54 protein-coding genes and 1 pseudogene are annotated in these 54,719 nt (G+C 73.2%); 23 read left to right on the forward strand and 32 right to left on the reverse strand.

What is annotated here, in order from left to right:
• Nucleotides 1-83: 83 nt before the first annotated feature.
• Entirely contained in the window at nt 84-599 is a 516-nt protein-coding gene (locus ACFWUQ_RS16265) for a rhodanese-like domain-containing protein (RefSeq protein WP_384538285.1), read from the reverse strand.
• A 94-nt stretch (nt 600-693) separates the two neighbouring features.
• On the opposite strand from ACFWUQ_RS16265, the gene ACFWUQ_RS16270 reads away from it, so the two are divergent.
• The gene (locus ACFWUQ_RS16270) at nt 694-1,140 is read left to right on the forward strand and encodes an Lrp/AsnC family transcriptional regulator (protein WP_384538287.1); all 447 of its coding nucleotides are present in this window, start codon (nt 694-696) and stop codon (nt 1,138-1,140) included.
• Here ACFWUQ_RS16270 and ACFWUQ_RS16275 read toward each other — a convergent pair.
• The 3 genes from ACFWUQ_RS16275 to ACFWUQ_RS16285 form a co-directional block, all read right to left on the reverse strand.
• A complete protein-coding gene (locus ACFWUQ_RS16275; RefSeq protein WP_384538289.1) occupies nt 1,130-4,141 on the reverse strand; it encodes an AAA family ATPase in 3,012 nt (1,003 codons plus the stop codon). The two genes, ACFWUQ_RS16270 and ACFWUQ_RS16275, sit on opposite strands and share 11 nt — an antisense overlap.
• Complete coding sequence (locus tag ACFWUQ_RS16280) at nt 4,138-5,307, reverse strand: exonuclease SbcCD subunit D (RefSeq protein ID WP_384538291.1); 1,170 nt, start codon at nt 5,305-5,307, stop codon at nt 4,138-4,140. The genes ACFWUQ_RS16275 and ACFWUQ_RS16280 overlap by 4 nt, the downstream gene beginning before the upstream one ends.
• 128 nt (nt 5,308-5,435) lie before the next feature.
• Complete coding sequence (locus ACFWUQ_RS16285) at nt 5,436-6,062, reverse strand: YigZ family protein (protein ID WP_384538292.1); 627 nt, start codon at nt 6,060-6,062, stop codon at nt 5,436-5,438.
• Nucleotides 6,063-6,222: 160 nt separating this feature from the next.
• Here ACFWUQ_RS16285 and ACFWUQ_RS16290 point away from each other — a divergent pair, with 160 nt between their 5' ends.
• A complete protein-coding gene (locus ACFWUQ_RS16290; protein ID WP_384538294.1) occupies nt 6,223-6,648 on the forward strand; it encodes a CoA-binding protein in 426 nt (141 codons plus the stop codon).
• A 5-nt stretch (nt 6,649-6,653) separates the two neighbouring features.
• On the opposite strand, the gene ACFWUQ_RS16295 is transcribed toward ACFWUQ_RS16290, so the two are convergent.
• Nucleotides 6,654-7,448 carry an acyltransferase gene (locus ACFWUQ_RS16295; protein ID WP_384538296.1) on the reverse strand — a complete coding sequence of 265 codons (795 nt, stop codon included), beginning with the start codon at nt 7,446-7,448 and terminating at the stop codon, nt 6,654-6,656.
• 159 nt (nt 7,449-7,607) lie between these two features.
• Here ACFWUQ_RS16295 and ACFWUQ_RS16300 point away from each other — a divergent pair, with 159 nt between their 5' ends.
• The gene (locus ACFWUQ_RS16300) at nt 7,608-8,165 is read left to right on the forward strand and encodes a gamma carbonic anhydrase family protein (RefSeq protein ID WP_384538298.1); all 558 of its coding nucleotides are present in this window, start codon (nt 7,608-7,610) and stop codon (nt 8,163-8,165) included.
• Nucleotides 8,166-8,240: 75 nt separating this feature from the next.
• On the opposite strand, the gene ACFWUQ_RS16305 is transcribed toward ACFWUQ_RS16300, so the two are convergent.
• The 4 genes from ACFWUQ_RS16305 to ACFWUQ_RS16320 all read right to left on the reverse strand — a co-directional run bounded on the left by ACFWUQ_RS16305 (nt 8,241) and on the right by ACFWUQ_RS16320 (nt 12,359).
• A complete protein-coding gene (locus ACFWUQ_RS16305; RefSeq protein ID WP_384538299.1) occupies nt 8,241-8,972 on the reverse strand; it encodes a DedA family protein in 732 nt (243 codons plus the stop codon).
• A gap of 56 nt (nt 8,973-9,028) precedes the next feature.
• Entirely contained in the window at nt 9,029-11,533 is a 2,505-nt protein-coding gene (locus ACFWUQ_RS16310; protein WP_384538301.1) for a beta-glucosidase, read from the reverse strand.
• Nucleotides 11,534-11,648: 115 nt separating this feature from the next.
• Nucleotides 11,649-11,849 carry a type II toxin-antitoxin system VapB family antitoxin gene (locus ACFWUQ_RS16315; protein WP_384538375.1) on the reverse strand — a complete coding sequence of 67 codons (201 nt, stop codon included), beginning with the start codon at nt 11,847-11,849 and terminating at the stop codon, nt 11,649-11,651.
• Between the two features lie 51 nt (nt 11,850-11,900).
• Nucleotides 11,901-12,359 (reverse strand): DUF4442 domain-containing protein, encoded by a 459-nt coding sequence (locus ACFWUQ_RS16320; protein ID WP_384538303.1) that lies wholly within the window; start codon nt 12,357-12,359, stop codon nt 11,901-11,903.
• A gap of 95 nt (nt 12,360-12,454) precedes the next feature.
• Here ACFWUQ_RS16320 and ACFWUQ_RS16325 point away from each other — a divergent pair, with 95 nt between their 5' ends.
• On the forward strand, nt 12,455-13,483 hold the full coding sequence (locus ACFWUQ_RS16325; protein WP_384538304.1) for a hypothetical protein: 1,029 nt from the start codon (nt 12,455-12,457) through the stop codon (nt 13,481-13,483).
• A 69-nt stretch (nt 13,484-13,552) separates the two neighbouring features.
• A complete protein-coding gene (locus ACFWUQ_RS16330) occupies nt 13,553-14,953 on the forward strand; it encodes an MFS transporter (RefSeq protein WP_384538306.1) in 1,401 nt (466 codons plus the stop codon).
• Here ACFWUQ_RS16330 and ACFWUQ_RS16335 read toward each other — a convergent pair.
• The 4 genes from ACFWUQ_RS16335 to ACFWUQ_RS16350 form a co-directional block, all read right to left on the reverse strand.
• Nucleotides 14,940-15,731 (reverse strand): spermidine synthase, encoded by a 792-nt coding sequence (locus tag ACFWUQ_RS16335; RefSeq protein ID WP_384538377.1) that lies wholly within the window; start codon nt 15,729-15,731, stop codon nt 14,940-14,942. The genes ACFWUQ_RS16330 and ACFWUQ_RS16335 overlap by 14 nt on opposite strands.
• An 86-nt stretch (nt 15,732-15,817) precedes the next feature.
• On the reverse strand, nt 15,818-16,663 hold the full coding sequence (locus ACFWUQ_RS16340; RefSeq protein ID WP_384538307.1) for a patatin-like phospholipase family protein: 846 nt from the start codon (nt 16,661-16,663) through the stop codon (nt 15,818-15,820).
• A gap of 147 nt (nt 16,664-16,810) precedes the next feature.
• Entirely contained in the window at nt 16,811-17,992 is a 1,182-nt protein-coding gene (gene tuf, locus ACFWUQ_RS16345) for an elongation factor Tu (protein ID WP_384538309.1), read from the reverse strand.
• 306 nt (nt 17,993-18,298) lie between these two features.
• Nucleotides 18,299-19,024, reverse strand: coding sequence for a DNA alkylation repair protein (locus ACFWUQ_RS16350; protein ID WP_384538311.1), 726 nt, complete (start codon nt 19,022-19,024; stop codon nt 18,299-18,301).
• A 49-nt stretch (nt 19,025-19,073) separates the two neighbouring features.
• On the opposite strand from ACFWUQ_RS16350, the gene ACFWUQ_RS16355 reads away from it, so the two are divergent.
• The 6 genes from ACFWUQ_RS16355 to lnt all read left to right on the forward strand — a co-directional run bounded on the left by ACFWUQ_RS16355 (nt 19,074) and on the right by lnt (nt 24,030).
• Nucleotides 19,074-19,814 carry a TVP38/TMEM64 family protein gene (locus ACFWUQ_RS16355; protein ID WP_384538312.1) on the forward strand — a complete coding sequence of 247 codons (741 nt, stop codon included), beginning with the start codon at nt 19,074-19,076 and terminating at the stop codon, nt 19,812-19,814.
• A gap of 47 nt (nt 19,815-19,861) precedes the next feature.
• The gene (locus ACFWUQ_RS16360) at nt 19,862-20,740 is read left to right on the forward strand and encodes an undecaprenyl-diphosphate phosphatase (protein ID WP_384538314.1); all 879 of its coding nucleotides are present in this window, start codon (nt 19,862-19,864) and stop codon (nt 20,738-20,740) included.
• A gap of 26 nt (nt 20,741-20,766) precedes the next feature.
• A complete protein-coding gene (locus tag ACFWUQ_RS16365) occupies nt 20,767-21,525 on the forward strand; it encodes a tRNA(His) guanylyltransferase Thg1 family protein (protein WP_384538316.1) in 759 nt (252 codons plus the stop codon).
• Between the two features lie 98 nt (nt 21,526-21,623).
• The gene (locus ACFWUQ_RS16370) at nt 21,624-21,800 is read left to right on the forward strand and encodes a hypothetical protein (RefSeq protein WP_384538318.1); all 177 of its coding nucleotides are present in this window, start codon (nt 21,624-21,626) and stop codon (nt 21,798-21,800) included.
• 70 nt (nt 21,801-21,870) lie between these two features.
• Nucleotides 21,871-22,338 carry a nuclear transport factor 2 family protein gene (locus ACFWUQ_RS16375; RefSeq protein ID WP_384538320.1) on the forward strand — a complete coding sequence of 156 codons (468 nt, stop codon included), beginning with the start codon at nt 21,871-21,873 and terminating at the stop codon, nt 22,336-22,338.
• A gap of 66 nt (nt 22,339-22,404) precedes the next feature.
• On the forward strand, nt 22,405-24,030 hold the full coding sequence (gene lnt / locus ACFWUQ_RS16380; protein WP_384538321.1) for an apolipoprotein N-acyltransferase: 1,626 nt from the start codon (nt 22,405-22,407) through the stop codon (nt 24,028-24,030).
• Here the strand turns inward: lnt and ACFWUQ_RS16385 are convergent.
• On the reverse strand, nt 23,975-24,880 hold the full coding sequence (locus tag ACFWUQ_RS16385; RefSeq protein WP_384538323.1) for a Gfo/Idh/MocA family protein: 906 nt from the start codon (nt 24,878-24,880) through the stop codon (nt 23,975-23,977). The two genes, lnt and ACFWUQ_RS16385, sit on opposite strands and share 56 nt — an antisense overlap.
• A gap of 85 nt (nt 24,881-24,965) precedes the next feature.
• On the opposite strand from ACFWUQ_RS16385, the gene ACFWUQ_RS16390 reads away from it, so the two are divergent.
• Nucleotides 24,966-25,487 (forward strand): DinB family protein, encoded by a 522-nt coding sequence (locus ACFWUQ_RS16390; protein ID WP_384538325.1) that lies wholly within the window; start codon nt 24,966-24,968, stop codon nt 25,485-25,487.
• A gap of 96 nt (nt 25,488-25,583) precedes the next feature.
• Nucleotides 25,584-26,114 (forward strand): hypothetical protein, encoded by a 531-nt coding sequence (locus ACFWUQ_RS16395; protein ID WP_384538326.1) that lies wholly within the window; start codon nt 25,584-25,586, stop codon nt 26,112-26,114.
• 25 nt (nt 26,115-26,139) lie between these two features.
• Here ACFWUQ_RS16395 and ACFWUQ_RS16400 read toward each other — a convergent pair whose 3' ends face one another.
• From ACFWUQ_RS16400 to ACFWUQ_RS16430, 7 genes are all read right to left on the reverse strand, one after another.
• Nucleotides 26,140-26,766, reverse strand: a complete 627-nt coding sequence (locus ACFWUQ_RS16400; RefSeq protein WP_384538379.1) for a hypothetical protein — start codon at nt 26,764-26,766, stop codon at nt 26,140-26,142.
• A gap of 95 nt (nt 26,767-26,861) precedes the next feature.
• Nucleotides 26,862-27,530 (reverse strand): uracil-DNA glycosylase, encoded by a 669-nt coding sequence (gene ung / locus ACFWUQ_RS16405; protein ID WP_384538380.1) that lies wholly within the window; start codon nt 27,528-27,530, stop codon nt 26,862-26,864.
• Nucleotides 27,531-27,631: 101 nt separating this feature from the next.
• Nucleotides 27,632-29,215, reverse strand: a complete 1,584-nt coding sequence (locus ACFWUQ_RS16410) for an ABC transporter substrate-binding protein (protein ID WP_384538328.1) — start codon at nt 29,213-29,215, stop codon at nt 27,632-27,634.
• A gap of 153 nt (nt 29,216-29,368) precedes the next feature.
• Nucleotides 29,369-30,130, reverse strand: coding sequence for an SDR family oxidoreductase (locus ACFWUQ_RS16415; protein ID WP_384538330.1), 762 nt, complete (start codon nt 30,128-30,130; stop codon nt 29,369-29,371).
• A gap of 81 nt (nt 30,131-30,211) precedes the next feature.
• Nucleotides 30,212-30,973, reverse strand: a complete 762-nt coding sequence (gene fabG / locus ACFWUQ_RS16420) for a 3-oxoacyl-ACP reductase FabG (RefSeq protein ID WP_384538332.1) — start codon at nt 30,971-30,973, stop codon at nt 30,212-30,214.
• Between the two features lie 139 nt (nt 30,974-31,112).
• Nucleotides 31,113-31,496 (reverse strand): DUF3037 domain-containing protein, encoded by a 384-nt coding sequence (locus ACFWUQ_RS16425; RefSeq protein ID WP_384538334.1) that lies wholly within the window; start codon nt 31,494-31,496, stop codon nt 31,113-31,115.
• Nucleotides 31,493-32,338, reverse strand: coding sequence for a HipA family kinase (locus tag ACFWUQ_RS16430; protein ID WP_384538336.1), 846 nt, complete (start codon nt 32,336-32,338; stop codon nt 31,493-31,495). Before ACFWUQ_RS16430 ends, ACFWUQ_RS16425 begins: the two co-directional genes overlap by 4 nt.
• Nucleotides 32,339-32,768: 430 nt before the next feature.
• On the opposite strand from ACFWUQ_RS16430, the pseudogene ACFWUQ_RS16435 reads away from it, so the two are divergent.
• The 4 genes and pseudogenes from ACFWUQ_RS16435 to ACFWUQ_RS16450 form a co-directional block, all read left to right on the forward strand.
• A pseudogene (locus ACFWUQ_RS16435) lies at nt 32,769-33,044 on the forward strand (sugar ABC transporter permease); the annotation flags it as partial.
• 365 nt (nt 33,045-33,409) lie between these two features.
• Nucleotides 33,410-34,924: a cellulase family glycosylhydrolase gene (locus ACFWUQ_RS16440; RefSeq protein ID WP_384538337.1), complete on the forward strand. Its 1,515-nt coding sequence runs from the start codon at nt 33,410-33,412 to the stop codon at nt 34,922-34,924.
• A complete protein-coding gene (locus tag ACFWUQ_RS16445) occupies nt 34,921-36,666 on the forward strand; it encodes a glycoside hydrolase family 6 protein (RefSeq protein WP_384538339.1) in 1,746 nt (581 codons plus the stop codon). The genes ACFWUQ_RS16440 and ACFWUQ_RS16445 overlap by 4 nt, the downstream gene beginning before the upstream one ends.
• Nucleotides 36,667-37,102: 436 nt before the next feature.
• Nucleotides 37,103-38,944 (forward strand): SpoIIE family protein phosphatase, encoded by a 1,842-nt coding sequence (locus ACFWUQ_RS16450; RefSeq protein ID WP_384538340.1) that lies wholly within the window; start codon nt 37,103-37,105, stop codon nt 38,942-38,944.
• A 48-nt stretch (nt 38,945-38,992) separates the two neighbouring features.
• On the opposite strand, the gene ACFWUQ_RS16455 is transcribed toward ACFWUQ_RS16450, so the two are convergent.
• Together ACFWUQ_RS16455 and ACFWUQ_RS16460 are read right to left on the reverse strand one after the other, a co-directional pair.
• The gene (locus tag ACFWUQ_RS16455) at nt 38,993-39,199 is read right to left on the reverse strand and encodes an AbfB domain-containing protein (RefSeq protein ID WP_384538342.1); all 207 of its coding nucleotides are present in this window, start codon (nt 39,197-39,199) and stop codon (nt 38,993-38,995) included.
• 174 nt (nt 39,200-39,373) lie between these two features.
• On the reverse strand, nt 39,374-39,835 hold the full coding sequence (locus tag ACFWUQ_RS16460; protein ID WP_384538344.1) for a MarR family winged helix-turn-helix transcriptional regulator: 462 nt from the start codon (nt 39,833-39,835) through the stop codon (nt 39,374-39,376).
• Between the two features lie 104 nt (nt 39,836-39,939).
• Here ACFWUQ_RS16460 and ACFWUQ_RS16465 point away from each other — a divergent pair, with 104 nt between their 5' ends.
• Nucleotides 39,940-40,887 (forward strand): zinc-binding alcohol dehydrogenase family protein, encoded by a 948-nt coding sequence (locus ACFWUQ_RS16465; protein WP_384538345.1) that lies wholly within the window; start codon nt 39,940-39,942, stop codon nt 40,885-40,887.
• 203 nt (nt 40,888-41,090) lie between these two features.
• Here ACFWUQ_RS16465 and ACFWUQ_RS16470 read toward each other — a convergent pair whose 3' ends face one another.
• The 3 genes from ACFWUQ_RS16470 to ACFWUQ_RS16480 form a co-directional block, all read right to left on the reverse strand.
• Entirely contained in the window at nt 41,091-41,786 is a 696-nt protein-coding gene (locus ACFWUQ_RS16470; protein WP_384538347.1) for an SAM-dependent methyltransferase, read from the reverse strand.
• Nucleotides 41,787-42,358: 572 nt separating this feature from the next.
• Nucleotides 42,359-42,874: a GNAT family N-acetyltransferase gene (locus ACFWUQ_RS16475; RefSeq protein WP_384538349.1), complete on the reverse strand. Its 516-nt coding sequence runs from the start codon at nt 42,872-42,874 to the stop codon at nt 42,359-42,361.
• Nucleotides 42,875-43,157: 283 nt separating this feature from the next.
• On the reverse strand, nt 43,158-43,775 hold the full coding sequence (locus ACFWUQ_RS16480; RefSeq protein WP_384538351.1) for a cysteine hydrolase: 618 nt from the start codon (nt 43,773-43,775) through the stop codon (nt 43,158-43,160).
• A 77-nt stretch (nt 43,776-43,852) separates the two neighbouring features.
• On the opposite strand from ACFWUQ_RS16480, the gene ACFWUQ_RS16485 reads away from it, so the two are divergent.
• Nucleotides 43,853-44,311, forward strand: a complete 459-nt coding sequence (locus ACFWUQ_RS16485) for a pyridoxamine 5'-phosphate oxidase family protein (protein WP_384538353.1) — start codon at nt 43,853-43,855, stop codon at nt 44,309-44,311.
• A gap of 70 nt (nt 44,312-44,381) precedes the next feature.
• Here the strand turns inward: ACFWUQ_RS16485 and ACFWUQ_RS16490 are convergent, their stop codons facing one another.
• Nucleotides 44,382-45,284 (reverse strand): LysR family transcriptional regulator, encoded by a 903-nt coding sequence (locus ACFWUQ_RS16490; protein WP_384538355.1) that lies wholly within the window; start codon nt 45,282-45,284, stop codon nt 44,382-44,384.
• 73 nt (nt 45,285-45,357) lie between these two features.
• Here ACFWUQ_RS16490 and ACFWUQ_RS16495 point away from each other — a divergent pair, with 73 nt between their 5' ends.
• Nucleotides 45,358-46,374, forward strand: a complete 1,017-nt coding sequence (locus ACFWUQ_RS16495) for a DMT family transporter (RefSeq protein WP_384538357.1) — start codon at nt 45,358-45,360, stop codon at nt 46,372-46,374.
• On the opposite strand, the gene ACFWUQ_RS16500 is transcribed toward ACFWUQ_RS16495, so the two are convergent.
• Nucleotides 46,340-47,674 carry an aminotransferase class I/II-fold pyridoxal phosphate-dependent enzyme gene (locus tag ACFWUQ_RS16500; RefSeq protein WP_384538359.1) on the reverse strand — a complete coding sequence of 445 codons (1,335 nt, stop codon included), beginning with the start codon at nt 47,672-47,674 and terminating at the stop codon, nt 46,340-46,342. The two genes, ACFWUQ_RS16495 and ACFWUQ_RS16500, sit on opposite strands and share 35 nt — an antisense overlap.
• Nucleotides 47,675-47,709: 35 nt before the next feature.
• Between ACFWUQ_RS16500 and ACFWUQ_RS16505 the strand changes: the two genes are divergently transcribed.
• Nucleotides 47,710-48,462, forward strand: coding sequence for a pyridoxamine 5'-phosphate oxidase family protein (locus ACFWUQ_RS16505; RefSeq protein WP_384538382.1), 753 nt, complete (start codon nt 47,710-47,712; stop codon nt 48,460-48,462).
• On the opposite strand, the gene ACFWUQ_RS16510 is transcribed toward ACFWUQ_RS16505, so the two are convergent.
• Nucleotides 48,444-49,448: a DMT family transporter gene (locus tag ACFWUQ_RS16510; RefSeq protein ID WP_384538361.1), complete on the reverse strand. Its 1,005-nt coding sequence runs from the start codon at nt 49,446-49,448 to the stop codon at nt 48,444-48,446. The two genes, ACFWUQ_RS16505 and ACFWUQ_RS16510, sit on opposite strands and share 19 nt — an antisense overlap.
• Nucleotides 49,449-49,620: 172 nt before the next feature.
• A complete protein-coding gene (locus ACFWUQ_RS16515; RefSeq protein ID WP_384538363.1) occupies nt 49,621-50,628 on the reverse strand; it encodes a DMT family transporter in 1,008 nt (335 codons plus the stop codon).
• 182 nt (nt 50,629-50,810) lie between these two features.
• On the opposite strand from ACFWUQ_RS16515, the gene ACFWUQ_RS16520 reads away from it, so the two are divergent.
• Complete coding sequence (locus ACFWUQ_RS16520; RefSeq protein ID WP_384538365.1) at nt 50,811-51,239, forward strand: SRPBCC family protein; 429 nt, start codon at nt 50,811-50,813, stop codon at nt 51,237-51,239.
• A 159-nt stretch (nt 51,240-51,398) separates the two neighbouring features.
• Complete coding sequence (locus ACFWUQ_RS16525) at nt 51,399-52,235, forward strand: PhzF family phenazine biosynthesis protein (protein ID WP_384538367.1); 837 nt, start codon at nt 51,399-51,401, stop codon at nt 52,233-52,235.
• Nucleotides 52,236-52,268: 33 nt separating this feature from the next.
• Here the strand turns inward: ACFWUQ_RS16525 and ACFWUQ_RS16530 are convergent, their stop codons facing one another.
• Both ACFWUQ_RS16530 and ACFWUQ_RS16535 read right to left on the reverse strand, forming a co-directional pair.
• Entirely contained in the window at nt 52,269-53,081 is an 813-nt protein-coding gene (locus tag ACFWUQ_RS16530) for a CPBP family intramembrane glutamic endopeptidase (protein WP_384538368.1), read from the reverse strand.
• 99 nt (nt 53,082-53,180) lie between these two features.
• Nucleotides 53,181-54,716, reverse strand: a complete 1,536-nt coding sequence (locus ACFWUQ_RS16535) for a glutamate-cysteine ligase family protein (protein WP_384538370.1) — start codon at nt 54,714-54,716, stop codon at nt 53,181-53,183.
• Between the last annotated feature and the right edge of the window lie 3 nt (nt 54,717-54,719).

A 54,719-nucleotide genomic window follows, 5' to 3' on the forward strand; every position in this document is an offset into this window, starting at 1 on the left:
CTCCGGGGGCGAGCGGCCCGTCGCCGTACCTGTCCGCGGCCGGCCGGGGCGCCCGGTCGGCCGCCACGTCCCGTGCGGCCGGTTCAGCAGCCGCAGTCGTCCGAGTCGGTGGGGGCGGTCAGCGGGTCGGCCTCGGGGCGCTGCTCGTTGCCCTGCCAGGTCTCGACCTCGAAGCCCTCGCGGATCCAGTACTCGATGCCGCCGAGCATCTCCTTGACCTGGAAGCCCAGCTCGGCCAGGGCGTGCGCCGAGCGCGTGGCGCCGTTGCAGCCGGGGCCCCAGCAGTACGTCACCACGGGGATGTTCTTGTCGAGCAGCTTCTCCGCATGCTCGGGAACGAGGGCGGTGGGCAGGTGGATCGCACCAGGTACGTGGGCCTGGTCCCAGGCCGGGGTGGAGCGCGAGTCGATCAGCTGGAAGCCGAGCTCGGCGCCCTGCTCGCGGTGGGCCCGGTAGGCGGTGGCGACATCGGACACGTCCGCGTGGAAGGCGAGGCTCGCGCCGAAGTAGGCGGCGGCCGCGGCGGGGCTGGCCGGCGGTACCCGGAGCACGGGGTTCACGGGGGCGGGCGCGGTGCTGGTGTGCGGTGTCGTCGTCATGACTCAAAATCTACGGCGCCTTGATCATTCACGGAAGTGGTTTTCCCCGGCCCTTTTCTTGTACCGCCGGGGATTTCCCTGCTAGACCTGCACCATGACCGACTATTCCCCTGACGCCACCGACTGGCGCATCCTCGAAGTCCTCCAGCGGGACGGGCGCGCCAGCTTCACCGAGCTCGCCCGCTCCGTGTCGATGTCCGCGAGCGCCGTCACCGAGCGCGTCCGCCGCCTGGAGGAGGTCGGCATCATCACCGGCTACACGGCGGTGGTCGACCCGGAGCGGCTCGGCAAGTCGATCCTCGCGCTCGTCCGGCTGCGCTACCCGCACGGGAACTACAAGCCGTTCCACGACTTCCTGGAGGCCACACCGGAGATCCTGGAGGCCCACCACGTCACGGGCGACGACTGCTTCGTCCTCAAGGTCGCGGCCCGCTCCATGTCCCACCTGGAGGAGGTCACCGGCCGGATCGCGGGCCTCGGCCCGGTGACGACGAGCATCGTCTACTCCTCACCGCTGCCCCACCGGCCGCTCAGTCCGTGAGCGCCGCCGTGCGGTGGCGGACCACTGAGCCCCCGCGCTGCTTGACGATCTCCAGCTGGGTCTGGACCCGCGCCCGCAGGTCCGCGACATGGCTGACGATGCCGACACTGCGGTCCCGCTCGCGCAGCGAGTCCAGGACGTCGAGGACCTCGTCCAGGGCCTGGTCGTCGAGACTGCCGAACCCCTCGTCGATGAAGAGGGTGTCCAGGCGCATGCCGCCCGCCTCGTCGGTGACCACGTCGGCCAGTCCGAGGGCGAGGGCGAGCGAGGCGAAGAAGGTCTCGCCGCCCGACAGGGTGGCGGTGTCCCGCTCGCTGCCGGTCCAGGAGTCGACCACGTGCAGGCCCAGTCCGGAACGCCCGCGTCCGCTCGCCCGCGCGTCGGAGTGCACGAGGGTGTAGCGGCCGCCCGACATGCGCAGCAGCCGGACGGTCGCCGCGGCGGCGACCTGCTCCAGGCGCGCGGCCAGTACGTACGCCTCCAGGCGCATCCGGCGCTCGTTGTCCGCGGAGGTGCCGGCGGTCAGCCCGGCCAGGCGGGCGACGCGGTCGTACTCCTCGCGCAGCGGGCCGAGGGCGCCCAGCTCCCGTTCGGCCTGCCGCGACAGCCGGTCCAGCTCCGCGCAGCGCAGCCGGGCGGCGTCATGGGCGGAGCCGGCCGTACGGAGCTTCGCGTCGGCCCGGGCCGCGTAGGCCTCGGCTGCCTCCGGCTCGGCCGGGGGCAGCGCAGCCGCCTGCGCGGCGCCGGTCTCGGCGAGGCGGTCGGCCAGCATGGCCTCCTCGGCCTGCCAGGCGTCCATCCGGTGCTGGAGGGCGGTGCGCTGGTACTCGGGGAGCACGGCGTCGGCCGCGGCGTCGACGGTGTCGAAGCCCGCTCTGAAGGCGGCGTCGGCCAACTGGCCGTCGGCCTCCTTCAGGCGGGCGGCGGCGGCTTCCGCCCGGCGCAGGGCGACGGCGGCGTCCGCGACCATCCGGACCCGGTCCTCCAGGGTCCGGGCGCGGGCGGCGACAGTCGGCGCGTCCCCCCGTACCAGGGCGAGCTCCGCCTCCAGCGCGGTCTGCTCCCGGTCGAGGGCCTCGCGGCGGGAGGCGCGGGCGGCGATCCGGCGTTCGGCGTCGAGCCGGTCGGCGCTGCGCGCGGCGTACTCCCGCTCGGCGCGGTCGAGGTTCTCGCGCGCGGCGTGCAGGCCCGCGGCGGTGGCGTGGGCGGCGGCGTGCCGGGAGCTCAGGTCGGCGGTGCGGGCGAGGAGCTCCTCGGTGGCGGCCTCCCCGGCGGCGGCCGCGGCCTCGGCCTCGGCCTCCCCGACGGCGGCGAGCCGCCGCTCCACGGCGGCCCGGGCGTCCTCGGCCCGCTCGTAGTCGGCGTGCGCGGCGTCCTCCGCGGCCCGGTCCACATGGCCGGGGGCCGGACGGGCCGGCGCCGGGTGCTCGGCGGAACCGCAGACGGTGCAGGCCTCGCCGGCCACCAGGGCCTCGGCGAGCTCGGCGGCGATCCCGCGCAGCCGCGCCTCCTTCAGCTCCAGCCAGCGCTCCCGCAGGGCGCTCGACTCCTCGCGGGCGCCGAGCAGTTCGGCGGCGGCGCGCGCGGCGTCGGCGGCGAACTCATCGCGCCGCCGGGCGGCGTTCAGCCGTATCCGCGCGGTCGCGAGCCCGCCCGCAAGCTGCTCGGCCAGGGTCGCGGCCTGCTGTGCGGCGTCCAGTCGCTCCTGGAGGCCCGTGCGGGTGGCCTCCCAGCGCTCCAGCCACTCGGCGGACTCCTGGTGCTGCTCCTCGGCGGCGCGCGCCTCCCGTTCCAGGTCGGCCCGTTCGCGCCCGATGCCGGCGCTGCGCTGCTCAATCCGCCGGGCGGCGCCGAGTGCGCCGAGGTCCTCCCGCAGCCGCTGCTCCTCGGCGGCCAGTTCCTCGGCGCCGGCCTCGGCGAAGGACGCGGGGAGCGCCGTGCGGGCGGCCGTCTCCGCGTGCGCGGCGGCCAGGTGGGCGGCGGACGCGGCCCCGCGCAGCTCCAGGGCGGGGGCCACCAGGGCGCCGCGCCGGGCCCGGTCGAGCAGCACGCGCACCCGTTCCCGTTCCGGCGCGGCCTCGGCGAGGGCGGCGCGGCGGCGTTGGGTCTCGGCGTGCCGGCGCTGGAGCCGGTCGAGCTCCCGCGCGTCCTCGGCGGCACGCCGGGCCGCGGCGTGCCGTCCCTCGACGGCGGCCAGCGCGTACTCGGCGACGGCGTACCGCTCCCGGGCGGCGCACCGGGCCACGGCCGCCCAGGCCCGGACGGCCTCGGCCAGCCCGGGGTCGCCCGGCTGGTGGTTCGGGACGGGCCAGGCGCGCAGGTCGGCGCTGTCCCCCGCGGCCTGGGCCAGCCGCTGGACGGTGGCGAGGACCTTCTCGTCACCCGCGCGGACCTTGGCCTCGGCGGCCCGGCGCCGGTCCCCGAGCAGGGTTTCGACGGCGGCGAAGCGGCGGGTGTCGAAGAGCCGGCCGAGGAGCCGGCCGCGGGCCGCCTCGTCGGCGCGCAGGAAGCGCGCGAACTCCCCCTGGGGCAGCAGGACCACCTGGCAGAACTGCTCGCGGCTCATGCCGAGCAGCTGCTCGACCTCCTCGCCGATCTCCTGGTGGGAGCGGCTGAGCGCCTGCCAGCCGTCGCCGGTGTGCTCGCGCAGGGCGCTCTGCGCCTTGTCCCTGGTGGTTCCGGTGCCGCGCTTCTTCGGCCGGTCCTGCTCGGGTCGGCGGGTGATCTCCAGGCGTCTTCCGCCGGCGGTCAGTTCGAGGGTGACCTCGGTCGGGGTCCCGGCGGCGGCGTGGTCGCTGCGCAGGCTGGTCCCGGGAGCCTGGCGGGGGCCGGGCACCGATCCGTAGAGCCCGTAGCAGACGGCGTCCAGCACGGAGGTCTTCCCGGCCCCCGTGGGCCCGTGCAGCAGGAAGACGCCGGCGCCGGACAGGGCGTCGAAGTCGATCTCCTGGGGTTCGGCGAACGGCCCGAAGGCGGTGACCTTGAGCCGGTGCAGCCTCATCGGTGGATCTCCTGGCGGCCGTCCTGGACGCGTACGTCGTCGAAGGCGCCCCGGAGCACGGCCCGTTCGGCCTCGTCGGCGCGGCCGCCGCCGCGGACGTGCGCGACGAAGTCCTCGGCGATCTCCTGGTCGCTGCGGCCCTTGAGCCGCTGCGCGTAGGAGGCGCCGGCGGCGTCCTCGCGGCCCTCGGGGTCGAAGGCGAGGCTGAGCGTGTGCGGGAAACGGGCGGTGAGCCGGCCCATCGGGTCCTCGGGACGCACCGGGTCGGTGAGGGTGGCCTCGACCCAGGCGTCCGTGTGCACGGAGAGGCGCTCGTCGGACAGCAGCGCGTCCAGGCGGCCGCGCAGCCGGGCGAGGGCCCTCGGCACGGGGGTGTCGATCCGCTCGGCGCGGGCGATGTCCCCGTGCGCGCCGAGCTCGACGAGCCACATGGTCTTGCGGTGGTCGGCCTCGGAGAAGGAGTAGGCGAGGGGGGAACCGGAGTAGCGGACCCGTTCGTTGATCGCCTGGCAGCCGTGGAGGTGGCCGAGGGCGGCGTAGTCCACTCCGTCGAAGACGGAGGCGGGCACGGCCTCGACCCCGCCGACGGTGATGTCGCGCTCGCTGTCGCTGGCCCGGCCGCCGGTGACGAAGGCGTGCGCCAGGACGACGGAGCGGGTGCCGGGGGTCCGCGCGGCCAGATCGGCCCGGATCCGGTCCATGGCGGCGCCCAGAACCGCCTCGTGGCTGACCCGGGTCGTACCGAACTGCTCCTTGACCAGGGCCGGCTCCAGGTACGGCAGCCCGTACAGGGCCACGTCGCCGTGCGCGTCGGACAGCACCACGGGATCGGCGCAGGCGGCGGGATCGGTCCTGAGGTGGATGCCGGCGCGGTCGATCAGGCCCGCCCCTACGCCGAGCCGGCGGGCGGAGTCGTGGTTGCCGGAGATCATGACGGTGGGCACGCCGATCGCGGCCAGCCGGTGCAGGGCGCGGTCGAAGAGTTCGACGGCCGCGAGCGGGGGCACGGCCCGGTCGTAGACGTCACCGGCGACGAGCACGGCGTCGACCGCGTGCGCGCGGACGGTCTCGACGAGGTGGTCGACGAAGGCGGCCTGGGCGCCGAGCAGGTTCACGCGGTGGAAGGCCCGGCCGAGGTGCCAGTCGGAGGTGTGCAGGAACTTCACTCGCCGGCTCCGCCGCCGCGCATACCCGTCACGCCGTCTCCCCCTGCTCGTCTCCCGCTCGCTGAACCCCTCTACGCTAACCCGTTCCCGGGGCCCGTCCGCCCGGAAGCGGGGGCACCGGGGGCGGCTCAGGGCGCGTACGTCTCCCCGCCGAGGGTGAGGGTGGCGCTGCCGGCCGTGCTGTCGGCGAGCCAGGCCTCGAAGGAGGGCAGGTCCGCCTCCGGGAGGGCCACCTCGATCTCCACGGCGGCCCCGTACCGCAGGTCCACCACGCTCCGGCCGGTGGCGCGCAGGTCGTTCTGTGTCCTGCCGGCCCGCTGGTGGTCGACGGTGACGGTGGCCAGCCGGTAGCGGCGCCGGGTGACGGTGCCGAGCTCGTCGAGGGCCTCGCCGACCACTCCCCCGTACGCCCTGATCAGGCCGCCGGCACCGAGTTTCACGCCGCCGTAGTAGCGGGTGACCACGGCGACCGCGTAGCGGACGTCGCGCCGCGTCAGCATCTGCAGCATCGGGACGCCGGCGGTGCCGCCGGGCTCGCCGTCGTCGCTGGCCTTCTGGACGGACGCGTCGGCGCCGATGACGTAGGCGAAGCAGTTGTGCGTGGCGGTGGGGTGCTCCTTGCGGACGCGCGCGACGAACGCCTGCGCCTCCGCCTCGGTAGCGGCGGGCGCGAGCGCGCAGAGGAACCGCGAGCGGTTGATCTCGGACTCGTGCACGCCCTCACGGGCCACCGTCACGTACTGGTCTGCCTTCACCGCTCCACCTTACGGGGAATCGGACATGTGTCTTTTCGGTTGATGCGGCAGAGCCGGATCCCGACGACCGGGCCGGACGGCAGGGCAGAAGGCCACAGGACACAGAGGCAGTCCGGCGCGGAGCGCGTGCGCCGGACCGGAGCAGCAGGAGGCGGCGTACGTGTACGGCGACACCGATTCGGCGACCATTCGAGAGATCCTCACGGAGCTCGGCGACACCTGGGCCGTGGTGGGCCTGTCCAACAACCAGGACCGGGCGGCCTACGGGGTGGCCCGCGTCCTGCAGCGGTACGGCAAGCGCGTGGTCCCCGTGCACCCCAAGGCCGAGACGGTGCACGGCGAGCCCGGGTACGCCTCGCTGGAGGAGGTCCCGTTCCCGGTGGACGTGGTGGACGTCTTCGTGAACAGCGAGCTGGCGGGCGCGGTCGCCGACCAGGCCGTGGCCGCCGGGGCGAAGGCGGTCTGGTTCCAGCTCGGGGTGGTCGACGAGGCCGCCTACGACCGCACCCGCGCGGCCGGACTGGCCATGGTGATGGACCGCTGCCCGGCGATCGAGATCCCCGCGCTCCAGCGCTCCGGGGGCTGACCGCTCTACCGCTCCGCCCGCTGCTGCGGCTCCGCCTCGGGCAGGTCGGGCAGGTCGGAGAGGTCAGTGAGCTCGGCGAGCTCCGCCAGCCCCCGCAGCTGCTCCGGCGTCATCCCCTCGGGAATGGGGACCGGCGCCGGAGTGCGCAGCGGCGGCTGCCAGCCCGTCTCCGGCTCCCACCGGCGCACGACGCGCGCGGGCGCTCCCGCCACGACGGCGTGGTCCGGCACCTCGCCCCGTACGACGGCCCCCGCCGCGACCACGACGTTGCGGCCCAGCTTCGCCCCCGGCAGGACCACGGCGCCGGTGCCGAGCCAGCAGCCGGGGCCGATCTCGACCGGTTCGCTGCGCGGCCACTGCCGGCCCACCGGCTGGTGCGGGTCGTCGTAGCTGTGGTTGGTGGAGGTGATGTACACGCCCGGCCCGCAGAAGGTGTCGTTCCCGATGGTGATCCGGGTGTCGGCGATGACGTGGCTGTCCCGGCCGATCACCACCCCGTTGCCGAGGACCAGCACCGGCTCCGCGCCGAGGTCGAGGTCCGGCATCATCCCGGCCGTGAGGGTGACCCGCTCGCCGATGATGCAGTGGTCCCCGAGCCGGATCCAGCGCTCCCCGAAGACCGTGCCCTGCGGGAAGGCGAGCCGGGTGCCGTGCCCGATGGCGCCGAAGCGCAGCGGTCCGGGAGTCTGCGCGGTGACGGCGCCGGCCCGCTGCATCCAGCGCCAGGCCGCGTGCACGGCGCGGTTCGCCAGCCTGCGGCGCGGCCCCGCCAGGGATGAGAACGTGTTCTTCTTCGGCACCCGGCCACGGTAGTGCGCCGGGTGCCGGGCGTCCGGACGCCCGTCCTGTGATCTTCACCCCATCGCGGGGCCGCCCGCACCCGTGGCCTACGGTGCCGGTAGCACGCGAGCCGGGACCGGGACCGGCCCCCGGAAGCAGAGGGAACAGGGGAAGAGCACATGACGCAGCAGGCGGCCCAGGACCGGAGCGGGGCACTCGTGGCGGGTGTGGGCGGGAAGAGCCCGGACCTCGATCCCACGGCTTTCACCGCACCCACCTCCGTCGTGGTCGGGGATGTCACCCTGGCCGCCGGGGCGAGTGTCTGGTACTCGGCGGTGCTCCGGGCGGACTGCGGCCCGATCACCCTCGGGGCCGACAGCAACGTGCAGGACAACTGCACGGTGCACGTGGACCCCGGCTTCCCGGTCTCCATCGGCGCGCGGGTCTCCATCGGGCACAACGCGGTCGTGCACGGCTGCACGGTCGAGGACGACTGCCTGATCGGCATGGGCGCCACCGTGCTGAACGGCGCGCTCATCGGCGCCGGTTCGCTGGTGGCCGCGCAGGCACTGGTCCCGCAGGGCATGGTCGTCCCGCCCGGCTCACTGGTCGCGGGGGTCCCGGCCAAGGTCCGGCGCGAGCTGACCGAGGAGGAGCGGGAGGGCGTCAAGCTGAACGCGGCGATGTACGTGGAGCTGGCGAAACAGCACGCCGCCGCGGTCACCGCCCAGGCGTAGCCCGCACCAGCCTCCAGGCCGGCGGCTCGGCCACGTGCGCGGCGTCCCCGGCCGGCGCCGCCGTGATCAGCTTCGTCACGCGGAGCGGGCCGGCGCGGCCGGCTCGGGGAGCGCCGGCCCGGCGGCCTCCGCGGTGACGGCCGCCGCAGCCGCCGTGACCGCTGCCGGACCCGCCGCGTCCGCCGTCTCCGTGCGGACCGCCTCCGCGGCCTTCCGCATCCGGCCGCGCACCACCAGCGTCACCGCGAGCCCGAACACGACGGCCAGCCCCAGCGCCAGCCAGGAGAACCGCTTCAGCCAGGGCTCCGCGACGATTCCGACCGAGTAGATGACGGCCGTGGTGCCGCCCGCCCACAGGATGCCACCGAGGATGTTCGCGATCAGGAACCGCCAGTACGGCATGTGCAGCACGCCCGCCAGCGGTCCGGCGAAGATCCGCAGCAGCGCAACGAACCGGCCGAAGAAGACGGCCCACATGCCCCACTTCTCGAAGGAGCGCTCGGCCAGGGCGACGTGTTCCGGCCCGAAGTGCTTGGGGAAGCGCCGTCCCAGCCGTTCCAGCAGCGGCTTGCCGCCGCGGCGGCCGATCGCGTAGCCGATGGAGTCGCCGACGATGGCGCCGGTGATCGCGCAGAGCCCCAGCACCACGGGGTCGATCCTGTCGTGCTGTGAGGCGAGTAGCGCCGAGCTGACCAGGATGATCTCCCCCGGCAGCGGGATACCGAGGCTCTCCAGCCCGATGACCAGCCCCACCAGGAGGTAGACGGCGACCGCCGGAATCGTCTCCAGCCATGCCTGGATGTGCACCGCTACGTCCTCCCGATCGGTTCCGCGCGTCCCCTGCGACCCGCCGGACGGGCAGCCTATCGGCTCTCCACCACCACCTTTGACCTCAGTGGCAGCTCGCGCGAGGACCGGCCCACGCACACCTCCCGGCGCCCGGATCCCCGTACCCAGCCGTGCAGTTCCGGGTCCCAGGACGACAGGGACCGGGCGTCCACGTCGAGGACGACCCGCTGGGCGGCGCCCGGGGCGAGCGTGAGCCTGCGGTAGCCGGCCAGGGCGCGCACCGGCTGGGGCAGCCGCAGGTGCGGGGAGGGGCCGAGGTACACCTGCGCCACCTCGGTGCCCTTGCGCGGGCCGGTGTTGCGGACGGTGAACTCCACGCGCAGCCCGTCGCGTTCCGCCCGGACGGCGAGCTTCTCGTACTGCCAGGTCGTGTACGAGAGCCCGTGCCCGAAGGGGAACAGCGGGTTCACCCGCTCGGCGTCGTACCAGCGGTGGCCGACGTGGACCCCCTCGGTGTACTCCTGCCTGCCGCCCACCCCGGGATAGCGCAGCGGGTCGCCGCCGACGGGGGTGGCCCGCTCCTCGGCGGGGAAGGTCTGGGTCAGCCGCCCGCCGGGGTCCACGTCCCCGAAGAGGATGTCGGCGGTGGCGCCCGCGCCCTCCTGGCCCGGGTAGTACATCTGGAGGACCGCCCCGGTGCGCGGGAGCCACGGCATGGTGGTGCTGGAGGAGGTGTTGAGGACGACCGTGGTGCGGGGGTTGACGGCGGTGACGGCCTCGATCAGCCGCGCCTGCCCGCCCGGCAGCGCCAGGGAGGTCCGGTCCCGGCCCTCGGTGGCGTCCTCGTACGCGAAGAGCACCACGCTGCGGCAGGTCCTCGCGGTCCGCACGGCCTCGGCGAGGTCCTCGGCCCGGTCGGCCCGGGTGGTGTACCGCAGCCGGAAGCGCTGGCCCTTCTCCCCGCCCTGCGCGTTCACGGCGAGGCGGTGGACGCCCGCCTTGAGGGTGAGGGTGCGGCGCCGCACGGCCATGCCGTCGGGGGCGGCGCCGAGCAGCCCGCCCGCGAACCGCTCGGCCACGCCCTGCCGGAGGGGGAACAGCTCCTCACCGTCCAGGCGTACGGACGGCCGCTGGCCGGTGTAGTGGACGATCAGCGTCCACTCGTCCTCGGCGGGCAGCCGGAACCCGCCCCGGTAACTCCAGCCGCGGCCCGCGCCCACCTGCCGGTCGTCCAGGGCGGCGGCCGGGCTCAGCAGCCCCGCCGGGAAGGGGCGGCCGTAGATGTCCTCGCCGAGGGCGTGGCGGACGGTGGATCCGTGCCCGGCGCGCTGCCGGATGGCGGCGAGCGGGGCGGCCGCCCGGTCGGGGGCCACCTGCGCGCTGCCGCCCCCGCCGACGAAGGGGACCTGGCCGGTGGGGCCGATGACGGCGATGGAGCGGGCGGCGTCACCGGACAGCGGCAGGGTGCCGCGTTCGTTGCGCAGCAGCACCGCCCCCGCGGCGGCCACCTTGCGGGCGGTGCCGGCGCCGGCGGCGGCCTGGCGCGCGGGGCGGGCGGCGGGGCGCGCTGCCAGCAGGCCGAAGCGCTCCATGGTGGTCAGGAGGCGCCGTACGGCGAGGTCGACGGAGGCCTCCGGTACGGAGCCGGCGTGCACTGCCTCGCGCAGCGGGTCGCCGAAATGGGTGCCGCCGGGCATCTCCATGTCGAGGCCGGCTCCGATGGCGGCGACGGTGCTGTGGGTGGCGTCCCGGTCGGACACCACCCAGCCGTCGAACCCCCAGGCGCCGCGCAGCACGGTGTCGAGCAGCGGCCTGTTCTCGCAGGCGTGGACGCCGTTGACCTTGTTGTACGCGCCCACCACGGCGCCCGCGCCGGCGGCCACGGCGGCCTCGAAGCCGCGCAGCTCGGTCTCGTGGAGGGTCTGTTCGGCGACGATGACGTCGACGGTGTCGCGGCCCTGCTCCTGGTTGTTGAGGGCGAAGTGCTTGACGGCGGCGACGAGGCCCTCGTCCTGGATGCCCCGGACCACCTCGGCGACCAGGTCGGCGGTCAGCAGCGGGTCCTCGGCGAAGGTCTCGAAGTTCCGGCCGGCGTACGGGGTGCGGATGAGGTTGGCCATGGGGGCAAGCAGGACGTCCTGGCCGAGCGCCCGGCCCTCGCGGCCGAGGACGCGGCCGTACTCGCGGGCGAGCGCGGGGTCGAACGCGGAGGCCAGCAGTACGGGGGCGGGCAGCGCGGTGGCCGACCGGGCGACCCGTACGCCGGCGGGTCCGTCGGCGAGCCGCAGAGCGGGGATCCCCAGCCGGGGCACTCCCGGGAGGTAGCCGGCCTGGCCGAGGGGGGCGGGGTCCTGGCCGCCGTGGAGCAGGGCGGTCTTCTCCTCCAGGGTGAGGCGTCCCAGCAGCTGGTCGTCGGGGTCGGCTCCGCCGGGCTCCGCGGCGGCGGCAGGCGCCCCCGGCGGGCCGTGGCGCGGTACCGCGCCGGGCGGCACGCTCGCCACGCAGCCGCCCGCCCCGAGGGCCGCGCCCACCGCTCCGAACAGCGTCATCGCGGAACGTCTGGACACGGCCTCGCTCATCGGCGCTCCCTGCGGCGTGGGTCGGCGGGAGCGGCCCGCGCCGGACCGCTCCCGCGCCCACTGTGCGCCGCGCGTCCGCGCGGTCCGCCCGGACGCGCCAGCCGGGCGCCCGGGTTCAGCCCTGCGGCGGCGGGGGCACGCTGTCGGCGTCGCGGCGGACCTCGTCCTGCCGCTGGACCCGTGCCTCGGTGCGGTGCCCCCGCGCGATGTAGTCGCGCACGACGGCCTCCACCGCGTCCTGCGGCGAGCCGACGCCGGCGAGGACCATCACTTCCACCACGAGCTCGGCGTCGAGACTGACGTTGACCTTGGCCACGGGCATCCCCTCACATCGTCGTGCGAGGGACTCTAGCCGCAGGGAGGGCGGTTACGCCGTCGCGTTGGGGCGCAGGGTCCACACCACGGTCATCTCGCCCGTCACGGCCTCGTCCTCGCGCTGGATGGCGATGGTGACCGGGAACTCGGGGCGGCCGCCCGCGTCGAGTTCGGCGACCACCTCGGCCGCCGGGCGGCCGAGGGTGGCGGTGGCGGTCACGACGCCCTTGGCGAGCTTCCTGTACCCGATCTCGGCCTTCACCGCGAGGGGTACGGCGCGCGAGAGCTGGTCGCCGAAGGCGGCCAGGACTATGGCTCCGCTCGCGGACTCCGCGAGGGTGAACATGGCGCCGGCGTGCGGGCCGCCGACGTGGTTGTGGTAGTCCGGCTGGTCCGGCAGGCGGACGACCGCGCGCTCGGGGGTGGTCTCCAGGAACTGGAGGTTCAGGGTGCGGGCCATCGGCACGGTCGCGGCGAGCAGTTCGCCCACGTTCATCTGTTCTGCGCTCATGAGAGCGATGTTACCCACGAGTAGAGAGCCTTGGCCAGAGTCCGCCCGGGGGCGGCCGTGGCTCCCGGGAGCCCCTCCCACTATCGTTACCGGCCATGTGGCCAGGACAGCAGCAGCCGCCCGGGGGCGAGCAGAACCCCCAGGACGCGCACCAGAACCCTTATCAGCAGCAGCCGGGACAGCCGAACCCGTACCAGCAGCAGTCGGGGTACGGAGAGCAGCAGCCCGGTTACGGGTACCCCCAGCAGGGCTACCAGACGCCCCCGCCCGTCCAGCCGTGGGGCCAGGTCACGCAGACCGCTCCGCAGACCCGCCCCGGCGGCAGCCCGTTCTCGACCAGGACGGTGGCCATCGTGGCCGCCGCGGCGGTCGTGGTCGCGGCGGCCGGCACGGGCGCGTTCGTGCTGACCCGGGACGACGGGAAGGCCGACATCGCCGACGGGAAGCCCGACGCGACCGCCTCCGCCCCGGCCTCCTCCGCGCCCGCCCCGGCGGGCAGCAGCGCGAACCCGCGGGCCGGCGGCGAGGTCAAGCCCGTGATCCCGGGCTGGAAGGTCGTCATCAACCCGAAGTACGGCACCGCCTTCGACGTCCCGCCGGAATGGAACGTCAAGAGCGCCGGCCTGTCCACCGGTTTCGAGGACGACGTCAAGAACGACGGCTCCGCGGTGGTCATGATGACCGCACCCGCCTTCCTCAAGGAGGACTGGTGCAAGGTGGACTCGGACAAGAACGGCAGCGAGGAGACGTACTCGCTGGCGGGCACCGGCACCAAGGGCGGCCAGGGCGCCAAGGACACCGCCGAGGCCGTGCGCAACGAGGCCGGGAACTGGGTGTTCGCCGCGTACGCGCAGAAGGCGCCCAACGGCACCGTCAAGGTCTCCGACCCGAAGGAGTACACCACCTCCTCGGGGCTCAAGGGCCACACGGCGACCGCGACGGCGGCCGGTCTGCCCAAGGAGAACAAGTGCTCCTCCGACGGCAAGTCCATCGCCTTCAGCTTCAAGACCGCGAACGGCGACTTCTCCAGCTGGATCCTGTACGCCGCCGCGGGCGTCCAGGGTGAGGTCAGCCAGGAGACCTACGAGAAGATCCTCAGCTCCGTCCGCCTCCACGCGGGGTGACCTCCCTCCCTGCCCCGCCGGGCCGACCATCCGTTTGGATTCTCGGCCCGGGGCAGGGATAGTCCGGTGGTGAGCACACCCACCGCCGCCCCGTCCCGCACGCCCGCGCCCCGCCGCCCCGCGTGGGCCGGCCGGAACTACTCCCTGCTGACGGGCGCGGCGGTCGTCACGAACCTCGGCAGCCACGGATCGCTGATCGCGACCGCGTTCGCGGTCATGGAGTCCGGTGGCAGCGGCTGGGACATCGGTCTGGTCACGGCGGCCCGCACGCTCCCGCTCGTGCTCTTCCTGCTCGTCGGCGGAGCGATCGCCGACCGGCTGCCGCGCCACCGGGTGATGGTCGCCGCCAACGCCCTCAACTGCGTGTCCCAGGCGGCCTTCGCCGTGCTCGTCCTGACCGGCGACCCGCAGCTGTGGCAGATGATGCTGCTGACCGCCCTGTGCGGCACCGGTACCGCCTTCTTCAACCCGGCCGCCGAGGGCATGCTGCTGTCCACCGTCTCCGGCGAGCACTCCAACCGCGCGTTCGCGCTCTTCCGGATGGCCGTGAACGGCGCCGGGATCGGTGGGGCCGCGCTCGGCGGAGCCATGATCGCCGTGGTCGGGCCGGGCTGGGTGCTGGCGATCGACGCCGCCGCCTTCGCCGTCGCGGGAGCGATGCGCGCCTTCCTCGACGTCAGCCGGGTACCGGAGCGCAAGCCGGGCGGGGGGCTGCTGGCCGACCTGCGGGACGGCTGGGTGGAGGTGCGGAGCCGTCCGTGGCTGTGGAGCATTGTGCTCCAGTTCTCCGTGGTCGTCGGCGTGATCAGCGCCGCCGACGCGGTCTACGGTCCCCTGGTCGCCCGGGACCACCTGGGAGGAGCGGCCCCCTGGGGCCTGGCACTGGCCTTCTTCGGGCTCGGCACCATCGGCGGCGCCCTGCTGATGATGACGTGGAAGCCGCGCCGACTGCTGCTCGCGGGCACGCTGTGCGTGTTCCCGATGGCGCTCCCCTCGGCCGGGCTCGCGATTCCGCTGCCCCCCTGGGGCCTGTGCGCGGTGATGCTCGTCAGCGGGGTGGCCATCGAGGTCTTCGGCGTCAACTGGATGTCGACGATGCACCAGGAGATCCCGGAGGAGAAGTTCTCCCGGGTGTCCTCCTACGACTGGTTCGGCTCGCTCTCCATGACGCCGCTGGCGACGGCCCTGGCCGGGCCGGCGGAGTCCGCGTTCGGCCGGTCCGAGGCGCTGTGGGGCTGCGCGGTCCTCGTCGTCCTGCCCACCGCGGCGGTCCTGCTGGTGCCGGACGTGCGCCGGATCACCCGCAAGCCGCACGCGCCGGTGGCCGCCTCCGAGCCGCCCGCCGCTCCGGCGGCGGTGGCCGCGGCCCCCGTGGTGCTGACGGCCGGGGCGCCCGGTCCGCGCGGAGCCGGCGTCCAGCCCTCGGCGCCCTGCGCCGAACCGTCCGGGGACGGCGTCACCCCACACTGAAGGCCCCGTCCGGCGGCTGCGGGGAGGGCACCGCGTCCGCGTCGGAGACCGGCCGGGCCCCCCGCAGCAGCCGGGCCAGCGCCGGACCCCGCTCCACCCGGGCCGGGAAGGCGTCGCCGGCGCACCGCCGGGACAAAGCGTCCAGCGGGAGCCCGGCGTCCGAGGCCAGCAGCACGGCGTTGCCGAACCGCCTGCCCCGCAGCACCGAGGGCTCCGCGATCAGCGCGAGCTCCCCGAACACCGCCCCGAAGTTGGCCAGCTGCGACCGCAGGAACCCGAAGGGCGCCCCGTCGGCCAGGTTCGCCGCGTACAGACCGCCGGGACGCAGCACCCGCGCCGTCTGCCGGGCGTACTCCACCGACGTGAGCTGCGCGGGCACCCGGGAACCGCCGAAGACGTCGGCGACCAGGACGTCCGCGCTCGCCGCCGACGCCGCCTCCAGCCACGCCCGGGCGTCGGCCGCGTGCACGGTGATCCCGGCTCCGGCCGGCAGCGGCAGGTGCTCCGCCACCAGATCCGCGAGGGCGGCGTCGAACTCGACGACCGTCTGGCGGGATCCCGGCCGCGTCGCCGCGGCGTAGCGCGGCAGGGTGAGCGCGCCGCCCCCCAGGTGCACGAGGTCCAGCGGGCGCCCCGGCTCCGCCGCGCAGTCCAGCACGTGGCCGAGCCGGCGTACGTACTCGAACTCCAGGTGCAGCGGGTCGTCCGGGTCGACGTACGACTGGGGCGCGCCGTCGACGGTCAGCAGCCGGGCCCGCCCGCGGTCCACGTCCGGCATCAGCTTGGCGGTGCCCTGGCCCACTTCCCGGATCACCGGGACCTGCTCGTCGTCGCTCACCCTGCCATTGTCGGGCCGGGGCGCCGTCAGGCCGACCAGACGGCGGCCGCCTCCGCGGCGTGCTCGGCGGCCTGGGCCAGGCCCGCCCGCGCCGCCGGGTCCCGGCGGGCCGGGTCCAGGACGTTGCGGCCGAAGGCCTTCCGGGCGGCCGCGGACGGGGTGATGAGCAGCACCCGGGCCCCGTCCGCGCGCAGCCGGGCGGCCTGGGCGGACGGCGAGGGGACGTGCCCGGATCCGAGCGACATCGGGGCGAGCACCACGACCCGCCGGTACCCCGCGGCCAGGTCCGCGTTGGTCGCGGACCGCACGCCGCCGTCGATGAACCGGCGCGCCCCGACCGTCACCGGCGGCCAGACGCCCGGCACGGCGCAGCTCGCCGAGACCGCGTCGAGCAGCCCGGCCCCGCTCTCCCGGTCGAAGTCGGCCGCCTCGCCGGTGTGCGCGTCCACCGCGGTGACGACGAGGCGCCGCTCGGGCCACTCGTGCGAGACCAGCCGCGCCGCGAGCACTTCGCGCCGGGCCGCCTCGGCGCCGGTGTCGGCGGCCAGTGCCATGGCGCCGACGCGCTGCCGGTAGGCCGTCGCGCTGCGCGAGCGGGCCATCGCGACCGCGTAGCGCGCGAGGAGTCCCGTGCCGAGTCTGGCCGCCCGCTCGGCACCGGGGTCGCCGAGCTGGCGCTCGTACAGCTCCTCGACGCTCAGCAGGCCGGAGGTGAGCTGGGCTCCGACCACCGAGCCGGCCGAGGTGCCGACGACGAGGTCGGCGTCGGTGAGGTCCACCCCGGCGCGGGCGAGCCCGTACAGGATTCCGCACTCCCAGCCGATGCCGGTCAGTCCTCCGCCGCCCAGTACCAGTGCCGTGTCGCCGCCCATCGCCGCCCGCCCCTCCGCGCATGCCTGTGGTCACGGCAGTCTGACGCACGGCGGCCTCCCGCCACCACGGCGGGGGGCGGATCGGCCGGGTACGGCCCGGGCGGCTGCGGGCACGCCGTCCGCCGTCCGCGCCGTCCCGGCGGACCGTCAGCCGAGGACGGCGGTCACCGTCCCCGCGCCGACGGTCCGGCCGCCCTCGCGGATCGCGAAGCCGAGCCCCGACTCCAGCGGGACGTCCCGGCCCAGCTCCACGGTCATGGTGACCGTGTCACCGGGCGCGGCCGTGCCCGCCTCCCCCAGGTCCACGTCCCCCACCACGTCGGCGGTCCGGACGTAGAACTGCGGCCGGTAGCCGGTGGCGACCGGCGTCCGGCGTCCTCCCTCGCGGGCCGAGAGCACGTACACCCGCGCGGTGAAGCGCCGTTTGGGCGTGACGCTGCCGGGCGCGGCCACCACGTCCCCCCGCCGCACCTGGTCGCGGTGGACCCCGCGCAGCAGCAGGGCGACGTTGTCGCCCGCCTCGGCGGACTCCATGGGCTTGCCGAAGGTCTCCAGGCCGGTGACCACCGTCTCGGCCGGCTCCCCGCCCTCGCCCAGGACGGCCACGCGGTCGCCCACGCGGACGGTGCCGCGCTCGACGGCGCCGGTCACGACCGTGCCCCTGCCGGTGATGGTCAGCACGTTCTCCACGGGAAGCAGGAACGGCGCGTCCGTGTACCGCACCGGTGTGGGCACGTAGGTGTCGACCGCGTCGAGCAGGGCCTGGACGGCCCCGGTCCAGCGCGGGTCGCCCTCCAGCGCCCCGAGCCCGGAGACGCGGACGACCGGCGCGGTGTCGCCGCCGTACCCGTGCGCGGTGAGCAGTTCGCGGACCTCCAGCTCGACGAGGTCGGTCAGCTCGGGGTCCCCCGCGTCGGCCTTGTTGAGCGCGACCACGATGTGGTCGACGCCGACCTGCCGGGCGAGCAGGACGTGCTCGGCGGTCTGGGGCATGACCCCGTCGAGCGCGGACACGACGAGGATCGCGCCGTCGAGCTGGGCGGCGCCGGTGACCATGTTCTTGATGTAGTCGGCGTGCCCCGGCATGTCGACGTGGGCGTAGTGCCGCGTGTCGGTCTCGTACTCGACGTGGGTGAGGTTGATGGTGATGCCGCGCCGGGCCTCCTCGGGGGCCCGGTCGATACGGTCGAACGGCACGAAGGAGGCGCCCCCGCGCTCGGCGAGGACCTTGGTGATGGCGGCGGTGAGGGTGGTCTTGCCGTGGTCGACGTGACCCATGGTGCCGATGTTGAGGTGCGGCTTGGTCCGCACGAAGGCCGTCTTGGCCATGATCTTCTTCCCGTGGCTCGAAGCTGGACGGGACCCCTGAACCGAGCCGACCCTCCCCCTGCGGGGTCCGCCGGACGATCCGGGAAGGGTCAGCTTCGTGCGCCGTCGAATGCGGCGAAGGCGGGTGCGTCCGTCGGCGCGGCAGCCTTCGGCGCGTCCGCGACTGCGGACGGCGCTGCGGGGACTGCGTACCGGGACATGCCCCCGATCCTGCCGGAACGGACCGGCGCCGTCGAACGAATTTCCCTCCGCCCGGGACGACTTCGCTGAGCTCGCGGCCCCGACTTCGCGGACCGGCCGCCCGCGTCACCCGCGGGGGAGGTTCCTGAGCGCCTCGCGCGCGGACAGCGGGGACAGCCGGTCGCCCTCGGCCGCGACGAAGGCGCGCACCGCGTCGGGATCCGTCCGGGCGTACTCGCGCAGAGACCAGCCGACGGCCTTGCGGACGAAGAAGTCGGGGTGGCCGGCCCGGCGGCGGCAGTGGGCGAAGAGGCGGTCCGCGTCCGTGGAGCCCTTGCGGCGGAGCTGGTGGAGCAGGGCCGTGCGGACGATCCAGGGGTCCTCGTCCTCGATCCACTCGTCCATCACCGCGCCGAGGGCGGGGTCGGCCGCCACCAGGGGGCCCACGGTATGGGCCGCGAGCAGGTCGACGGTGTCCCACCACGGCACGGTGACGACCAGCCGCCGCACCACCGGCAGGAGATTGGAGGAGCACCGCGGGACGTGGCGGCGCAGGTAGTCCACCGCGAAGTACTGGTACTCGCGCTCCGGGAGCCGCCAGCAGCCCAGGGCCAGCGCCGCGCAGTCCGCCTCCCCCGGCTCCGGGGCGCCCCGCACCACGGCCCCGGACAGCTCGCGCCGCAGCGGGGCCGGGATCCCGAGGAAGGGCGCCACGTTCTTCATGTACGCGGCCATGGCCGCGGCCCGGACGGGGTTGGCGGCCGCCGCGTAGGCCTCGGTCAGCCGCTCCAGCAGGGCGTCCGCGAGGGGGCTGCGGGGAACCCCCGGGGGGTGCCCGTCGTTCGACGGCATGAGGCCCAGATTACGGCGCGACGCCGCATACGTCGGCTACTCTCCCGGGATGTCCCTCCTCCTCGCGCCGCGGACCCGGCTGTCGCTGCTCGTCGTGCTGCTCCTGGCGGCCGGCGCGTGCGTCCTGCTGTTCGAGCCGCAGCGCGTCCTGTCGGAGGGCTGGCCCCCCGGGCTCCCGGTGGGGGCGGCGGTCGCGCTCTTCGCCGCCGCGTACGGGGTGTGCGCCTCGGCGTTCGTCCCGCGTCCCTTGCTCAACCTGGCCGCCGGAGCGGTCTTCGGTACCCAGTTCGGCCTGCTCGCGGCGGTCGGCGGCACGGTGCTGGGGGCGGCGATCGCCTTCGGGCTCGGCCGGGTCATGGGGCAGGAGGCTCTGCGCCCGTATCTGCGCGGCCGCTGGCTCCAGGCCGCCGACGGCCAGCTCAGCCGGCACGGCTTCCGCTCGATGCTCGCCGTGCGGCTCTTCCCCGGTGTGCCCTTCGTGGTGGCGAACTACTGCGCGGCGGTCTCCCGCTGCGGCTGGCTTCCCTTCCTCCTCGCCACGACGGTCGGCGTCGTCCCGAACACCGCCGCGTACGTGATCGCGGGCGCCAGCGCCTCCTCCCCCGGGTCTCCCGCCTTCCTCGCCTCGTTCGGCTTCATCGCCGTCTCCCTGGTGGTCGCCGGAGCCGTCGCCTGGCGCAAGCGGCACCGCCTGGCACCCTCCCGCGCGCCCGGCGCGACGCACGCGGTGGCGTACGAACTGGCGCCCCAGCACCCCCCTGTGGTCAGCGGCGCCTCGCACGGGCCCTAGCATCGGAGCGAACTGCCCGACGATCACAAGGACGAGCGCACCCCGACATGAGCTGGTTCGAATCCCTAATCCTCGGTCTCGTCCAGGGGCTTACGGAGTTCCTCCCGATCTCCTCCAGCGCCCACCTGCGGCTCACCGCCGCGTTCGCCGGCTGGCACGATCCGGGTGCGGCCTTCACGGCCATCACCCAGATCGGTACCGAGGCCGCGGTGCTGATCTACTTCCGCAAGGACATCGCGCGGATCATCTCCACCTGGTTCCGCTCCCTGTACACCAGGGCGCTGCGCTCCGAGCAGGACGCGAAGATGGGCTGGCTGGTCATCGTCGGGTCGATCCCGATCGGCGTCCTGGGCCTGGCCTTCAAGGAGCAGATCGAGGGCCCCTTCCGTGACCTGCGGCTGATCGCCACCACGCTCATCGTGATGGGCATCGTCCTCGGCATCGCCGACCGGCTGGCCGCGCGCGACGAGGAGGGCGGCCGCCACCGCGCCATCCGCGAGCGCAAGACGCTGAGCGACCTCAGCGTCAAGGACGGCCTGGTCTTCGGACTCTGCCAGGCCATGGCCCTGATCCCGGGCGTCTCCCGCTCCGGCGCGACGATCTCCGGCGGTCTGCTGCTGGGCTTCACCCGCGAGGCGGCCGCCCGCTACTCCTTCCTGCTCGCCATCCCGGCCGTACTGGCCTCGGGGGCGTTCGAGCTGCTGGACGTGGTCGAGGACCCGGGCCACATCTCCTGGGGGCCGACGGTCTTCGCGACCCTCATCGCCTTCTTCGTCGGGTACGCGGTCATCGCGTGGTTCATGCGGTTCATCTCCACCAAGAGCTTCATGCCGTTCGTGATCTACCGGATCCTGCTGGGCATCGTCCTGTTCGTGCTGGTGGGCACCGATGTGCTGAGTCCGCACGCCGGCGAGTCGGGCGACTGATCCGCCCGTCGGCGCTGGGCGCGCGCATGAAGGGGTACGAGGCCGCGCACCGCACCCTGCTGCCGCGCCGCACGTACACGATCCTGCGGCTCGACGGCCGCGCCTTCCACACCTATCTCCGCGATACGCAGAAGCCGTTCGACCTGGACTTCGTCGCGGACATGGCGGCCGTCACCGCGGCCCTGTGCGAGGAGGCGGGCGGTGCGGCGCTCGGGTACGCGCAGTCCGACGAGATCAGTCTGCTGCTGACGGACTTCGCCTCGCCGGGGACCGAGCCGTGGTTCGGCGGAGTGGTCGCCAAGCAGCTGTCCGTCTCCGCGTCCCTGGCCACCGCCGTCCTCAACGAGCGCCGCCCCGGCGGGCGGGCGCTCTTCGACGCCCGGGTGTTCACCGTGTCCGACCCGGTGGAGGTGGCGAACTACTTCGTGTGGCGCCAGCGGGACGCCGTACGCAACTCGATCTCCACGGCCGCCCGGGCCCACTTCCCCCACCAGCGGCTCGACCGCGTCTCCAGCGGCGCGATGCGGGAGCTCCTGCGGTCGGAGAAGGGCATCGACTGGAACGACTACCCGGACAGCTGCAAGCGGGGCCAGCTCGCCCTGCGGCGCACCGGCGAGCGGCCGGTGGAGTACGTCGACGGGCGCACCGGGGAGACGGTACGGACGACGGCGCCGACATCCTGCTGGGAGGTCACCGCCGCACCGCACTTCACCACCGGGCCGACGGGCCGACTCGCCCGGGTGATTCCGGCGCGGCCGGTACTGGGAGCGGGGTTCGGGGGGTAGACGAGCCGGTGACGCGGGGGCCGGAAGGGAACGTTCCCCTCCCGCCCGCGCGTCGTTGTGCCTGGAGAGACCAGAAGGCGAGCAGACGGGGGTGTCCCATGGGTCGCGTGGTACTGGAGCGTTTTCCGGCCGGAAGTCCGCGGGGAAGCTGGCCGGCCGAGGAGTACGCGGCGCAGCGGCTGAGCGAGGGTGTGGCGGCGGAGGTGGTGATGGACCTGGACACCGACGCGTTCCTCGTCGTGGTGCGTCAGCGGGAGGCGTATTCCGGTCACTGACCGACCGGGGCGAAGACCCGGTCCGCGCAGGGCACTTGGCCCCGCGGGCCGGCAGCCCCACACTGACCCGATGACGCAGCGTGTGGACCTCGCGACGGTAATGGACCGGTTGGCGATCGACGAGGTGGTCTCGGGGTACGCCGTGGCCGTGGACGACGGCGACTGGGCGGCGTACCGCGCCCTGTTCACCCCGTCCGGGCGGGCCGACTACAGCTCGGCGGGCGGGGTGGAGGGACCGGCCGGGGAGGTCGCGGACTGGCTCGCGCGGACGATGGAGCTGTTCCCCGTGCGCCAGCACCTCATCGTCAACCGGCTGGTCCGGCTGGAGGACCTCGGCGGTTCGCCCGGGGACAGCGCCGAGGTACGGGCGGACTTCCTCAATCCGATGCGGCTCGCCGGGGAGGACTTCGACGGCTCCGTGACCGCGCCGAACTTCGTCGCGGCCGGGCGCTACACGTTCACGCTGGCCCGCACCGGCGACGGCTGGCGGCTCACCGGGGTCACGGTGCACGAGAAGTGGCGCCACTTCTCCGTCTGAAGGCGGGATCGGCGCCCGTCCGGCACGATCGGAGGGCACTGCCACACTGGAAGGGGAGGCGCGCGCATGGCATCGATCCGCACCGGTCGGCTCGCGCGGTGGTCCGCTGCGGCGGCGGTCCCCGCCGGAGCGCTGCCCGCCCTGTCCTTCCCCGCGCCCGCCCTCTGGTGGTTCGCCTACGTGGCCCTCGTGCCCTGGATGCTGCTGCTGCGCTCCGCCCCGACCGGGCGGCGGGCGGCTCTGGAGGGGTGGCTCGGCGGCGCCGGGTTCATCCTGGCCGTCCACCACTGGCTGCTGCCCAGCCTGCACGTGTTCCTGCTGCCCGTCGCCGCGCTGCTGGGGGTGCTGTGGATCCCGTGGGCCCTGCTGGTGCGCCGGCTGCTGGGCGGTGTCCCCTCGGCCGGTCGGACGGGCGCGGCGCTGGTCCTCGTACCGGCCGGGTGGCTGCTCTCGGAGCTGGTCCGGTCCTGGCAGGGGTTGGGCGGCCCCTGGGGGCTGCTCGGCGCCAGCCAGTGGCAGGTGCAGCCCGCGCTGCGGCTGGCATCGGTGGGCGGGGTGTGGCTGGTGAGCCTGCTGGTGGTCGCGGTGAACTGCGCCCTGGTGGCGCTGGTCGCCGCGCCCGGGACTCGGGCGCCGGCCGTGGCCGGAGCGACCGGGTGCGCGGTACTGACGGGCGCGGTGTGGCTGTGGGCGCCGGCGCCCGCCGTCTCGGGCGGGCTGCGGGTCGGGGTGGTGCAGCCGGGGCCGGTGGCGGGCCCGGACAGCGCGGAACGGCGCTTCGACGTCGGGGAGCGCCTGACCAGGGAGCTGGTCGGGCGGTCCGCGGACCTGGTGGTGTGGGGCGAGAGCAGTGTCGGCGAGGACCTGGCGGCCCGTCCGGACCTGGCCCGTCGGCTGGCCGCGCTGTCCTCGGAGGTCGGCGCTCCGCTGCTGGTGAACGTGGACGCACGGCGCTCGGACCGGCCCGGGATCTACAAGAGCGCGGTACTCGTCGGCCCCCTGGGCCCCACCGGTGACCGGTACGACAAGATGCGGCTGGTCCCCTTCGGCGAGTACGTCCCGGCCCGCGCGCTGCTCGGCTGGGCCACGTCGGTCGGCAAGGCCGCCGGCGAGGACAGGATCGCCGGCGCGGCCCCCGTGGTCATGGACCTGCCCGCCGGGCCGGACGCGCCGGCCGGCGCGTCCGGGGCGCGGGCGGGCGTCCGCGTCGGCCCGCTGGTCTGCTTCGAGTCGGCCTTCCCCGACATGAGCCGCCGCCTCGTCCGCGACGGGGCGGACCTGATCGTGGCCCAGTCGGCGACCTCCACGTTCCAGGAGAGCTGGGCGCCGGCCCAGCACGCCTCGCTCGCCGCGCTGCGGGCGGCCGAGACCGGCCGCCCCGTGGTGCACGCCACCCTCACCGGTGTCAGCGCGGTGCACGGCCCGTCCGGCGGGCGCGTCGGGCCGGTCCTGCCCACCTCCGCGAGTACCGCCCGGGTGTACGGGGTCCCCCTCTCGGGGAGCACGACCTTCTACGCCCGCCACGGAGACTGGGCGGTGGCCGCGTCCCTCGCGGCCCTGGCCGCCTACGGCGCGGCCGTGGGCGTCCGCGGTGTCCGCCTGCGCCGGAGCGGTGGCGGGGGCGGGAGCGGCGCGCTCAGGAGGCCTGCTCCAGAGCCGAGTTCACCACCCGCTCGCACAGCTCGTGGGTGAGCAGGGCGTCCCGGGCGCTGAGCGTCCTGCCCGCGGCCACCGCCTCCAGGAAGTGGTCCACGACCTGCTCGATACCGCGCTGGCGGGCGACGGACACCCAGTCCCCGCGGCGGCGCACGGTCGGCTGCCCCTTGTGGTCGATGACCTCCGCGAGGTTGACGACCTGCCGCTTGGTGTCCTGCCCGGACACCTCCAGGATCTCCTCTGCGGATCCGGACAACCGGTTCATGATGCCGAGCGCGGTGAAGCCCTCGCCGGCCAGCTGGAGCACCACCTGGCTCATCAGCCCGTCGCGCACCACGGCGCGGACGTCGACGCGGTCGATCTCGCCGGGCAGCAGGAAGCGGAGCGTGTCGACGACGTGGATGAAGTCGTCCAGCACCAGGGTGCGCGGGTCCTCGGGCAGCCCGACCCGGTTCTTCTGCATGATGATCAGCTCGCGCGGGTGGTCGGCGCACTGCGAGTAGCCGGGCGCGTGACGGCGGTTGAAGCCGACGGCGAGGGACACCCCGCGCTGCTCGGCCAGGCGTACGAGCCGGCGCGAGTCCTCGATCCCGTAGGCGAGCGGCTTGTCCACGTACGTCGGCACGCCGGCCTCCAGCAGCCGCGTGACGATCTCGGGGTGGGCGGCGGTCGAGGCGTGCACGAAGGCGGCGTCGAGGCCCTCGGCGAGGAGCGCGTCGAGATCGGTGTGCCGGCGCGCGGCCGGGACGTGGTGGATCCCGCCGATCCGCTCCAGGGTGGCGGGAGTCCGGGTCTGCAGGTGCAGCTCGATTCCCGGGCGGGTGGTGAGGACGGGCAGGTACGCCTTCTGGGCGATGTCGCCGAGTCCGATGCAGCCGACCTTCACCGGGGGCCTCCAGGTTCGATTCCAGGTGGGACCCCGGCAGCTTAATCCCTGGTGGGCGGGGGGCGCGTTCGACCAGGATGGGCGCATGACGAACTCCGGAACCCACCGCCCCGAACCCTCCACCACGGCCGGCGAGCGCGACATGCTCGACGGCTGGCTCGACTACCACCGCTCCACCCTGGCCTGGAAGTGCTCGGGCCTCGGGGACGCCCAGCTGCGCCAGACCCCCCTCAAACCTTCCGAGTTGAGCCTCATGGGCCTCGTACGGCACATGGCCGAGGTGGAACGGTACTGGTTCCGCGAGATCATGCTCGGTGAGGACCTGCCCGAGCTGTACTGCACGCGCGAAGAGCCCGACGGCGACTTCCACTTCACGGACGCGGACACCTGGGCCGCGGCGGAGCAGGTGTGGCAGACGGAGGTCGAGCTTGCGCGGCAGGCCGCCGCGGGCCGGCCGTTGGAACAGGAGTCGGATCCGGCCGCCCACCACCGGGGAGAGACGTTCAGCCTGCGTTGGGTGTACACCCACATGATCGAGGAGTACGCCCGCCACAACGGTCACGCGGACCTGCTCCGGGAGCACACAGACGGCAGCACCGGCGAGTAACGGCTGTCCTCCGGACACCGCCTCCCCGTCACCCGTGCGGGGTGAATATCGGCCCCGGGTTTTCGCAACGGGGTCCTCGCACAGCAGAGTTGCGCCGTGCATCCAACCCGAACCACGACAACCCTCCTGCTCGGAGTCGCCTGCGCGGTCTCGGCCGTCTCCGGCTGCGTGCAGGTGAGCCCCGCCGCCGTGCAGCCGGCGGCCGCCCCCACGGCGGGGGCCCCGCCGCGGCACCAGCCGCGCGGCGGCCCCGCGGCCGAGCCGGTGGTGGTCCGGGCGCCCGCGCTGGAGGCGCTGGAGGCGGTTCCGGAGCGGCCCGCGCGGCCGGCGGCGTCCGGCCCCGCGCACGACTCCCCGCGGCGCGCGGCACGGGAGGCTCCCGGAGCGCCCCTGGAGGCCGCTCCTCCGGTCCCGTACATCCCCGAGCCGCCGAGGCACCCGGGGGCCTCCTCCGGGCGCTCCGAGGGCCGCAAGGGCCGTTCGGGTCAGGACGCGGAGGTGGAGCGCGAGGTGCTGCGCAGACTTCCGGTGCGCCCGGCCGACGTGTGCGCGCTCGGCCGCCGACACGGGCACTGGCGGCCCGACAGCCCGGAGGCCCGTATCTGTGCGGGCGTCCAGGGCGGTTGAGCGCCCGCCGGGGCCCAGATCCGGCCTAGGGCGACTGCTCCGGGAAGGGCCGCGGGTCCGGGCCCGGGTCCGGCTCCGCCGCCAGTCGGCGTTCGAGCCGGGCGATGGCGGCCCGTACGCCGTTCCCGTACCCGTCGTCGGCGAGCGCGGCGGTGGCCGCGCGGGCCCGGGCCAGATGGGTCCGGGCCGCGTCGGGCCGGCGCAGCTTCACGTAGTCGGCGGCCAGGCTGAGGTGCAGGGAGGGGTAGAACACCCGCATCGCCAGGTGCGGCTCCGCGTCGGCCCGGCGGGCGTCCCGGGAACGGGCGCCGGGCTCGGGCGAGGGCCCCGGGCCGGGCTCCGGGCCGTCGCCGGACTGCGGGCCGACGCCGGGCCCCGGGCCCTCGCCCGGCTGCGGGCGGGCGCGCAGGGCCTCGGCGGCGGTCAGGGCCCGCAGGTCCCAGGCCAGCTCGTCCGCCGGGTCGTCCTGGGCGTCGGCCATGTAGTGGGCGAGGGTGCACCGGTGCAGGAAGTCGCCCTCCTCGCCGATCTCGGACCAGATGTCGCCGAGCCGGTTGCGGGCCTCCTCGCGGTCCCCCGCGTGCAGCAGGATGACCGCCTGGCCGATCCTGGTCATGACGGCGTCCTCCGACGCCTCCCGCTGCTCCGTCAAGGCGGCCTCCGGCTTGCTCTGCCGGACCTGCTCCGGTCCGATCATCAACACGCTAGCGGGAGGTACCGGCATTGGCACCGAGGCGCGGTGGGGCGTCAGCCGAGGTCCGGGATCCGCCAGTCGATCGGCTCATGGCCCTGGGCGGCGACGGCCTCGTCGATCTGGGTGAAGGGCCGCGACCCGAAGAACTTCTTGGCCGACAGCGGGGAGGGGTGGGCACCCTTGACGACCACATGGCGCTCCTCGTCGATCAGCGGGAGCTTCTTCTGGGCGTAGGCGCCCCACAGCACGAAGACGGCGGGGTCGGGGCGCTCGGACACGGCGCGGATCACCGCGTCGGTGAACTTCTCCCAGCCCTTGCCCTTGTGCGAGTTGGGCTCGGCCTCCCGGACCGTGAGGACCGCGTTCAGCAGCAGGACGCCCTGGCGCGCCCACGGCATCAGGTACCCGTTGTCCGGGACCGGCAGGCCGAGCTCCTCCTTCATCTCCTTGTAGATGTTGCGCAGCGACGGCGGGGTCCTGACCCCGGGCCGCACGGAGAAGCACAGCCCGTGGCCCTGGCCCGCGCCGTGGTAGGGGTCCTGGCCGAGGACCAGGACCTTCACCTCGTCGAAGGGCGTGGCCTCCAGGGCCGCGAAGACCTCCTCGCGGGGCGGGTAGACCGGCCCGTTCGCCCGTTCCTTCTCGACGAACTCGGTGAGCTCTTTGAAGTAGGGCTGGTCCAGCTCCCCGCCGAGGACGGGGAGCCAGGACTCGGGCAGCATCTGGGTCACGGCGACAACCTCCGGTACAAGTTCGTGCGACTGCTCCAGAACCTACCCGGGGCCACTGACAGCGCCTCGACCGCCCGTGGCGGCCGCGGCGGCTACCAGCTGGTCTTGCGGTACAGCTCCCACATCTGCATGGCGGTCTGCGGGTCGAGGGCCCGCTCGGCGCCCGCGACGTCCTCGCGTGCGGCGACGTACAGCTTGCCCTGCCACAGGGGCAGCAGCCGGACGTCCTCGGCGAAGATCTGCTGCGCCTGCTCGAACTGCAGGATGCCGGCCGCGCGGTCGCCCTCGCGCCGGGTCTTGGGCAGCAGCTCGTTGATGATCTGGGCGGGCTCGTACGGGGTGCCGACCGCGTTCTCCTTGCCGACGAACGGCGCGATGAAGTTGTCCGGGTCCGGGAAGTCGGGGAACCAGCCGCGGCCGAAGACCGGGTACTCCTGGTTCTTGTAGCCCACCTGGAAGTCCTTCCAGGGCTGGCCCCGTAGGGTGACCCGGAAGAGGCCGGACTCGTCCAGCTGGCGCTTGAGCTCGGTGAACTCCTCCGCGGTCGAGGAGCCGTAGCGGTCGGTGGTGTACCAGAAGGTCAGGTCGACCGGCTGGGTGATCCCGGCGTCCTTGAGGATCTTCTGGGCCTTCTTGGCGTCGGCGTGGCCGTACTTGTCGAAGAAGGGCGTCTTGTGGCCGACGACCCCCTTGGGAACCATCGAGTACAGCGGCTCGGCCGTGCCCTGGTACACCTTCGAGACGAGCACGCCGCGGTCGATCACCTGGGCGATGGCCTGGCGCACCGCGAGCTTGTTGACCTGCGGGTCCTTGGGGTTGAAGACCAGGTAGCGGATCTCGGCGCCGACGTTCTCGACGACCTGGACGCCCAGCTCGTGCGCGGCGGGGGTCTGGAGGTCCTTGATCTCCGGGGCCGACAGGCCTCGGTAGGTGGCGTCGATCTCCTTGGCCTTGAGGGCGGCGACCATCTTCACGGAGTCCGTGAAGTAGCGGATGGTCACGCCGTTGTTCTTCCGGTTGGCGAATCCCGCGTAGCTCCCGTTGCGGCCGAGGACGGCCTCGCCGCCCTCCTTGTACGCGTCGAGCACGTACGGGCCGGAGCCGGTCACCTTGCCGTCCTCCCGCACCTTGTCGGCGGGGTAGTCCTTCGGCGCGACCAGCGAGGCGGCGGGCGAGCCGAGGACGTACGGGAAGGTGGCGTCGGGGGTGTTCAGGTGGAAGACGACCGTCAGCGCGTCCGGGGTCTCGATCTTGTCGAGGGTTCCGAAGAGGTCCTTGGGACCGACCTTGGAACCGATGGTCCGGATCCGGTCCAGGGAGTGCTTGACGGCCTTGGCGTCCAGCGGCTCGCCGTTGGAGAACTTCAGGCCCTTGCGCAGGGTGCAGCGGTACGACTCGTTCTTGGAGTCGGTGAACTCGCAGTTCTGCGCGGCGTCCGGCTGCGGCTTGAGGGAGCCCGTGGGGAAGGCCAGCAGGGTCTGGTAGACGTTGCGGTACAGCTCCCAGGAACCGTCCCACGCCGCCGCGGGATCGAGGGTGCTCGGTGCGCTCGTCGTGCCGACGACGATCCGCTTGGCATCGTCACCGCTGTCGTCCGAGAGCATTCCGCACCCGGCGAGCAGGGATATGGACGCAAGGGCCGCAGTGATCTGCAGGCATCTGGTCCGGTTGAACACGTGCACGCTCCTCGATCAGCCAGGGGTGCGGCAGACCCTACCGCAGTGCCCCACGAATCCAATGGGGGAGGTTTCGTGGGGCACTTGACCGGTTCCGTGCCTATTCGGTACGCATTTGCCTCCCCTGCGGAGGCGAATGTGTCCGGTTATCGGTCAATGCACTCCGGCATTCAGGAACATTCCCCCGTCAATGACCAGAGTTTGCCCCGTGATCCATTCCGCTTGTGCAGAAGTGAGGAAAGCCGCGGCCCCTCCGATGTCCTCGGGCACCCCGAGCCGGCCGAGCGGGTAGGCCGCCGCGGCCTCCGCCTCGCGGTTCTCGTACAGCGCCTGCGCGAACTTCGTCTTCACCACGGCGGGGGCGATCGCGTTCACCCGGACCCCGGGCGCCATCTCGTGGGCGAGCTGGAGGGTGAGGTTGACCATGGCGGCCTTGCTCATCCCGTACGCGCCGATGAACGGCGAGGCGGAGACACCGGCGATCGACGCGATGTTCACGATCGCACCGCCGTTGTCCTTCTGCCAGGCGTGCCAGGTCCGCTGCGCGAAGCCCAGCGCCGAGATCACATTGGTCTCGAAGACCTTCCGCGCGACGCCCAGGTCCAGGTCCGCGATGGGTCCGAAGACCGGGTTGGTGCCCGCGTTGTTCACCAGGAAGTCGACGCGGCCGAAGGCCTCCATCGTGCGCTCGACGGCGACGGCCTGGTGGGCCTCGTCGTGCGCCTTGCCCGCGACGCCGATCACCCGGTCGGCGCCGAGGCGCTCGACGGCTTCCTTGAGCGCCTCCTCGTTGCGCCCCGTGATGCAGAGCCGGTCGCCGCGCGCGACCAGCGCCTCGGCGATCCCGTAGCCGATGCCCCGGCTCGCTCCCGTGATCAGCGCGACCTTGCCGCTGTCGGGTCCGTTGTCCGTCATGACGTGGGTCCTGCCTCTCGTCAGCTCGTCTGCTCGTCTGCTCGTCCCGATCGACCGGCCGATCCGCCGGTCGGCCGCCCGTCAGGCGAGCGGGCCGCCGGCGACGTACATGACCTGGCCGGACACGAAGCCCGCGGCCTCGCCCGTGAAGAAGGCGATCGCATGGGCGATGTCGTCGGGGCGGCCGACGCGCTGAACGGGGATCTGCGTGGCGGCGGTCGCCTGGAAGTCCTCGAACCCCATGCCGACGCGGGCCGCCGTCTGGGCGGTCATCTCCGTGACGATGAAGCCGGGGGCGACGGCGTTGGCGGTGACGCCGAACTTGCCGAGCTCGATGGCCAGCGTCTTGGTGAAGCCCTGCAGGCCGGCCTTGGCCGTGGAGTAGTTGGCCTGGCCCCGGTTGCCGAGCGCGGAGCTGCTGGAGAGGTTCACGATGCGGCCGAACTTCGCCTCGACCATGTACTTCTGGCAGGCCTTGGCCATCAGGAACGCGCCGCGCAGGTGCACGTTCATGACCGTGTCCCAGTCGTTGTCGCTCATCTTGAAGAGCAGGTTGTCGCGCAGCACGCCCGCGTTGTTGACCAGGATGGTCGGCGCGCCGAGAGCGGCGGCCACGCGCTCCACGGCCGCCTCCACCTGGGCGCTGTCGGAGACGTCGCAGCCGACCGCCAGGGCCCTGCCGCCGGCCGCGGTGATGGTCTCCACGGTGTCCTTGCAGGCCGCCTCGTCCAGGTCGAGTACGGCGACCGCCCGGCCCTCGGCGGCCAGGCGTACGGCGGTGGCCGCGCCGATGCCCCGGGCCGCCCCGGTCACGATCGCGACGCGCTGCTCGGTGGTGGACATGCTGGATCTCCTCGCCCTTGAGAGACGGCCGCCCCTAGGTGAGCAACCGCTTAGTAGCTTCAGCTGAGGAGACGCTAGGAGCCCTGGCACCCGGTGTCAACGTGCGCAATACACCGGGGCCCGGTTCATCCGCCGGAGGTCAGCGCACCAGGAGTTCGAGGAGCCGCTCCACCTCGGCCTCCGGGTCCGCCGTCAGGCCGGTGTGCACCGGCCCCGGCTGTACGACCGTGCTGCGGGGGGCGATCAGCCAGCGGAACCGGCGGCCCGCGTCGTCGCCCGCGGCCTGTCCCGCCGGCTCGCCCCCGCCGCACACGCCCGCGACCCCGCGCAGCGCGGCCCGCACGCCGGCCACGTCGGCGCCCGGGTCGAGGACCAGCAGCTTGCGCTCGTCGAGGTGGATGCGCGCGGCGACGTAGGACAGCGCCCGGCAGTAGACGATGACGCCGGCGTTGAAGCACTCGCCGCGCTCCATCCGGGGCACCACGCGCACCAGCGCGTACTCGAACACGTTCCGCCCGGTCACTGGCCGTCGCTCTTCTTCTTGGTCGGGTGGGGCCATTCGCCGAGGTGCTCGGTGAGCCATCCGGGCGGTCCGGCCGAGGTCGGCACCTCGGCCTGCAAGGTGATCCGCTCGTGGATGGTGGCGGCGCGCGGCAGCAGCACGTCCACGTAGGCGCGGCGCACCGCGTCGGTGGACTCGAAGCCCGGCTCGTCCACCAGCCACTCGTCGGGCACGTCGGCCGCGACCTCGGTGAGCAGGTCCTCGGTGACGAGCGGCGCGAGCGCCGCCGCCGCTGCCCCGATGTCCGGGCCCACGGGGGCCAGTACGTGGTCGGAGGCGTTGTAGGGCTTGGCGGCGGCCGACGCGGCGGTGGGCCAGTTGTGGTGCCAGATCATCGTGGCACCGTGGTCGATGAGCCACAGGTCGCCGTGCCAGATCAGCATGTTCGGGTTGCGCCAGGACCGGTCGACGTTGTTGATCAGCGCGTCGAACCAGACCACGCGCCCCGCCTCGACCGGGTCCGCGCGGTAGGCGAGGGGGTCGAATCCGATGGAGCCCGGCAGGAAGTCCATGCCGAGGTTGAGTCCGCCGCTGGACTTCAGCAGCTCCTGGACCTCCTGGTCCGGCTCGCCGAGCCCGATGACGGGATCGAGCTGCATCTGCACCAGCCTCGGCACCCGCAGGCCCAGCCGCTGGGCCAGCCGCCCGCAGATGACTTCGGCGACGAGGGTCTTGCGCCCCTGGCCGGCTCCGGTGAACTTCATGACGTAGGTCCCGAGGTCGTCGGCCTCAACGATCCCCGGGAGCGAGCCGCCCTCACGCAGAGGCGTGACGTAGCGGGTCGCGATCACTTCTGTGAGCATTTTCCCAGGCTAGCGGGCGGACGCACTTCACGATCCGAGGTTTTTATCCGAATCTCGGACCAGCCCGGACGGACCGGCGATCAGCGCTGGGGAGTTCGGTCCAGAAACCTCGCTCCCGCCGCCGTCGACGGCTCGGCGACCCTTGCCGCAAGCCTGGCCGCGTGAAGTGAGCATGGTGGTCCAGCGTGACTGCCTCAGGACAGGGAAGCCATCCCCGTGCGCCGCACCCCCACTGCCAGGGCTTGGTTCCCTCCAGCTGCGGCGGGAAATCACACCGACCCGAGCCAGGACGGGCTTCCACATGGAGGTGTCGTACGGGTCTCGGCGGCCCTCACCAGCGGTGACGCTGCACCGCTCTACGGCCCGCGCTCGACTGCGGCTCGAAACCCGCACCATCCCGCGGCCACCTCGCTCCCGGGCCGGGCCGGACCTGGCCGCGCTGGCCGGGCTGGTCTTCGCTGCCCGCCTCAACACCGGTACGCCCCAGGCGGGCATCAACTTCGAACTGGAGGCGATCGCGGCGGCCTTCATCGGCGGCGCCTCGGCGTCAGGCGGTGTCGGCAGCGTGCTCGGCGCGATCATCGGCGGTCTCGTGCTGGGCGTGCTGAACAACGGCATGTCACTGGTCGGTATCGGCACCGACTACCAGCAGGTCATCAAGGGTCTCGTGCTGTTGGCGGCGGTCGGTTTCGACGTGTGGAACTAGCGCAAGGCCGGCTCCTGAGGGTCGCCGCGCGATGCCGGTTCGCCTTGGCCCACCGGCCGGGGCGAACCGGCACGCCTCCTCATGTCAGGGCACGGGAGCTCACACCTCCTCGGGGCAACGCAGAGGGGGTCTTGGGACGGAAAAGCGGGGTGACGCACCAGTGGGAGCGCTCCCACCATGCTCTCCGGCCGAGCGGGGGGTCAAGATGCGTGAGCCGTCGAAGAAAATCAGGGCGCGCCGTGACGAAGCCGCGCACGGCTCTGTTCGCCGGCCGGGCCGCGCGCTATGGTCCAGCCTTACCAGTGGGAGCGATTCCGACAGTTGACGCTGCGTCACGCACGCGTCTGAGCTGCAAGGAGTCGCTCATGCGACACCCCCCGCACATGCCCGCATTACTCCTGGGCACGGCTCTCGTCACGGTGAGCGCCGCGCCCCTCTCCCATCTCCCGGCGGCCGCGGCCGCGCCGGTCTGCGCCGTCCAGTACGCCGTCACCCACACATGGGACCAGGGCTTCCAGGGAGCGGTCACCCTCACCAACAAGGGTGCTCCGCTGTCTGGTTGGACGCTCACTTTCGACTTTCCGGGCATCCAGAGAGTCAGCCAGGGCTGGAACGCGAAATGGTCCCAGACCTCGCGTACCGCGACGGCGGCCAACGAGACGTGGAACGGCGGACTCGGCTCCGGATCGAGCGTCACCCTCGGCTTCCTGGCCTCCTGGTCGGGAACCAACCCGGCCCCCACGGTCTTCTCGCTCAACGGAAACACCTGCGCCACCGCGCCCGGCGGCCCGACCGAGCCGCCCACGCCGACGCCCACACCCACACCCACACCCACACCGGTGGAGGATCCGCCCGTCCTGCGCGTGAGGGGCAACAAGCTGGTCGACGCCTCCGGCGCCACCCGCCGCCTGACCGGAGTCAACCGCTCGGGCAGTGAGTTCATGTGCGTCCAGGGTCACGGGATCTTCGACGGCCCCGTGGACGACCACGCTGTCACCGCCATCGCCGACTGGAACGCCAACACGGTCCGCATCCCCCTCAACGAGGAGTGCTGGCTCGGCCTGGACAACATCAAGCCCGAGTACGCCGGGGCCCGCTACCGCGACGCGGTGACCGCCCTGGTGCGGCGCATCGAGGACCACGGCATGACCCCGGTCGTCGAACTGCACTGGTCCTGGGGCCGGTACACCGGCAGTTCCGCGGGCTGTGCGGACATCCACGCCAGCTGCCAGAAACCCATGCCGGACGCCCGCTACGCCCCGGCCTTCTGGACCTCGGTCGCGAACACCTTCAAGAGCGATCCCGCCGTCGTCCTCGACCTGTTCAACGAGCCCTATCCGGACCGCGCCGCCTCCACCCCTGGCCAGGCCTGGGCCTGCTGGCGGGACGGCGGCACCTGTCCCGGCATCGACTACGAGGTGGCGGGCATGCAGGACCTCGTCGACGCGGTACGGGCCACCGGCGCGCAGAACCTGATCCTGGCGGCCGGCATCGCGTACGCCAACGACCTCAGCCAGTGGTGGGCGCACCGGCCGCACGACCCGGTCGCCAACCTCGCCGCCGCCTGGCACGTCTACAACTTCAACGCCTGCGCCGACGAGGCCTGCTGGGACTCCGTACTCGGCCCGCTCGCGGCCGAGCTGCCGGTCGTGGCGGGCGAGATCGGTGAGAACACCTGCTCGCACGCCTTTGTCGACCGGGTGATGCGGTGGTTCGACGGCCGGGGGCTGTCCTATCTCGGCTGGACCTGGAACACCTGGGACTGCTCCTCCGGTCCCGCACTGATCAGCTCCTACGAGGGCACACCCACGGCCTTCGGCATCGGGCTGCGCGACCGTCTGCGCGCCCTCCCCACACGCGAAGGAAAGGACACACCATGACCTCCACGACTTCGTTCCGCCGCCGTACCGCCTTACTCGCGGCCGTGGCCCTCGTCGCCGCGGCCACGGGTACCGCGACGGCCGTGTCCGCCGGCGGCCCGGGAACGGCCGCCGCCGGCTGCAAGGTCGACTACAGCGTCCAGAACCAGTGGGGTTCCGGCTTCACCGCCGCGGTCACCGTCACGAACACCGGCGCGGCCGTCCAGACCTGGCAGCTGGAGTGGGGTTTCGCCGGAAACCAGCAGGTCACCCAGGGATGGAACGCCGGGCTGACGCAGAGTGGCGCCGGCGTCACCGCCAAGAACGCCGCCTACAACGGGGCGCTCGGCACCGGCGCCTCCGCCTCGTTCGGATTCAACGCCTCCTATAGCGGGGACAACGCCCTCCCGGCCGCCTTCAAGCTGAACGGCGTCACCTGCGGCACCGGCCCCGGCCCCACGGACCCGCCCGGCCCGACCGACCCGCCGGGGCCCACCGACCCGCCCGGGACCCGCGTCGACAACCCGTACCGGGGGGCGTCGGTCTACGTGAATCCCGAGTGGTCGGCGAAGGCCGCGGCCGAGCCCGGCGGCAGCCGGATCTCCGGTCAGCCGACCGGCGTGTGGCTGGACCGGATCGCCGCTATCGCCGGCACCCCGAGCAGCATGTGGCTGCGCGCGCACCTCGACGAGGCCCTGCGGCAGAAGGGGGCGGGCGAGCTGGTCATCCAGGTCGTCGTCTACAACCTCCCCGGACGCGACTGCGCGGCCCTCGCCTCCAACGGTGAGCTGAAGGCCCACGAGATCGACGCGTACAAGGCGCGCTACATCGACCCGATCGCCGAGATCCTGGGCAACCCCAAGTACGCGGCTCTGCGGATCGTCACCACGGTCGAGATCGACTCCCTGCCCAATCTGGTCACCAACACCGGCAGCCGGCCCACCGCGACCCCGCAGTGCGACACCATGAAGGCCAACGGCAACTACGTGAAGGGCGTCGGCTACGCCCTCAGGAAGCTCGGAGCCGTCCCCAACGTCTACAACTACGTCGACGCGGGGCACCACGGGTGGATCGGCTGGGACGACAACTTCGGCCCGTCCGCCGACCTGTTCAAGCAGGCCGCCACGGCCGAGGGCAGCACCGTCGCCTCCGTGCACGGATTCATCACCAACACCGCCAACTACAGCGCCCTGAAGGAGGAGCACTTCGCCGTCGGCGACACAGTCGCCGGCAAGTCCGTCCGCGAGTCGAAGTGGGTGGACTGGAACCGCTACGTGGACGAGCTCTCCTTCGCCCAGGCATTCCGCGCCAAGCTCGTCTCCGTTGGCTTCGACCCGGGGATCGGCATGCTCATCGACACCTCACGCAACGGCTGGGGCGGCGCCGCCAGGCCCACCGGCCCCGGCTCCCGGGCCGGCGTGGACACGTACGTCGACGGAGGCCGCTTCGACCGGCGCGTCCACGTCGGAAACTGGTGCAACCAGTCCGGGGCGGGGATCGGTGAGCGTCCGACGGCGCACCCGGCCGCGGGGATCGACGCGTACGTATGGATGAAGCCGCCCGGCGAGTCCGACGGATCGAGCAGCCAGATCCCCAATGACGAGGGCAAGGGATTCGACCGGATGTGCGACCCGACGTATGGGGGCAATCCGCGCAACGGATTCAACCCGTCGGGAGCCCTGCCGGGCGCGCCGGTTTCCGGCCGCTGGTTCTCCGCCCAGTTCCAGGAACTGATGCGCAACGCCTACCCGCCGCTGCGATAGCCGGCGCCACCGGCAGGTGACGCGCGGCCGTCGGCGACCGCCTCTCGTGCGTCGTCGGCGGTCGCGCCGGTGCGCGGGCCGCCACCGGCGCGCGAGCACCGCTCGCGGGGTGTTCAATGAGATCAGGAGCGTCATCGATCCTGCCGGAATGAGACACGAGTGAGCGTCAACGGCCCGAGGGAATCCGTCACGACAGCGGACTTCCCCACGGCTGTTCTGGTTCTCGACGCCGCCGGCAAGGTCCTGACGGGCACACGCGCCGCGGCGACGCTGCTCGGCGCTCCTGAGGCCTTCGGGGGCCTCCTGCGCCGAGCCGCTCGCCGCGGAACGGCTCTTCGAGGACCCCGGCCTGTGGGCCCGTCTCGTCGCCGGAGCCGTCGGAGGTGCCCGGCGCGGCGCCCGTGCCCGACTGCGCCGGCCGGACGGCGGCGGGCAGTTGGAGGCCGATGTCGACCTCATCACCCTCATGGAGGGGTCGCCGGCCCGATTCCTGCTGCGCCTGCGTCGCGCCGACCCGGCCCACCCCGTACCGCTCGCTGTCGCCGACGACCTCCGTCGGGCACCGCCCCCGCCGCCGGCGGACCAGCGTTCCGCCGAGCGACAGGCGCTGCTCCACGCGGCCGCCGCGGAGATCGGCAGTTCCCTCGACCTGGTGCGCGACGCCGAACAGCTGACGGAGGTACTCGTCCCGGCGTTCGCCGACCTCGCGGCCGTCGACCTGACCGAATCCGTGCTGCTCGGCGAAGACCCGGGAGACCTGATCACCGGAGCGCCGATGCGGCGCGTCGCCGCGCGGGCCGCCGACGGCCGATGGCCGCCGGAGAACAGTGCCGTGGGCGAGACCATCCGGCTCGGGAGTGTCGAGAGCGTCCACCTTCGCGGGGGCTCAGCAGTCTTCCTCCCCGACCTGACCGAGCTCCGCGCGGTGCTGGCGGGTGAGGCGGATCGGATACGGCTGATTCTTCCGCCTCAGGCCACCTCCCTCATGCTGGTCCCGCTGCGGGCACGCGGCGCGGTCCTCGGCGCGCTGGTCCTGTGGCGCACCGCGGAGGGGCGAACCTTCGACCAGGAGGACGCGGTCCTCGCCGAGGAGATCGGCTCCCGGGCCTCGCTCAGCATGGACAACGCCCGCCGGTACACCCGTGAGCGCCGTACCGCGGAAGCCCTGCAGCGCAGTCTCCTGCCCAGGCCGGTCATGGACGTCACCGGCGCCGAGACCTCAGGCGTATACGTTCCCGCCGCCACGACGGCGGCCATCGGCGGCAGCTGGTTCGACGTCATCCAACTCCCCTCGACGCGGCTCGCGTTCGTCATGGGAACGGTGGCCGGGCACGGCCTCGGCGCCATGGCCGCGATGGGGCGTCTGCGGTCGGCCGTACAGACCCTCGCCGACCTCGACCTCACTCCGGACGAACTGCTGGCGCACCTCGACGACCTCGTGGTGCGTTTCGCGGAGGAGGACGCCCACCAGGAGCCGCGCGGGGACGCGCCGAGCACGCTGACGGGAGCCACCTGCATCTACGCCACCTACGACCCGGTGTCCCTCACCTGCGTGGTTGCCGGCGCCGGCCACCCGCCGCCCGTGCTGGCCGCCAGGGGACGGGACGGGAGCGGCACGGTGACGTACCGCCCGGGTCCGGTTCTCGGCACCGGCGGGCAACCGTTCGAAGCGGTGGAACTGCGTCTGGGGCCCGGCGATGTGCTGGCCTTTTACGGCGGAGAGCTCGCCAAGGGCACCGACCGGTCGGAGCGGCAGCTGGAGACGGTCCGGGCGGGTGCGCGGGACGGCGCGGACAGCGGGCGGCCGGTCACCGAGATCGGGCACGGCATCCTGGGCGCCCTGTTGAGCGAGCCGCCGGACGACGACCTCGCCCTGCTCGTGGCGCGGGTCAGGGAGGTGTCCGCCGACGCCACCGCCGCGTGGGAACTGCCCGCCGACCCGTCCTTCGTCCGGGAGGCCCGCGCGCTCGTCACGGACCGGCTGACCGCCTGGGGCCTGGAGGACCTCGTCTTCACCACGGAGCTGATCATCAGCGAGCTGGTCACCAACTCCATCCGGTACGCGGGCGGCCCGGTCGGCCTACGGCTGATCAAGGACCGTGTGCTGATCTGCGAGGTCTCCGACCCGAGCCAGACACAGCCGCACCTGCGCCGGGCACAGCTCACCGACGAAGGCGGGCGCGGCCTGTTCCTCGTGGCGCAGCTCACCCACCGGTGGGGCAGCCGGTACACGGCGGCCGGCAAGACCATCTGGACGGAGCAGCTCTTGGGCGGCTGACGCCCCGCGCCCGCCGCGGGGCCGGCGGTGGACACGGGCACGGCGCGGCTACTCCAGGCGGAAGGTGGCGTCGGCCTTGGCCGTCGTGGTGGCCGCCGGCCCCGAGTACAGCAGGAAGTCGCGGTGCCGTAGGAAGCGTCCGGGCGCGCCGTACGACTCGTAGGAGGCCCCTGCCGCGTCGGCGAGTCCGGTGCGCCGGGGGAAGGTGGCGCTGCTCTTGAAGGCGGCGCTGCCGTCGTTCCTCTCCAGCCCCACCTCGCCGTTCCTCTCGCCAGGTTCCTGACGTCCGCGTCCAGCCTGGCCCGGAACTCCCAGTGGCGGACGTAGCGGTCCGGGTAGTTGAGGGAGGCGGTGCGGAGCGGCGCCGTGGGACACCGGGATGCCGAAGTTGGTGGGGTGGTCGGGGCCCCGCGCGTGGCGGCCGCAGGCTCAGGTGGCGGGCGGGGCTGCCGCGTGGCGCGTCTGCTGGGTCAGGATGGTGGTGGCGCGTTCCAGAAGTTCGCAAAGTGCAGCGTGTTCGGCGGGCGTGAACGCGTCGGTGAGCGCACGCTCAAGGATGACCACCTCCTGGTAGGCGCGGTCCAGCAGTGCCTGGCCCGCGTCGGTGAGGGTGGCGATCTGCACCTTGGCGTGCACGGGGGACGTCTCGCGTCGGATCAGTTTCTTGGTCTCCATGTTGGTCAGCACGCTGCTCATGCTCTGCTGCGTGACGCCGCAGGACCGGGCCACTTGGGCGCCGGACATGCCGCCTTCGCGTGAGAGGACCAACAGCACGGTGTACTGCGTCATGGTCAGTCCGTAGGCACGCAGTACTGCCTCATGGTGCGCCATCAACGCCTGCTCCGACCGCCTGATCCGGATGCAGAGGTTGTTCTCGATCGGGGCTTTCACGCACACTCCCACTTCATTGACAGGTCCATGTGTTGACTCAGGATCCTTACACACCTACAGTCCTCGACTGTAAGGATACTGAGTCAACACAGGGGGCTGTAACCATGAAGGCTGTCATTTTCGACACCGGTGACCACTACCGGGTCGCCGAACTCGATGAGCCCACCCCCGGCCCCGGGCAAGTGGCGATCCGCGTGGCATACGCCGGGATCCAGTGGGGCGACATCATGGTCCGGGACGGCCACTTCCCCGTACCGCGCCCCTTTGTCCCTGGGTTCGAGGCATCCGGGCACGTCGTCGCGGTCGGCGCGGGTATCGACGCACGCCGGGTAGGTGAGGCCGTCACCGCGCTGACCACCTCAGGCGCCTACGCCGAGGTGGTCCTCGCACCCGCCACGCTCACGTTCGGCATCGGCAGCATGCCGCTGAGGGCAGCCGCAGGTCTTGGGTGGGGCGCACCGACCGCCTATGACCTGATCAACACGGCCGCGCACGTGCGGCCCGGGGAAAGCGTGCTGATCCACGCCGCCGCCGGCTCAGTCGGCACGCTCGCTGCCCAGTTCGCCCGACTGGCGGGAGCAGGCCGGATCGTCGGCGTGGTCGGAACTGCCGACAGGGCCGAATATGCCGCGCAGTTCGGGTACGACCGGCTCCTGCTCCGCGAGGAGTTGCCGGCCAAGCTCGGCGACGAGAAGCCCGACGTCATCCTCGACCCGGTCGGCGGCTCGACCCGCACCGCCGGCCTCAAGCAGCTCGCAGCACACGGCCGACTGGTGGCATACGGCAACCTCGCCACGTACGAACCCGTCCTCGCCAACGCCAACGGCCTTCTCATGCACGGCAAGTCACTCCTGACCTACAACAGCAACCTGCTCAGCCAGACCCACCCCGAGCGGCTCGCCGACAGTGCCCGCCGCGCACTCGGCCTCGTCGCCGACGGCAAGGTACGCACGGACATCACCACCGAGTACGCCCTCGGGGACCTGGCCATGGCCGTGCAGCGCCTCGCCGAAGGCACAACCCACGGCAAGAGCATCCTCCGCGTCGCCTGACAACACGCGGAAAGCGCCGACCACGAAGCGGCTCCCGCGGTGAACCCCGCCGGGACGGAGGTGATCACCTCGGACGCGGGAGCAACTCGCATGTGACCATCATCAGCGCTGGGCAGCGGCCCTGGCCGATGCCCAGCCTGCCGTGCACCCACACAGCCCCAACCATTCGCGTCAGGCCCCGAAGGACTTTCGGAGTTGACCACCTAGTTCTTGCGTGCGGTTACCAGAGCGAAGGAGAGAAACTCTCCGCCATCCGCGGTGAGCATGTCGATGACCGGCTGGTTGGCGCTCTGGCCGTCCGGCTGATGCTCGGCGCACGCCTGGGCCCACAGCAGCCAGTCCTGCCAGGCATCTTGCTGTAGCCGCGCGGACGTGACCTCCACCAGTTCAGTGATCGCCCACTGGAAGCGCCACCACTCCGCCGTGTGCCAGGCGATCGCTTCCCAGCCCACCACGTCCTTGATGTGGGACGGGATGGCCCCGAGTTCACGGACGTCCCGTGTCATGGCGGGAGTCGCCATGGCCAGTTGTCCGCCAGGGCGGAGAAACCGGATCAGGTAGGGCAGGTAGTTGTCTCCCGTACCGAAGTACTCGAACGCGTCGACGCTCACGATGGCGTCAAAGCTCTCCTCCTTGAACGGCAAGGCGTGCGCCTCCGCTCGCACAGCCTCCACCTGATCGCCGACACCCGCGTCGGCGAAGACGGCTGCCGCATCCTCGGGGGCGATCCACAAGTCCGCCGCGACGACTCGGGCGCCAAACTCGCGGGCTAGGAACACCGACGTGGCGCCCTTGCCGGAACCGAGGTCGAGAATCCGCATCCCCGGGCGCAGATCAAGGTCCTGGGCGAGGTCCTCCAGCATCCACAACGGGTTCGGCCCCATGGCGAGGTTGAGCAACCAGCCAGGGTCATAGCATGACGAGCGCGGATAGCGGTCCGGACGTACGAGATCATTCAAGGCAGTCACGAGCACGAACCCAAGCCGATCATCGCTCCAGGCACAACCCGGTTTCGCCTCGCTGCTTCGACTCCCCGCCCATGTGCAGGCGCGGCAGCATTCGATCCCGGCCCTTGGAACTGGTGAGCTGATGTCGGCGTCGGACCGCTCCGGCTCGGTACGACCGTCGACGAAGTGGTTGAGGCGACGTCATCGCGTATGCCGAGGCAACGGACGTGCAATTTTGCTACACGCCCGAGGGCTACGCAGGACCGGATGATTGAGGGGTCGTGACGCGCGGGCAACTTGTCGGTCCGGTCCTCCGATCGCGTCCGTTGTTCATGGTGACGCGCGACGGCGCGAATACCGAACGGGACTCGATGCCCTCCGAGGAGTACGGCGTCAACGGCCAGTCCGTGACCTGACGTGGTGTGACTCATGATGTGATCTCATCCGTCGCTGCGTCGTCCGAAGGGTCGGAGCCGCGACCGCGGCGAGGTCCTGGAGGGCACCGCTTCCAGGACCCCACGCAATCAGCGTAGATCGCGGTCCGGGTTCGAGATCCTGAACTTGACTACGTTCTCCCCGGTCGTCCAACGGCGGAAGCCGGCCTTCTCCAGTACTCGGACTGAGGCCGGGTTCGACAGTTCCACGTCGGCGGACACCGTGTGGACGTCCGGCAAGGTGAGGGCGAAGTGTGCGAGGGCCTTGGTGGCCTCGGGGGCATAGCCTCGGCCACGCCGAGAGACGACGATGCCGTAGCCGATCTCAAGGATCCCCTCGCTGGGCGGCCAGAACAGGCCGATGGAGCCCACCACTAGCCCGCTGTCGCGCTCAATGACCAGACGGTGGCCGTAGGGGCCAAGCCAGTCGGGGCGCTGCTCGAAGAGGCCCGCGACCACCCGATCGCCTTCGGCGGGAAAGTCGTCCGCCCAGTGCGGGGGCCGGGTGCCGTCGAGGACCGCGATGGCCTCGCTCCTGGCCCAGGGCCGCAGGACGAGGCGCTTGGTGACCACGTCGGCGTCGACGTGTGAAGAAGAGGAAGACATGTGTCTCTCCTGGTCGTTGGAACGACCGGCCGCACTGTTATCGCACGGGCCGGATGAGGGCATGCTGATGACGGCCAACGGCAGCCATATTCATCAACCTCCTCATCCCGAGATCACGCGTCTGTCGCGCCATCGTGAGGGTAGTAGCCCTTCCTCTGCCGGGGCAACTCCTTGCCGGACTGCTGCGTCGGCCTCGACGACCCCCGGGAGCGAGCCGCCCTCACGCAGAGGCGTGACGTAGCGGGTCACGATGACTTCGGACAGCATCGCCCCAGGTTATCCGTCAGGACGCCCGGGCCGTCCAGCGCGCGAGGAGGGCCTCGGATGTCGTGATGGTGGCGACCAGGGCGAGGGAGTTGCGGATCACCTCGGCGGTGCAGGAGGCGGGCACGCCCGCGATGGCGTCCGCCGGGACCACCACCCGGTAGCCGAGGTTCACGGCGTCGAAGACGGTGTTCGGGATCGCGATGTTGGAGGAGACCCCGGTGACGACGAGGGTGCGGATGCCGAGGTTGCGCAGCAGTGCGTCGAGGTCGGTGCCGGCCATCGGGGAGAGGCCGTGCAGCCGGCGCACCACCAGGTCCTGCTCGGCCACCACCACGGGGGCCGCCACCTCCACCGCCGCACTGCCGGACAGCTGGCGCACCGGCAGTTTCCCGGCGGCCCGGAACAGCCGTGCGTTCGTGTTGGCCCCGAGCCCGTCCGGCCGCCGCTCGGCGACCGCGTGCACCACCTGTACGCCGGCCCCGCGCGCGGCGTCGGCGAGCGCGGCCACCCGTTCCAGCATCCCCGAGTCCCGCGCCGCTGCCGCGAGTTGGGGCAGCGCGCTCCGCTCACCCACGACACCGTTCTGGCACTCGACGGTGAGCAGGGCGGTGGTCGCGGGATCGAGATCGGGCATGGCTCCCCCTGGCGCGGCGGCGGTGGAGCCCTCATGATTCCTGACACACAGTCAGATGTGAAGGGGCGCGGAATCGGATGGACGAGACACAGCGGCGGGGCCGCCGCATCATGATGACCGACGCGGAAGTGGACGCCTTCCTGAGGGAGCAGCGCACCTGCCGGGTGGCGACGGTCTCCCCCGACGGACGCCCGCACGTGGGCGCCCTGTGGTTCGCCTGGGACGGCAGCTCGCTGTGGCTGTACTCGATCACGCGCAGCCGGCGCTGGTCCGACCTGCGCCAGGACTCCCGCGTATCGGTGGTCGTCGACGCGGGCGAGTCGTACGACGAGCTGCGCGGGGTGGAGCTGTCGGGCAGCGTCGTCTTCGTGGGCGAGGCCCCGCGCACCGGAGAGCCCTGCCCCGAACTGGCGGAGGCCGAACGGATCTTCCCGCGCAAGAACTTCGGCATCGAGGAGATGCCGCACGACGGGCGGCACGCCTGGCTCCGCCTGACCCCGGACTCCGTCGTCTCCTGGGACTTCCGCAAGCTCTGAGGCGGGTCGGACCGAGGCGCGTCACACGCGGCCGGTCCGGGCTCGGGCGAGGGGCGGCGACGCCGTCGGGTCACACGCGGCCGGAGGCCGCCTGCCGGAGCGCCTGGACCGCGGCCCGGATGGAGGGCCGCCGGTCGGCGTCCGCGCGCCAGACGGCGTACACGTGCCGGCGTACGGAGTCGCACACCGGCAGGAGCCGCACGCCGGCGGGCACCGGTCCCCGGCCGAGCCTCGGCGCCACGCACACGCCGAGCCCGGCTTCCACGAAGGCGAGCTGGGTGTGGTGCTCCTCCGCGATGTGGGCGATGCGCGGCTCGATGCCGGTGCCCCGCAGGGTGAAGACCAGCCACTCGTGGCAGAACTGGCCCTCGTTCCAGGAGATCCAGTCGTCGTCGCCGAACTCGGCCAGGGAGATCCGGGTGCGGTCGGCCAGCCGGTGGCCGACCGGCACCGCGATGTCGACCGAGTCGTCGAGCAGGTGTGTGCGGGTGAGCTCGGAGGGGACCGGCATCCGCTTGTTGTGCCAGTCGATGGCCAGCGCCATGTCGAGGTCGCCCCGGACGACGGCCGCCATGCTCTCCTCGGGCTCCTGCTCCCGGACCCGGGCCCGCAGCTCGGGGTGGTCCGCGCGCAGGGCCGACAGCGCCCGCGGCAGCAGTCCGCGCATGGCGGTGGGGAAGGCGCCGATCCGCAACTCGCCCACGGCGCAGCCCCGCTGGGCCTCGACATCGGCCTGGGCGAGCTCCACCTGGGAGATGATCCGGGCCGCGTGCTCCGCGAGCAGCCGCCCGGCGTCGGTGAGCCGGACCCCGCGCCCGTTCCGGGCCAGCAGCGGCTGGCCGACCTCGCGCTCCAGCTTGGCCATCTGCTGGGAGACGGCCGAGGTGGTGACGTGGAGGCCGTCGGCCGCGCCGCTGACCGAGCCGTGCCGGGCGAGGGCGTCGAGGGTGCGCAGGCGCTCCAGGTTCAACATGTAAGCGATGCTACGCCGTCCCCGGCACGAACTCTCGCTTGTCCTACGAAGTTGATACGAGCACAGTAAGGGCATGAGCGCACCCGCGGCACCCCCGCCGACCCTCCCCTCCTCCCTCTCCGCCACCGGCCGCGCGGGCGCCGCCGCCTCCCCCGGTACACCGCGCCGGACCGGCCGCCTGGACTGGCGCGTACGCTTCGCGATCCTGTCGGTGGTCTGGGGCTTCAGCTTCCTGCTGATCAAGGTGGGCACCGAGGCGTACGCCCCCTTCCAGGTGGCGCTGGGCCGGGTGCTGTTCGGCGCCCTCGCCCTGCTCTCCGTGCTGCTGGTCCGCCGCGAGCCGCTCCCCCGGGGCCTGCGCACCTGGGGCCACCTCGCCGTGGCCGCCCTGCTGCTGAACACGGTGCCGTTCTCGCTGTTCGCCTACGCGGAGCTGACCATCCCCTCCAGCCTGGCCGGCATCTGCAACGCCACCTCCCCCCTGTGGGGCATGGCGCTGTCGATCGTCGCCCTGTCCGAGGACCGGCCCACCCGCCGCCGCTTCGCCGGTCTGGGCCTCGGCTTCCTCGGCGTGCTCACCGTCCTGGGCGCCTGGCAGGGCTTCTCGGGCGTCGACGGCAGGGGCACCGCCCTGGCCCTGCTCGCCTCGCTCTGCTACCCCGTCGGCTGGATCTACGTCCGCCGCACGCTGGCCGGCACCCCGGGCTCCCCGGTAGCCCTGACCGGCGGCCAGCTGCTCGTCTCCACGCTGCAGCTCGCCCTGGTCAGCGCCCTGTTCACCTCGGTCCCCGGCTCCTTCCCGCTCTGGCCCACCCTCTCGGTGATCGCCCTGGGCGCCCTGGGCACGGGCCTGGCCCTGCAGATGCAGTACGGCCTGGTGACGGAGGTCGGCCCGACCACCGCCCAGATGGTCACCTACTTCATCCCGATCATCGCGACCACGGCGGGCGTCCTGGTCCTGGGCGAGCAGCTGCACTGGAACACCCCGGTGGGCGCCGCGATCGTCCTGGCGGGCGCCGCGCTCACCCAGACCCGCCCCGGCGCCCGCAAGCGGGTCAGGCGTACCGGGCCCGCGACGCCCGCGGGCTGAGCGCCGCGGCCACGGCGTCCGCCAGCTCCGCCGTGTCCCGCGGCGCCAGCTGCGACACCGTCAGCCTGATCCCCGGCGCCGCCTCGACCCGGAACCGGGCCCCGGCGGCGACCCCCCACCCGGCGGTCAGCAGGCTCGTCACCACCGAGGTCTCGTCGGCGACCGGCACCCAGACGTTCATCCCGCTGCGCCCGTGCGCCCGCACGCCCCGCTCCCGCAGCGCGGTGAGCAGCGCGCTCCGCCGCTCCCCGTACGAGCGGGCCACCGCGGCCCGGTCCACCGCGTGCGTGCTCCACAGCTCCACCACCGCGTACTGGAGCAGCCGGCTCACCCATCCCTGCCCCAGGCGCTGCCGGCCGCGGACCCGGTCCAGCGTCACCTCGTCCCCGGTGAGCACCGCGAGCCTGAGGTCCGGCCCGTAGGCCTTCGCCGCGGAGCGGATCAGCGCCCAGTGGCGGGTGGAGCCGCCCAGCGCGTGCAGGGGCAGCTCCACGATCCCGTGCCCGTGGTCGTCGTCCAGCACCAGCACCTCCGGGTGGCCGGCCAGCACCGCCCGCAGCTCCCGGGCCCGCGCCGCGCCGACCGCGGCTCCGGTGGGGTTCTGCGCGCGCGAGGTGACCACCAGGGCCCGCGCCCCGGCGGCCAGGGCCCGCGCGACGGCGGCCGGCTCGGGCCCGTCGTCGTCGACGGTCACCGGCAGCACCCGCAGCCCGAGCGCCGGGACCAGGTCCAGCACGCTGCCCCACCCCGGGTCCTCGACCGCGACCGCGTCGCCCGGCCGCAGGTGCGCGGTGAGCACCCGTTCGATGCCGTCCAGGGCGCCGGAGGTCACCGCGACCGGTCCGGCCGGCACCCCGTCCGCCGCGAAGTCCGCCCGGGCCAGGCGCGCGAGCTCCGGGTCGACGGGGTCGTCCCCGTACAGCGTCGGGGCCTGCGCGTACCGCCGGGCCGCGGCCGCGAGCGGCCCGGCGAGGGAGGGCAGCAGGGCCACGTCCGGATTGCCCGCGGAGATGTCCCGCACACCCGGCGGAAGCGGGGTCCGCGGCGCGTCCCGGGGCGCGCTCGACGGCCGGGCCCGCACCCGGCTGCCGCGCCGGCCGTCGGTCTCGATGACCCCGCGCTCGCGCAGCGCGCGGTAGGCGGCGGCCACGGTGTTGGGATTGACGCCCAGCTCGCCGGCGAGCTCCCGCATCGGGGGCAGCAGCGCGCCGGGAGCGAGCTCGCCCGCGCCCACCCCCGCCTCGACGCTGGCCGCGATATCCGATGCGCGACGACCTGTGATTCGATAGTCTCCTAGCACAAAGCACATTATGCACTAGAGCAATGGAGAACGCGATGACCGGCACGCCCGCCCCGCAGGCCCTCGCCCCGCAGACCCCCGAGGCGCGCGCCGAAGCCGCCGTCCCGCCGGGATCCACCGGTTCCTACGAGCCCACCGGTTCCTACGAGCCCACCGGCCGCACGGTCCCCAGCCGCTCCCGGGACCGGGCCCGCTACGACCGCGAGACGGTGCACTCGATCCTGGACCAGGCCTACATCTGCCACCTCGGCTTCATCCGCGACGGCGCGCCGGTGGTCCTGCCCACCCTCTTCGGCCGGGTCGGCGAGGCCCTCTACATCCACGGATCCACCGGCTCCCGCCCGCTGCTCGCCGCGGGCAGGGCCGATCCGGGCCTGCCGGTCTGCGTCACGGTGACCCACGTCGACGCTCTGGTGCTGGCCCGCTCGGCCTTCCACCACTCGCTGAACTACCGCTCGGTGGTCGTCCAGGGCACGGCCTACCAGGTCACCGACGAGGCGGAGTGCCGCACGGCCCTGGACGCCCTGGTCGACCAGGTGGTCCCGGGCCGGTCCGCCGACTCCCGGCCGGCCGACGCCAGGGAGCTCGCGGCCACGGCCGTGATCCGGCTGGACCTGACCGAGGTCTCCGCGAAGCTCCGCACCGGCGGGCCGAACGACGACCCCGAGGACGTGGGCCTGCCGTACTGGTCGGGTGTGGTCCCGGTCGCCCCGGTGTACGGGACCCCGGTGCCCGCGGCGGACCTGGCCCCCGGTATCGCCGTCCCGGGCTACCTCGCCGCGCTCTGAGGCAGCGGCACGGCGGCGGGCCGCGGCTCCGGCCCCTCGGCGGGCCCGTCCTGCGCCCCGCCCTGCGGCCCTCGCGCCGGCTGCCGGGACTCGGCCCGGATCAGCGCCCCCACCGCCGTGAGCAGCAGTACGGTGCCCAGCACGACGGCGCCGGTCAGCCGCTCCCCGAGCACCAGCACCGCGATCACGGCCGCGCTCACCGGCTCGATCAGCATGACCACCGACACGGTGGCGGCCCGTACGGCCGCGGCCCCGCTGAAGTAGAGCGCGTACGCCAGCGCCGTCGGCACGGTGGCGAGGTACACCAGCAGCCACAGCACCCGGTCGAGGTCGGCGGTGTGCGGCAGCAGCCCCTCCGCCCACGCGGCCGGCAGCAGGCACACCGTGCCCACCGCCACCGACCAGGCGGTGGTCACCAACGGGTCCCCGCCGGCGCCGCGCTGCCCGAGCCGGCGCGCCCGCAGGGTCATCGCCGCGTAGCCGGCGGCCGACAGCAGGGCCCAGCCGACACCCGCGGGCCGCACCTCGCCGTCCCCGCTGCCCAGGACCAGGACGACCAGGCCGGCGAGCGCCCCGAGGACGGCGACGGCTCCGCCCCGGCCGAGCCGCTCACCCATCCAGCGCCGCGCCCCGAGCGCGATCAGCACGGGGCCGGCGCCGAGGGTGACCACGGTGCCGACGGCGAGGCCGGTCTCCCGCACAGCGGCGAAGTACGCCGCCTGGAACAGCGTGAACAGCAGGCCGGTCACGATCAGCGAGCCCGACGAGGGGCGCGCCCGCTTCGCGTTCCCGGCGGGCCGGCGTACGGCCAGCACCGCGAGCAGCACGGCGAGCCCGCCCGCGCACCGCCAGAACGACAGCGAGAGCGGCCCGAGATCACTGGCCAGGAAGAGGAGCGATGCGGCCGCCCCGGCGGTGCCCCAGGCGGCTCCGGCGACGACGAGGTACAGCAGACTGCGCCCGGTGGCGGGCGAGTGGTTCGACACGTGGTTCTCCGCGCTTGCGTGAAGGATGAGGGTGACGGGTCATCGCTTCGCGGGCAGCGCACGGCCGCCCGGGTACGCCCGAGGGGCGACCGGGAACGGTCCGAGGAGGTGGGGGCGCCGCCCGCGCTAGGCGGCGGGAGGCGGAAGCACGGTCGAAGGCATGGTCGCCACCCTAGGCTTTCGTCGTCTCGCGGTCCAACCGGCCCGGATCCGCCGCATCGGCCGCATCGGCCGGAGCGACCGTCGGCAGCGGGTCCGGCGCCGCCGACGCGGACGCGGCGGCCCGCGAGGACTGCGCGATGAAGGCCCCGCCCAGCACCAGTGCCCCGCCGGCGATCTGCCACGTCGAGAGGTGCTCGCCGAGCAGGACCCAGGCCAGTACGGTCGCGATGACCGCCTCCAGACAGGCGACCACCCCGGCGACCTGCGGCGAGAGCCTGCGCACCGAGACCACACCGGTGAGGTACGCGAAGACGGTGGCGATCAGCACCACCCAGCCGAGCAGCAGCGCCGCGGGCACCATCGCGTCGCCCAGGGCGGCGCTCGCGCCCAGCACCTGCCAGTCCATCCCCCAGGGCCGGGCGATCACGGTCATCACCAGGGCCCCGATGAGCATCCCGTACGCGATCACGCCGAGCGGGTCGGGCACGTCGTCCCCGTCCGAGCCCTGGTCGGCGAAGACGAAGTAGCAGGCCTGGCAGCAGGCCGCGGCGAGACCGAGCAGCACGCCGACGAGGTCCAGACTGAGCCCGGCCCAGATCTCGACCACGCAGGCGAGGCCCACCACGGCCACGGCCGCGCCGGTGGCGGCCGCGCGGGTGACCGGCTTGCGCTGCACGAAGCGGATCCAGCCGAGCAGCAGCGCGGGGCCCAGGTACTCCAGGAGCAGGGCCACGCCGACCGGGATCCGGGAGAGGGAGGCGAAGTAGAAGGCCTGCACACCGGCGACGGCGACCAGGCCGAAACCGGCGAGCAGCGCCGGCCTGCGGCGCAGCAGGTCGCGATGGCGCCAGGCCAGCGGGGACAGGACGAGAGCCGCCCCGGCCACCCGCAGCCACACCACGTGGAGGGGGTCCAGACCCGCCTCGATCAGCGGCTTCGCCGCCACTCCGGAACCACCGAACGCGAACGCCGAGACGAGGGCGAGGCCCAGTCCGGCATTTCTCCCTGACGCTTGCATCCGGCCATCATGACAGGGGCCGTCAGGACCGACACGGGGGTGACACCTGTTGAGACGGGCCCGGGGCGCCCCACCGGCGGGCGGGGCGGGGATCCACCGCATCTGACAGGTCGTCAGTATTGAATGTTGGGCCGGCCGGGGCTACGTTCCGCCGCACGTACCCGACGAGAAGGGGTGGTCGCATGGCCGAAGTCACCGCGGAATCACGCATCGAGGCGCCCGCCGCGAAGCTCTGGTCCCAGCTGACGGACTGGGACGCGTACGGCCAGTGGAGCATGACGCACACCGACTTCCCCAAGGGCGGACCCGAGACCCTCGCGGTCGGGGCCACCTTCGCGGAGAACATGAAGATGATGGGCTTCCCGGCCGAGGTCCTGTGGACCGTCTCGGAACTGGAGGACGAGCGGCTCTTCGCGATCACGGGCAAGGGGCCGATGGGCGTGGCCGTGCTGACCCGGTACACCCTGGTCCCGGACGGCGGGGCCACCACGGTCCGCATCGACGGCGAGTTCACCGGCGCCGCCGTGTCGCTGATGGCGGGCAAGCTCAAGGACTCCGCCACCGCCGCGCTGAACGAGTCGCTGCGCAGGCTCGCCGGCCTGGTCACCTGACCGCCCCGGCCCGGACCCAGGCCCAGGCCAGGCCGGGCCCGCCGGGCCTGCCGCCCGACGCCCGCCGCCGACTCAGAGCTCGGCGCGGCAGTCGCCGACAAGTCCAATGAACCGTGATTGGCCTTTGTCGCCGGCCGGGGACCCCCCTACCGTCGGGGCATGCGCATCCGAATCGTCGACGCCTTCACCGACCGCCCCTTCCACGGAAACCCCGCCGGCGTACTGCTCCTGGACGGCGAGTTCCCGCCGGACGCGTGGCTCCAGCAGGTCGCGGCCGAGGTCAACCTCTCGGAGACGGCGTTCGCCCGTCCCCTGCCGCCCGGCGGCGAGGCCGACTGGGCGCTGCGCTGGTTCACTCCGGCGGCCGAGGTCGACATGTGCGGACACGCCACGCTCGCCACCGCCCACGTCCTGAACGAGCTCAGCCTGGCGGAGGACGGCCGGCCCGCCGGCCGGGTCCGGTTCGCCGCGCGCTGCGGCATCCTCACCACCGAGACGGGCCCCGACGCCACCATCACGATGGACTTCCCGACGTCCTCCCTGACCCCGGTGGACGCGCCGGACGCCGTGGGCCACGCCCTGGGCGGCGCCCCGATCCTGTCCGTGCACGACACCTCGGCGCACATCGGCGACCTGCTGATCGAACTGGCCGACGAGCGGACCGTCCGCGAGCTGGCACCTGACCACGCCGCCCTGCGCGCGTTCGCCAAGCGCGGGGTGGTCGTCACCGCGGCGGCCGAGGATCCCTCACTCGGGTACGACTTCGTCTCGCGGGGCTTCTTCCCCGCCTTCGGGATCGACGAGGACCCGGTCACCGGCAGCGCGCACACCGCGCTCGCACCGTTCTGGGCGCGGCGCCTGGGCCGCGACGAGCTGACCGGCCTGCAGGGCGGGGCCCGCCGCGGCCTCGTTCGCGTCACCCTGGCGGGCGAGCGCACGCTGCTGACGGGACGCGCGGTCACGGTGCTCGACGGCGAACTCCTCACCGCCCCCTGAACCGCCGCCCCCCGAAAAGCCGCCCACGTGACGTCACGGCGCGGTGGGCAGCCAGTCCACCTCGCCCGCGAGCAGCGCGTACCCGCCGAAGGCCACGATGTCGAGGAGGGCGTGCGCGACGACGAGGGGGCCTACCCGCCCCCAGCGCCGGTAGGCCAGCACGAAGAGCGCACCCATCACCGCGTTGCCGATGAAGCCGCCGACGCCCTGGTAGAGGTGGTACGAGCCGCGCAGCAGCGAGCTGGCCAGCAGCGCGGCGAGCGGGGACCAGCCCAGCTGGCCGAGCCTGCGCAGCAGGTAGGCCAGCACGATGACCTCCTCGACCACGGAGTTCTGCACCGCGGAGAGGATCAGTACGGGGAACTTCCACCACACCTCCGGCAGCGCCTCCGGCACCACGGTGAGGTTGAGGCCGGCGGCCCGCGCGCCGAGGTAGAAGGCGAGCCCGGCGCTCCCGATGCCGGCGGCGACCACCACGCCTCGGCCCAGGTCCCCCAGCGGCCGGGTGCGGTCGAAGCCGAGCACCCGCAGGCCGGGCGCGCCCTCGCGGGTCAGAAAGTGCGCCACCAGCAGCACGGGCACCAGCGCGCTCGCGATCCCGAAGAGCTGCCAGGCCAGGTCCAGCCACGGCCGGCCGGGGGCGTAGGAGCCGTTGAGCGTGGCCGCCTGGTCCTTGAGCCCGCCCGGCTTGGTGAGCGAGCCGATGAAGCTGATCAGCGCCGAGACACCGCTGGCACCCAGCGACAGCGCCAGGACGAGCAGCGTCTCGGTCCGCAGGACGGCCCGCCCGGGGCGCCGCCCGTCCCCGTCCAGCTCCAAGACCACCGGTTCCGGCTCCGCCCGCACGCCCGACTCCCGTTCCGCCCTACCGACACGACCACCCCATACTGCCTCCTCGCGCCGCTCCTCGGCGTGCGCGGGGGCCGCGTACGGCGGCAGGCCCGTTCAGCGCCGGACGGGCACGGGCGCCCGCACCTCCCGCTCCACGAGCCCCACGGGCCAGGTGTGCACCGGGTCCCCCTTGTGCATCAGCTCGCTGTAGCGGCGGGTGGTGGCGGCCAGGGCCGCGCCCCGGTCCAGCCCGCCCGCGACCGCCCGGTGGTAGGTGTCGACCTGCCAGGTCGCCCCGTTCACCCGCCGCCGGCAGCGCTCCTCGATGATGCCGAGGTAGTGGTCCCGGTCGGCGGGTTCGATGCCCCAGGCGTCCAGCCCGGCCGCCGCCATCGGCAGCAGCTCGTCCAGGACCAGCCGTACGGCGGGCACGCTGGCCAGCCCCCCCGCGCGGCCCCGGCGCGGCCAGCGCAGCCGCGCCTCGATCCCGTACCGGCAGGCCGCGTCGAAGTTCGCCTCCGCCTCCGCGAAGGGGAGCCGGGTCCACACCGGGCGCGGCTCGTCGGCGAGGGTGCGTACGAGCCCGTAGTAGAAGGCGGCGTTGGCGACGACATCGGCGACGGTGGGGCCGGCCGGCAGCACCCGGTTCTCCACGCGCAGGTGCGGGACCCCGTCGGCCACCCCGTACACCGGCCTGTTCCACCGGTAGACGGTGCCGTTGTGCAGGGCCAGCTCGTGCAGGGTCGGCACCCCGCCCTCGGCGAGGACCCGCAGCGGCTCCTCCTCGTCGCAGATCGGCAGCAGGGAGGGGAAGTAGCGGACGTTCTCCACGAAGAGCTCGTGCACCGAGTCGATCCAGCGCTCGCCGAACCAGGTGCGCGGCCGCACCCCTTGCGCCTGGAGCTCGGGCGGCCGGGTGTCGGTGGCCTGCTTGAACAGCGGGGGCCGCGACTCGCGCCACAGCTCGCGTCCGAACAGGAACGGCGAGTTGGCGCCGACGGCTATCTGGGCGGCGACGACGGCCTGCGCCGCGTTCCACACGTCCGCGAACCGCCCCGGGGTCACCTGGAGGTGGAGTTGCACGGAGGTGCAGGCGGCCTCGGGCACGATCGAGCCGGAGGTCCAGACGAGCCGTTCGACGCCGTCGATGTCGAGCAGGAAGTCCTCGCCGCGCATCGTCAGGATCTGCTCGTTCAACAGCGAGTACCGGTCCACCGCCGACAGGTTCGCGGTGACCAGGTCGTCGCGGGTGATCGTGGGCAGGATGCCGATCATCACCATGCCCGCGTCAATCTCCGCGGCCTGCCGGTGGGCATATGCCAGCCCCGCGCTGAGTTCTTCCGCGAGTTGGTCGAATACCCGTCCGCCGAGCCGGTGCGGAACTACGTTCACCTCCACGTTGAACATTCCCAGCTCGGTCTGGAAATCAGGACTCGCAATACGCTCCAGCACCTGCGCATTCACCATTCTCGGCAGACCGTCGGCACCCGCGAGATTCAGCTCGATCTCCAGCCCCATCATGTTCTTGGGGCGATCGAACCTCTTCTCCGCCAGAAGCCGCTCCAGTCCCTCCAGGCACTCGTGAAGCTTCCTTCGATACCGCTGCCGATCGGACAGGTCGAATCCGCCCGCCACGATCTTCTCCCCCATCGA

It is taken from the genome of Streptomyces sp. NPDC058662 (assembly GCF_042716255.1).
Lineage (GTDB): Bacteria > Actinomycetota > Actinomycetes > Streptomycetales > Streptomycetaceae > Streptomyces.

Excerpts from the sequence above, each read along its gene's own strand:
- ACFWUQ_RS16445 (WP_384538339.1), top strand. The coding sequence starts at position 34,921 with ATGACCTCCACGACTTCGTTCCGCCGCCGTACCGCCTTACTCGCGGCC.
- ACFWUQ_RS16515 (WP_384538363.1), bottom strand. The coding sequence starts at position 50,628 with ATGCAAGCGTCAGGGAGAAATGCCGGACTGGGCCTCGCCCTCGTCTCG.
- ACFWUQ_RS16430 (WP_384538336.1), bottom strand. The coding sequence starts at position 32,338 with ATGCTCACAGAAGTGATCGCGACCCGCTACGTCACGCCTCTGCGTGAG.
- ACFWUQ_RS16375 (WP_384538320.1), top strand. The coding sequence starts at position 21,871 with ATGACGCAGCGTGTGGACCTCGCGACGGTAATGGACCGGTTGGCGATC.
- ACFWUQ_RS16480 (WP_384538351.1), bottom strand. The coding sequence starts at position 43,775 with ATGCCCGATCTCGATCCCGCGACCACCGCCCTGCTCACCGTCGAGTGC.
- ACFWUQ_RS16365 (WP_384538316.1), top strand. The coding sequence starts at position 20,767 with ATGAAGGGGTACGAGGCCGCGCACCGCACCCTGCTGCCGCGCCGCACG.
- ACFWUQ_RS16340 (WP_384538307.1), bottom strand. The coding sequence starts at position 16,663 with ATGGGCGGCGACACGGCACTGGTACTGGGCGGCGGAGGACTGACCGGC.
- ACFWUQ_RS16350 (WP_384538311.1), bottom strand. The coding sequence starts at position 19,024 with ATGCCGTCGAACGACGGGCACCCCCCGGGGGTTCCCCGCAGCCCCCTC.
- ACFWUQ_RS16275 (WP_384538289.1), bottom strand. The coding sequence starts at position 4,141 with ATGAGGCTGCACCGGCTCAAGGTCACCGCCTTCGGGCCGTTCGCCGAA.
- ACFWUQ_RS16300 (WP_384538298.1), top strand. The coding sequence starts at position 7,608 with ATGACGCAGCAGGCGGCCCAGGACCGGAGCGGGGCACTCGTGGCGGGT.
- ACFWUQ_RS16465 (WP_384538345.1), top strand. The coding sequence starts at position 39,940 with ATGAAGGCTGTCATTTTCGACACCGGTGACCACTACCGGGTCGCCGAA.
- ACFWUQ_RS16490 (WP_384538355.1), bottom strand. The coding sequence starts at position 45,284 with ATGTTGAACCTGGAGCGCCTGCGCACCCTCGACGCCCTCGCCCGGCAC.
- ACFWUQ_RS16520 (WP_384538365.1), top strand. The coding sequence starts at position 50,811 with ATGGCCGAAGTCACCGCGGAATCACGCATCGAGGCGCCCGCCGCGAAG.
- fabG (WP_384538332.1), bottom strand. The coding sequence starts at position 30,973 with ATGTCCACCACCGAGCAGCGCGTCGCGATCGTGACCGGGGCGGCCCGG.
- ACFWUQ_RS16325 (WP_384538304.1), top strand. The coding sequence starts at position 12,455 with ATGTGGCCAGGACAGCAGCAGCCGCCCGGGGGCGAGCAGAACCCCCAG.
- ACFWUQ_RS16390 (WP_384538325.1), top strand. The coding sequence starts at position 24,966 with ATGACGAACTCCGGAACCCACCGCCCCGAACCCTCCACCACGGCCGGC.
- ACFWUQ_RS16535 (WP_384538370.1), bottom strand. The coding sequence starts at position 54,716 with ATGGGGGAGAAGATCGTGGCGGGCGGATTCGACCTGTCCGATCGGCAG.
- ACFWUQ_RS16320 (WP_384538303.1), bottom strand. The coding sequence starts at position 12,359 with ATGAGCGCAGAACAGATGAACGTGGGCGAACTGCTCGCCGCGACCGTG.
- ACFWUQ_RS16360 (WP_384538314.1), top strand. The coding sequence starts at position 19,862 with ATGAGCTGGTTCGAATCCCTAATCCTCGGTCTCGTCCAGGGGCTTACG.
- ACFWUQ_RS16440 (WP_384538337.1), top strand. The coding sequence starts at position 33,410 with ATGCGACACCCCCCGCACATGCCCGCATTACTCCTGGGCACGGCTCTC.
- ACFWUQ_RS16415 (WP_384538330.1), bottom strand. The coding sequence starts at position 30,130 with ATGACGGACAACGGACCCGACAGCGGCAAGGTCGCGCTGATCACGGGA.
- ACFWUQ_RS16525 (WP_384538367.1), top strand. The coding sequence starts at position 51,399 with ATGCGCATCCGAATCGTCGACGCCTTCACCGACCGCCCCTTCCACGGA.
- ACFWUQ_RS16310 (WP_384538301.1), bottom strand. The coding sequence starts at position 11,533 with ATGAGCGAGGCCGTGTCCAGACGTTCCGCGATGACGCTGTTCGGAGCG.
- ACFWUQ_RS16370 (WP_384538318.1), top strand. The coding sequence starts at position 21,624 with ATGGGTCGCGTGGTACTGGAGCGTTTTCCGGCCGGAAGTCCGCGGGGA.
- ACFWUQ_RS16485 (WP_384538353.1), top strand. The coding sequence starts at position 43,853 with ATGGACGAGACACAGCGGCGGGGCCGCCGCATCATGATGACCGACGCG.
- ACFWUQ_RS16475 (WP_384538349.1), bottom strand. The coding sequence starts at position 42,874 with ATGTCTTCCTCTTCTTCACACGTCGACGCCGACGTGGTCACCAAGCGC.
- tuf (WP_384538309.1), bottom strand. The coding sequence starts at position 17,992 with ATGGCCAAGACGGCCTTCGTGCGGACCAAGCCGCACCTCAACATCGGC.
- ACFWUQ_RS16335 (WP_384538377.1), bottom strand. The coding sequence starts at position 15,731 with ATGCCGGACGTGGACCGCGGGCGGGCCCGGCTGCTGACCGTCGACGGC.
- ACFWUQ_RS16495 (WP_384538357.1), top strand. The coding sequence starts at position 45,358 with ATGAGCGCACCCGCGGCACCCCCGCCGACCCTCCCCTCCTCCCTCTCC.
- ung (WP_384538380.1), bottom strand. The coding sequence starts at position 27,530 with ATGCTGCCCGAGTCCTGGCTCCCCGTCCTCGGCGGGGAGCTGGACCAG.
- ACFWUQ_RS16505 (WP_384538382.1), top strand. The coding sequence starts at position 47,710 with ATGACCGGCACGCCCGCCCCGCAGGCCCTCGCCCCGCAGACCCCCGAG.
- ACFWUQ_RS16270 (WP_384538287.1), top strand. The coding sequence starts at position 694 with ATGACCGACTATTCCCCTGACGCCACCGACTGGCGCATCCTCGAAGTC.
- ACFWUQ_RS16355 (WP_384538312.1), top strand. The coding sequence starts at position 19,074 with ATGTCCCTCCTCCTCGCGCCGCGGACCCGGCTGTCGCTGCTCGTCGTG.
- lnt (WP_384538321.1), top strand. The coding sequence starts at position 22,405 with ATGGCATCGATCCGCACCGGTCGGCTCGCGCGGTGGTCCGCTGCGGCG.
- ACFWUQ_RS16265 (WP_384538285.1), bottom strand. The coding sequence starts at position 599 with ATGACGACGACACCGCACACCAGCACCGCGCCCGCCCCCGTGAACCCC.